Source organism: Tuberibacillus calidus DSM 17572, assembly GCF_000430685.1.
GTDB classification, from domain to species: Bacteria; Bacillota; Bacilli; order Bacillales; family Sporolactobacillaceae; genus Tuberibacillus; species Tuberibacillus calidus.
Map to the genome: position 1 here is coordinate 57,672 of NZ_AUMM01000003.1, position 57,158 is coordinate 114,829.

Annotated in this window: 63 protein-coding genes, 2 pseudogenes and 1 riboswitch (1 of these 66 only partly in view); of the genes and pseudogenes, 43 read left to right on the forward strand and 22 right to left on the reverse strand. The window is 43.8% G+C overall.

From position 1 onward, the window contains the following. The 4 genes from H532_RS0100375 to H532_RS0100395 form a co-directional block, all read left to right on the forward strand. Positions 1-588 carry the 3' portion of a DnaD domain-containing protein gene (locus H532_RS0100375; protein WP_027723803.1) on the forward strand. The gene continues 108 nt to the left of window position 1, outside the view, so the window shows 588 of its 696 coding nt (coding positions 109-696); its start codon lies beyond the left edge, outside the window; the stop codon is at positions 586-588. A 15-nt stretch (positions 589-603) separates the two neighbouring features. Beyond that, positions 604-1,254, forward strand: coding sequence for an endonuclease III (gene nth, locus H532_RS0100380; RefSeq protein ID WP_027723804.1), 651 nt, complete (start codon positions 604-606; stop codon positions 1,252-1,254). A 166-nt stretch (positions 1,255-1,420) separates the two neighbouring features. After that, entirely contained in the window at positions 1,421-2,689 is a 1,269-nt protein-coding gene (locus H532_RS0100390; RefSeq protein WP_027723805.1) for a glycoside hydrolase family 18 protein, read from the forward strand. 197 nt (positions 2,690-2,886) lie between these two features. Continuing rightward, on the forward strand, positions 2,887-3,699 hold the full coding sequence (locus H532_RS0100395; RefSeq protein ID WP_027723806.1) for a DODA-type extradiol aromatic ring-opening family dioxygenase: 813 nt from the start codon (positions 2,887-2,889) through the stop codon (positions 3,697-3,699). Between the two features lie 144 nt (positions 3,700-3,843). On the opposite strand, the gene H532_RS0100400 is transcribed toward H532_RS0100395, so the two are convergent. After that, positions 3,844-6,534 carry a PBP1A family penicillin-binding protein gene (locus H532_RS0100400; protein WP_027723807.1) on the reverse strand — a complete coding sequence of 897 codons (2,691 nt, stop codon included), beginning with the start codon at positions 6,532-6,534 and terminating at the stop codon, positions 3,844-3,846. 78 nt (positions 6,535-6,612) lie between these two features. Further along, positions 6,613-7,203 carry a Holliday junction resolvase RecU gene (gene recU / locus H532_RS0100405; RefSeq protein WP_027723808.1) on the reverse strand — a complete coding sequence of 197 codons (591 nt, stop codon included), beginning with the start codon at positions 7,201-7,203 and terminating at the stop codon, positions 6,613-6,615. 105 nt (positions 7,204-7,308) lie between these two features. On the opposite strand from recU, the gene H532_RS0100410 reads away from it, so the two are divergent. From H532_RS0100410 to H532_RS20485, 4 genes are all read left to right on the forward strand, one after another. Continuing rightward, the gene (locus tag H532_RS0100410) at positions 7,309-8,298 is read left to right on the forward strand and encodes a DUF2515 family protein (RefSeq protein WP_027723809.1); all 990 of its coding nucleotides are present in this window, start codon (positions 7,309-7,311) and stop codon (positions 8,296-8,298) included. Between the two features lie 113 nt (positions 8,299-8,411). Continuing rightward, a complete protein-coding gene (locus tag H532_RS17460; protein ID WP_051263036.1) occupies positions 8,412-8,666 on the forward strand; it encodes a hypothetical protein in 255 nt (84 codons plus the stop codon). Positions 8,667-8,717: 51 nt separating this feature from the next. Beyond that, complete coding sequence (locus tag H532_RS0100420; protein WP_051263037.1) at positions 8,718-9,092, forward strand: YppE family protein; 375 nt, start codon at positions 8,718-8,720, stop codon at positions 9,090-9,092. 50 nt (positions 9,093-9,142) lie between these two features. Next, the gene (locus tag H532_RS20485; RefSeq protein ID WP_027723811.1) at positions 9,143-9,373 is read left to right on the forward strand and encodes a DUF1657 domain-containing protein; all 231 of its coding nucleotides are present in this window, start codon (positions 9,143-9,145) and stop codon (positions 9,371-9,373) included. 127 nt (positions 9,374-9,500) lie between these two features. Here H532_RS20485 and H532_RS0100430 read toward each other — a convergent pair whose 3' ends face one another. Then, complete coding sequence (locus H532_RS0100430) at positions 9,501-9,857, reverse strand: DUF4363 family protein (RefSeq protein WP_027723812.1); 357 nt, start codon at positions 9,855-9,857, stop codon at positions 9,501-9,503. 86 nt (positions 9,858-9,943) lie between these two features. Between H532_RS0100430 and H532_RS0100435 the strand changes: the two genes are divergently transcribed. After that, entirely contained in the window at positions 9,944-10,804 is an 861-nt protein-coding gene (locus tag H532_RS0100435) for a DUF421 domain-containing protein (protein WP_038111190.1), read from the forward strand. A 37-nt stretch (positions 10,805-10,841) separates the two neighbouring features. Here H532_RS0100435 and H532_RS0100440 read toward each other — a convergent pair whose 3' ends face one another. Then, the gene (locus H532_RS0100440) at positions 10,842-11,225 is read right to left on the reverse strand and encodes a hypothetical protein (RefSeq protein WP_027723814.1); all 384 of its coding nucleotides are present in this window, start codon (positions 11,223-11,225) and stop codon (positions 10,842-10,844) included. 142 nt (positions 11,226-11,367) lie between these two features. Between H532_RS0100440 and H532_RS0100445 the strand changes: the two genes are divergently transcribed. Further along, positions 11,368-11,565 (forward strand): hypothetical protein, encoded by a 198-nt coding sequence (locus tag H532_RS0100445; protein ID WP_027723815.1) that lies wholly within the window; start codon positions 11,368-11,370, stop codon positions 11,563-11,565. A 25-nt stretch (positions 11,566-11,590) separates the two neighbouring features. Here the strand turns inward: H532_RS0100445 and H532_RS19365 are convergent, their stop codons facing one another. The 9 genes from H532_RS19365 to H532_RS0100485 form a co-directional block, all read right to left on the reverse strand. Further along, positions 11,591-12,124, reverse strand: coding sequence for a hypothetical protein (locus tag H532_RS19365; protein WP_051263038.1), 534 nt, complete (start codon positions 12,122-12,124; stop codon positions 11,591-11,593). Positions 12,125-12,262: 138 nt separating this feature from the next. Further along, a complete protein-coding gene (locus H532_RS19745) occupies positions 12,263-12,493 on the reverse strand; it encodes a spore germination protein GerPB (protein ID WP_081412247.1) in 231 nt (76 codons plus the stop codon). Between the two features lie 16 nt (positions 12,494-12,509). Next, on the reverse strand, positions 12,510-12,731 hold the full coding sequence (locus H532_RS0100455) for a spore germination protein (protein WP_027723816.1): 222 nt from the start codon (positions 12,729-12,731) through the stop codon (positions 12,510-12,512). Between the two features lie 19 nt (positions 12,732-12,750). Beyond that, positions 12,751-13,137: a spore germination protein GerPE gene (locus H532_RS17470; protein ID WP_051263039.1), complete on the reverse strand. Its 387-nt coding sequence runs from the start codon at positions 13,135-13,137 to the stop codon at positions 12,751-12,753. 1 nt (position 13,138) lies between these two features. Further along, positions 13,139-13,324 (reverse strand): hypothetical protein, encoded by a 186-nt coding sequence (locus H532_RS0100465; RefSeq protein WP_027723817.1) that lies wholly within the window; start codon positions 13,322-13,324, stop codon positions 13,139-13,141. Then, positions 13,321-13,986: a spore germination protein GerPC gene (gerPC, locus tag H532_RS0100470; RefSeq protein ID WP_245566380.1), complete on the reverse strand. Its 666-nt coding sequence runs from the start codon at positions 13,984-13,986 to the stop codon at positions 13,321-13,323. The genes H532_RS0100465 and gerPC overlap by 4 nt, the downstream gene beginning before the upstream one ends. A gap of 50 nt (positions 13,987-14,036) precedes the next feature. Beyond that, positions 14,037-14,258, reverse strand: coding sequence for a spore germination protein (locus H532_RS0100475; RefSeq protein ID WP_027723819.1), 222 nt, complete (start codon positions 14,256-14,258; stop codon positions 14,037-14,039). A 370-nt stretch (positions 14,259-14,628) separates the two neighbouring features. Next, positions 14,629-15,060 carry an Hsp20/alpha crystallin family protein gene (locus H532_RS0100480; RefSeq protein ID WP_027723820.1) on the reverse strand — a complete coding sequence of 144 codons (432 nt, stop codon included), beginning with the start codon at positions 15,058-15,060 and terminating at the stop codon, positions 14,629-14,631. 13 nt (positions 15,061-15,073) lie between these two features. Next, positions 15,074-15,331, reverse strand: a complete 258-nt coding sequence (locus H532_RS0100485) for a hypothetical protein (protein ID WP_027723821.1) — start codon at positions 15,329-15,331, stop codon at positions 15,074-15,076. A gap of 140 nt (positions 15,332-15,471) precedes the next feature. On the opposite strand from H532_RS0100485, the gene wrbA reads away from it, so the two are divergent. After that, positions 15,472-16,086 carry an NAD(P)H:quinone oxidoreductase gene (gene wrbA, locus H532_RS0100490; protein WP_027723822.1) on the forward strand — a complete coding sequence of 205 codons (615 nt, stop codon included), beginning with the start codon at positions 15,472-15,474 and terminating at the stop codon, positions 16,084-16,086. A 69-nt stretch (positions 16,087-16,155) separates the two neighbouring features. Further along, positions 16,156-16,308, forward strand: a complete 153-nt coding sequence (locus H532_RS20145; protein ID WP_155994920.1) for a hypothetical protein — start codon at positions 16,156-16,158, stop codon at positions 16,306-16,308. Between the two features lie 105 nt (positions 16,309-16,413). Here the strand turns inward: H532_RS20145 and putP are convergent, their stop codons facing one another. Beyond that, positions 16,414-17,892 carry a sodium/proline symporter PutP gene (gene putP, locus H532_RS0100500; protein ID WP_038111224.1) on the reverse strand — a complete coding sequence of 493 codons (1,479 nt, stop codon included), beginning with the start codon at positions 17,890-17,892 and terminating at the stop codon, positions 16,414-16,416. A 206-nt stretch (positions 17,893-18,098) separates the two neighbouring features. Here putP and H532_RS0100505 point away from each other — a divergent pair, with 206 nt between their 5' ends. The 6 genes from H532_RS0100505 (at position 18,099) to pnpS (ending at position 24,003) form a co-directional block, all read left to right on the forward strand. Then, positions 18,099-18,995: a phosphate ABC transporter substrate-binding protein gene (locus H532_RS0100505; RefSeq protein WP_027723824.1), complete on the forward strand. Its 897-nt coding sequence runs from the start codon at positions 18,099-18,101 to the stop codon at positions 18,993-18,995. A 205-nt stretch (positions 18,996-19,200) separates the two neighbouring features. After that, positions 19,201-20,130: a phosphate ABC transporter permease subunit PstC gene (pstC, locus tag H532_RS0100510; protein WP_051263040.1), complete on the forward strand. Its 930-nt coding sequence runs from the start codon at positions 19,201-19,203 to the stop codon at positions 20,128-20,130. A 26-nt stretch (positions 20,131-20,156) separates the two neighbouring features. Further along, positions 20,157-21,044, forward strand: a complete 888-nt coding sequence (gene pstA / locus H532_RS0100515; protein WP_027723826.1) for a phosphate ABC transporter permease PstA — start codon at positions 20,157-20,159, stop codon at positions 21,042-21,044. Positions 21,045-21,059: 15 nt separating this feature from the next. After that, positions 21,060-21,863 (forward strand): phosphate ABC transporter ATP-binding protein PstB, encoded by an 804-nt coding sequence (pstB, locus tag H532_RS0100520; RefSeq protein ID WP_027723827.1) that lies wholly within the window; start codon positions 21,060-21,062, stop codon positions 21,861-21,863. Positions 21,864-21,925: 62 nt separating this feature from the next. Continuing rightward, the gene (locus H532_RS0100525) at positions 21,926-22,636 is read left to right on the forward strand and encodes a response regulator transcription factor (RefSeq protein WP_027723828.1); all 711 of its coding nucleotides are present in this window, start codon (positions 21,926-21,928) and stop codon (positions 22,634-22,636) included. After that, positions 22,633-24,003, forward strand: coding sequence for a two-component system histidine kinase PnpS (pnpS, locus tag H532_RS17475; RefSeq protein ID WP_051263041.1), 1,371 nt, complete (start codon positions 22,633-22,635; stop codon positions 24,001-24,003). Before H532_RS0100525 ends, pnpS begins: the two co-directional genes overlap by 4 nt. A 197-nt stretch (positions 24,004-24,200) precedes the next feature. Here the strand turns inward: pnpS and H532_RS0100535 are convergent, their stop codons facing one another. Further along, on the reverse strand, positions 24,201-25,208 hold the full coding sequence (locus H532_RS0100535; RefSeq protein ID WP_027723829.1) for a DUF3231 family protein: 1,008 nt from the start codon (positions 25,206-25,208) through the stop codon (positions 24,201-24,203). A 311-nt stretch (positions 25,209-25,519) separates the two neighbouring features. On the opposite strand from H532_RS0100535, the gene rsgA reads away from it, so the two are divergent. Together rsgA and H532_RS0100545 are read left to right on the forward strand one after the other, a co-directional pair. After that, positions 25,520-26,599 carry a ribosome small subunit-dependent GTPase A gene (gene rsgA / locus H532_RS0100540; RefSeq protein ID WP_027723830.1) on the forward strand — a complete coding sequence of 360 codons (1,080 nt, stop codon included), beginning with the start codon at positions 25,520-25,522 and terminating at the stop codon, positions 26,597-26,599. Positions 26,600-26,622: 23 nt separating this feature from the next. Next, positions 26,623-27,573, forward strand: a complete 951-nt coding sequence (locus H532_RS0100545) for an MBL fold metallo-hydrolase (RefSeq protein ID WP_027723831.1) — start codon at positions 26,623-26,625, stop codon at positions 27,571-27,573. A gap of 102 nt (positions 27,574-27,675) precedes the next feature. Here H532_RS0100545 and H532_RS0100550 read toward each other — a convergent pair whose 3' ends face one another. Then, on the reverse strand, positions 27,676-28,254 hold the full coding sequence (locus H532_RS0100550; protein ID WP_027723832.1) for a nucleotidyltransferase family protein: 579 nt from the start codon (positions 28,252-28,254) through the stop codon (positions 27,676-27,678). 132 nt (positions 28,255-28,386) lie between these two features. Between H532_RS0100550 and H532_RS0100555 the strand changes: the two genes are divergently transcribed. The 11 genes from H532_RS0100555 to H532_RS0100605 all read left to right on the forward strand — a co-directional run bounded on the left by H532_RS0100555 (position 28,387) and on the right by H532_RS0100605 (position 37,235). After that, positions 28,387-29,037 (forward strand): HD domain-containing protein, encoded by a 651-nt coding sequence (locus H532_RS0100555; RefSeq protein ID WP_027723833.1) that lies wholly within the window; start codon positions 28,387-28,389, stop codon positions 29,035-29,037. Between the two features lie 173 nt (positions 29,038-29,210). Continuing rightward, on the forward strand, positions 29,211-29,483 hold the full coding sequence (locus tag H532_RS0100560; protein ID WP_027723834.1) for a hypothetical protein: 273 nt from the start codon (positions 29,211-29,213) through the stop codon (positions 29,481-29,483). Between the two features lie 251 nt (positions 29,484-29,734). Next, positions 29,735-29,780: riboswitch (PreQ1 riboswitch) on the forward strand. A 79-nt stretch (positions 29,781-29,859) separates the two neighbouring features. Further along, positions 29,860-30,525 carry a 7-cyano-7-deazaguanine synthase QueC gene (gene queC / locus H532_RS0100565; protein ID WP_027723835.1) on the forward strand — a complete coding sequence of 222 codons (666 nt, stop codon included), beginning with the start codon at positions 29,860-29,862 and terminating at the stop codon, positions 30,523-30,525. Next, entirely contained in the window at positions 30,522-30,959 is a 438-nt protein-coding gene (queD, locus tag H532_RS0100570; protein ID WP_027723836.1) for a 6-carboxytetrahydropterin synthase QueD, read from the forward strand. Before queC ends, queD begins: the two co-directional genes overlap by 4 nt. Next, positions 30,959-31,690: a 7-carboxy-7-deazaguanine synthase QueE gene (queE, locus tag H532_RS0100575; protein ID WP_027723837.1), complete on the forward strand. Its 732-nt coding sequence runs from the start codon at positions 30,959-30,961 to the stop codon at positions 31,688-31,690. Before queD ends, queE begins: the two co-directional genes overlap by 1 nt. Positions 31,691-31,722: 32 nt before the next feature. Further along, positions 31,723-32,220 carry a preQ(1) synthase gene (queF, locus tag H532_RS0100580; protein ID WP_027723838.1) on the forward strand — a complete coding sequence of 166 codons (498 nt, stop codon included), beginning with the start codon at positions 31,723-31,725 and terminating at the stop codon, positions 32,218-32,220. 192 nt (positions 32,221-32,412) lie between these two features. Beyond that, a complete protein-coding gene (locus H532_RS0100585) occupies positions 32,413-34,365 on the forward strand; it encodes an aconitate hydratase (RefSeq protein ID WP_027723839.1) in 1,953 nt (650 codons plus the stop codon). A gap of 22 nt (positions 34,366-34,387) precedes the next feature. Continuing rightward, positions 34,388-34,564 (forward strand): hypothetical protein, encoded by a 177-nt coding sequence (locus H532_RS20575; RefSeq protein ID WP_169721022.1) that lies wholly within the window; start codon positions 34,388-34,390, stop codon positions 34,562-34,564. 311 nt (positions 34,565-34,875) lie between these two features. Then, on the forward strand, positions 34,876-36,150 hold the full coding sequence (locus tag H532_RS0100595) for a methyl-accepting chemotaxis protein (protein ID WP_027723840.1): 1,275 nt from the start codon (positions 34,876-34,878) through the stop codon (positions 36,148-36,150). A gap of 67 nt (positions 36,151-36,217) precedes the next feature. Continuing rightward, positions 36,218-36,667 (forward strand): HAD domain-containing protein, encoded by a 450-nt coding sequence (locus tag H532_RS0100600; protein WP_027723841.1) that lies wholly within the window; start codon positions 36,218-36,220, stop codon positions 36,665-36,667. A gap of 106 nt (positions 36,668-36,773) precedes the next feature. Then, complete coding sequence (locus H532_RS0100605) at positions 36,774-37,235, forward strand: hypothetical protein (protein WP_027723842.1); 462 nt, start codon at positions 36,774-36,776, stop codon at positions 37,233-37,235. Positions 37,236-37,250: 15 nt separating this feature from the next. On the opposite strand, the gene H532_RS0100610 is transcribed toward H532_RS0100605, so the two are convergent. Together H532_RS0100610 and H532_RS0100615 are read right to left on the reverse strand one after the other, a co-directional pair. Next, a complete protein-coding gene (locus H532_RS0100610) occupies positions 37,251-38,009 on the reverse strand; it encodes an exodeoxyribonuclease III (RefSeq protein ID WP_027723843.1) in 759 nt (252 codons plus the stop codon). A gap of 89 nt (positions 38,010-38,098) precedes the next feature. Next, positions 38,099-38,578, reverse strand: a complete 480-nt coding sequence (locus H532_RS0100615) for a DinB family protein (RefSeq protein WP_425426210.1) — start codon at positions 38,576-38,578, stop codon at positions 38,099-38,101. A gap of 611 nt (positions 38,579-39,189) precedes the next feature. On the opposite strand from H532_RS0100615, the gene H532_RS0100620 reads away from it, so the two are divergent. The 4 genes from H532_RS0100620 (at position 39,190) to H532_RS0100640 (ending at position 43,878) form a co-directional block, all read left to right on the forward strand. After that, the gene (locus H532_RS0100620) at positions 39,190-40,542 is read left to right on the forward strand and encodes an aspartate aminotransferase family protein (protein WP_038111194.1); all 1,353 of its coding nucleotides are present in this window, start codon (positions 39,190-39,192) and stop codon (positions 40,540-40,542) included. A gap of 288 nt (positions 40,543-40,830) precedes the next feature. After that, on the forward strand, positions 40,831-41,883 hold the full coding sequence (locus tag H532_RS0100625; RefSeq protein ID WP_027723846.1) for a lactonase family protein: 1,053 nt from the start codon (positions 40,831-40,833) through the stop codon (positions 41,881-41,883). Positions 41,884-42,205: 322 nt separating this feature from the next. After that, complete coding sequence (locus tag H532_RS0100635) at positions 42,206-43,408, forward strand: MFS transporter (RefSeq protein ID WP_027723847.1); 1,203 nt, start codon at positions 42,206-42,208, stop codon at positions 43,406-43,408. A 122-nt stretch (positions 43,409-43,530) separates the two neighbouring features. After that, positions 43,531-43,878, forward strand: coding sequence for a YkgJ family cysteine cluster protein (locus tag H532_RS0100640; RefSeq protein ID WP_027723848.1), 348 nt, complete (start codon positions 43,531-43,533; stop codon positions 43,876-43,878). Between the two features lie 267 nt (positions 43,879-44,145). Here the strand turns inward: H532_RS0100640 and H532_RS19750 are convergent, their stop codons facing one another. Together H532_RS19750 and H532_RS0100650 are read right to left on the reverse strand one after the other, a co-directional pair. Further along, positions 44,146-44,295, reverse strand: coding sequence for a type II toxin-antitoxin system antitoxin (locus H532_RS19750; protein WP_081412251.1), 150 nt, complete (start codon positions 44,293-44,295; stop codon positions 44,146-44,148). Between the two features lie 12 nt (positions 44,296-44,307). Further along, entirely contained in the window at positions 44,308-45,168 is an 861-nt protein-coding gene (locus H532_RS0100650) for an SPFH domain-containing protein (RefSeq protein ID WP_027723849.1), read from the reverse strand. A 192-nt stretch (positions 45,169-45,360) separates the two neighbouring features. On the opposite strand from H532_RS0100650, the gene H532_RS0100655 reads away from it, so the two are divergent. The 5 genes from H532_RS0100655 to H532_RS0100675 all read left to right on the forward strand — a co-directional run bounded on the left by H532_RS0100655 (position 45,361) and on the right by H532_RS0100675 (position 49,877). Further along, the gene (locus H532_RS0100655) at positions 45,361-46,509 is read left to right on the forward strand and encodes an aminotransferase A (RefSeq protein ID WP_027723850.1); all 1,149 of its coding nucleotides are present in this window, start codon (positions 45,361-45,363) and stop codon (positions 46,507-46,509) included. A gap of 115 nt (positions 46,510-46,624) precedes the next feature. Beyond that, the gene (gene murB / locus H532_RS0100660) at positions 46,625-47,536 is read left to right on the forward strand and encodes a UDP-N-acetylmuramate dehydrogenase (RefSeq protein WP_027723851.1); all 912 of its coding nucleotides are present in this window, start codon (positions 46,625-46,627) and stop codon (positions 47,534-47,536) included. 374 nt (positions 47,537-47,910) lie between these two features. Further along, on the forward strand, positions 47,911-48,309 hold the full coding sequence (locus tag H532_RS0100665; RefSeq protein ID WP_027723852.1) for a hypothetical protein: 399 nt from the start codon (positions 47,911-47,913) through the stop codon (positions 48,307-48,309). 160 nt (positions 48,310-48,469) lie between these two features. Next, on the forward strand, positions 48,470-48,784 hold the full coding sequence (locus H532_RS0100670) for a cupin domain-containing protein (protein ID WP_027723853.1): 315 nt from the start codon (positions 48,470-48,472) through the stop codon (positions 48,782-48,784). Between the two features lie 268 nt (positions 48,785-49,052). Continuing rightward, positions 49,053-49,877, forward strand: a complete 825-nt coding sequence (locus H532_RS0100675; RefSeq protein WP_027723854.1) for an aldo/keto reductase — start codon at positions 49,053-49,055, stop codon at positions 49,875-49,877. Positions 49,878-49,990: 113 nt separating this feature from the next. On the opposite strand, the gene H532_RS0100680 is transcribed toward H532_RS0100675, so the two are convergent. Both H532_RS0100680 and H532_RS0100690 read right to left on the reverse strand, forming a co-directional pair. After that, positions 49,991-51,154, reverse strand: a complete 1,164-nt coding sequence (locus tag H532_RS0100680) for a glycerate kinase (RefSeq protein WP_027723855.1) — start codon at positions 51,152-51,154, stop codon at positions 49,991-49,993. Between the two features lie 241 nt (positions 51,155-51,395). Beyond that, positions 51,396-52,790 carry an amino acid permease gene (locus tag H532_RS0100690; RefSeq protein ID WP_027723856.1) on the reverse strand — a complete coding sequence of 465 codons (1,395 nt, stop codon included), beginning with the start codon at positions 52,788-52,790 and terminating at the stop codon, positions 51,396-51,398. A gap of 197 nt (positions 52,791-52,987) precedes the next feature. Here H532_RS0100690 and H532_RS17480 point away from each other — a divergent pair. The 3 genes and pseudogenes from H532_RS17480 (at position 52,988) to H532_RS17485 (ending at position 56,983) form a co-directional block, all read left to right on the forward strand. Then, positions 52,988-54,218: pseudogene (locus H532_RS17480) on the forward strand (PucR family transcriptional regulator). Between the two features lie 126 nt (positions 54,219-54,344). Then, complete coding sequence (ald, locus tag H532_RS0100700; RefSeq protein WP_027723857.1) at positions 54,345-55,478, forward strand: alanine dehydrogenase; 1,134 nt, start codon at positions 54,345-54,347, stop codon at positions 55,476-55,478. Positions 55,479-55,766: 288 nt separating this feature from the next. Beyond that, positions 55,767-56,983: pseudogene (locus H532_RS17485) on the forward strand (threonine synthase). Positions 56,984-57,158: the final 175 nt, after the last annotated feature.

The window sequence follows — 57,158 nt, forward strand, 5'->3', positions numbered from 1 at the left end:
TTAGTGATCCAGCTTTTTGCTTTGATCCATGCAGGCCATCCGTTTCCGACACCTGATGAATTAGCAGAGAAAATGACGTTTTCATCGGTAAAATGCGCCGACCACTTACGGCGGTTAGTCCAGAAAGGCATGCTCGAAATCGTTCAGGATCGGGAAGGCCCCGTCTACTCTGAACGTTATTCACTGGATCGTTTATGGGGGAAATTGGCTGAAGCGTACATACTGAATCAAAAAAATGATCAACAATTAGCTGAAGAAGAAGCGCTTTACACCATTTTTGAGAAAGAGTTCGGCCGGCCTTTGTCACCGATTGAATGTGAAACATTGGCAATGTGGATCGATGACGATCATCATTCTCCCGAAATGATTAAGGCTGCCTTACGTGAGGCCGTCCTTTCCGGTAAATTGAATTTCCGTTACATTGACCGCATTCTTTTTGATTGGAAGAAAAATGGTGTCAAAACGCTTGAGCAAGCCAAAGCGCACGGGGAGAAAATCCGCGGCCGTTATGCCTCTAGAAAAAAGGTGGAGGATGACGGGCAGTCAAAAACGATTCAGTTTCCATTATATAACTGGCTTGAAAATTAGTCTGGGGGCGTTACCATGCCGGTCAGTAAAAAACGAATGGCTTATATTTTGCAAACATTGCAATCGATGTTTCCAGATGCCAAATGCGAGCTCAACCATAGCAATCCGTTTGAATTGATCATCGCCGTTGTTTTAAGTGCCCAATGTACGGATAAGAAAGTCAATGAGGTCACGAAACATTTATTTCAGAAATATAAAACGCCTGAAGACTATCTCAACGTTCCACTTGAGGAATTAGAAAATGATCTTAAACAGATCGGGCTGTTCAGAAATAAAGCGAAAAACATTCGTAAACTCTGTGAAACGTTAATCACCCAATACGAAGGTGAAGTGCCGAAAACCCGCGAAGAACTTGAAAGCCTTGCCGGCGTCGGACGAAAAACAGCCAATGTCGTCATGTCAGTCGCGTTTGGAATACCTGCCATTGCCGTTGACACACATGTGGAAAGGGTATCCAAGCGGCTTGGCATTGCCCGTCCTTCAGATTCCGTTTTGGAAGTGGAAAAAACGTTACAGCGGCTTGTTCCTAAAGAGGAATGGACGAATACGCATCACCGTCTGATCTTTTTCGGGCGCTATCATTGTACAGCAAGAAACCCGAAGTGTCCCGAATGTCCGCTCCTTGATCTTTGCCCGGAAGGCAAAAAGCGCATGAAAACCCATTGAAGGAACCTGACAAAGGTTCTTTTTTTTATGTCTTTGAAATGGATGTTCTCGCCGTCAACGTGCTTTACCGCTATTCGTTTTCTTTATTCACCGCGCAACCGCCCTAGGCATAAGATAGATAGACACTATAGGCTAATATCGTTTTGGTATGGATGGAGGGAAAGTTATGCAAATCCATGTCCTCTCACGTGGTGATACCTTTTACAGCCTTGCCAGGCGCTATGGCGTGACACCGGAGTCCATCCAAGCTGTCAATCAACTTGAGAATCCTAATCAACTTGTTGTCGGCGAAACGCTTCTTATACCCACGCAAAATCAATATACGGTTCAACCCGGAGACACCCTATATGCCATTGCCGAGCGTTTTAACGTTGACTTATCAGACTTAATCCGATTAAATCCAAGGCTTGTATCAGGGGAGATACGTCCTGGTGAGACGGTCAAAATCCCTGCACATGAAAAAAAACGCATCATCGTCAATGGGTATTTAGAGCCCCATGAAGGTGTCGTCGAGCGGTTCCGGGAAGCTTCAAGTGCTTTGACGTATTTAACTATTTTTAGCTATCACGTCCAGAGTAACGGCACGCTTATCGAACCGGATCCGAGTGAAAATGATTTACTTGCAGCAGTCAAAACCACCAGGGTGCAACCATTGATGGCGATCACCAACATTTCCGAAGGTGGGTTTGACAGGGATGTTGCCACGGCGCTCTTTAAGAGCACCGATGCACAGAATCGTTTGATAGAAAATGTTCTCCGCATCATGAGGGAAAAGGGATACCGCGGGGTCAACGTCGATTTTGAATACCTAGGATCAAATACGCGTCGTGATTACAATCGTTTTATCGAAAGGTTGACGAATCGTTTGCATCGAGAAAATTTTATCGTCTCCACCGCATTGGCACCGAAAATAAGCGGGGTGCAAACCGGTGAATGGTATGAAGCGCATGATTATCAATTCCATGGCCGCACCGTTGATTTTGTGATCCTCATGACATACGAGTGGGGTTGGAGTGGTGGACCACCGATGCCTGTCAGCCCGATCACACAAGTCCGCCGAGTGGTCAATTATGCCCGTTCCGTTATACCAGCAAGAAAAATTGTCATGAGCATTCCGTTATACGGCTATGATTGGACTTTACCATTTGTAGAAGGAGGAGAATTTGCTAAAGCGCACAACTTCCAACAAGCCATCCATCGAGCCATGCGCTATAACCAAAGCATTGATTATAACGAAAGGGAAGAGGCGCCGTTTTTCCGTTATACCGATGAAAACGGCAAAGAACACATCGTCTACTTCGAGGATTTACGAACGATGAGCGCGATGTTTAAAATGGTGAGTGATTTAGAATTAGGAGGGATCAGCTTCTGGAATTTAGCATTTCGTTTTCCAGCGGTTTGGCCGATGATCACGGATTATTTTGATGTAAGATAAAAGCGAAAAAGATGACTCATTTTGCTTTCGGAGTCATCTTTTTTCTATTTGGAAACAATTCCTTTTATATTTAAAAGGATGGATCGACAATAACTTACACCTAAAAGGTCAAAAGAATTTAACATTGTTATTCGCCATTATTGGGATTATGATGATGATGAAAGAAACTTGGATATTAGGAAAAGGGAGAGACCGATATGGGACAACTTGTATACGCTTGCATTACCCCTCATGGCGGCGAAATTGTACCTGAACTTGCTGGACGAATACATTTCAATCGTATGGCCAAAACGCGCGAAAGTATGGAAGAGCTCGGTCGGCGCATGACGGAGCGCGCGCCCGAAGCAATTGTAGTGATCACACCTCATGGCATCCGCATCGACGGTCAAATCTCCATCGTAAACAGTGAGACGATGGAAGGTTATGAAAAAGAAAACGGGAGAACGTACACCATGATCCGGGATGTTGAAAGGACATTGGCACGGCGGATTTCCGAAGAGGCAGACGCGCTCGGTGTTAAAAATGGCTTGTTGAATTACGGAACATCGGAAGGGCCGTTATCGAAATTACCATTGGACTGGGGGGCCGTTGTCCCGCTCGCATTTATGCCGGACGTTCCTATTGTGGTTATCACGCCATCGCGATTAGTATCTGATGATGACCTGATACGTTTCGGAAGGGCAGTTCGTACAGCGATTGAAAAGAGCGATTTAAGGGTTGGCGTCATTGCTAGTTGCGATTGGTGCCATACCCATGACGCCTCTGGACCTTATGGGTATCATCCTCTGGCACAGGAGGTTGATGATAAGATTGTTGAGCGGATCAAAGCCGGCCGATTGGAGGCCGTCAGCCATTTCAGCCCTGAAGAAATCGATCTAGCGAAACCCGATGGTATTTGGCAAACGCTGATTCTTGCCGGGATCATTCCAGAAAATGAACGTTTGATCGATTTTTTGTCGTATGAAGTGCCGACTTATTTTGGGTTAATTTGTGCTGAGGTTAAAAAGTAAAGAATATTTGATTCGGTTACAGAAAATTCATTTAGGTGAGGATTGAGCTTTTTTTTGCCCTAGTGCGGATCTTGATAATATAAAAAAAGGTTGACCCATCGGGGGCATTGCCACCCCCGCATTGGATCAACCTTTTATTAGTGTTTAAGGAAAGATATCACGTATATCATATTCATCATTTTGTCTGTAACTGTTATTAGAGTTTTTTTCCGATTGGGTGCCATTGTTGTTTCCGTTATCCCCCATATGGCCGTTATTGGAGTTACCGGTATCGGTACCATTCTCAGTCGTACCGTTGTCATCATTATTGTTTATGGGTGGTGTGATCGGCCCGCATTTCGGGTCATCCGGGTGTTTTTCACAATGTTTGTCATTTGGTCCATTCGGTGGTCCGTTCGGTTGCTCTGTTTCTCCAACCGGAATTTGTATCGTCACATTGGACGGGTCGCTTCGGAGATTATTGGCTTCATTTTCCGGATCAGTATAGACGGCGGTGACAGTAAAGGAGTACGTTTCACCGGGCGTTAGGTTACTGACATCGATTTGATGTTTGTCAGTGGTAGCGATCGTCTCAGCTTTTCCATTGACCATTTGCGCCACTTCAAAATGGATGTGATCCTTTTTCTTATAATCCCAAGAGATGACGACTGCCTGTTTCTTTTTATCATATTTTGCTTTGACATTTTTCGGCGGGTCGAGTTTTTGATATTTCGTTGACACTTTCGACGGTTCCGTGCCTCGGACAAAGAGCGCCGATATGACTTGTGACGGTGGTGTAAAATCACTGGCCAAAAGCCCAGTATCCTTTTCCACCGAGACGCGGACGACCGACTTCGGCTGCTGCCAATCTGGCGTATTTTGTGAGGCAAGGTTTAAAATGATTTTCCCGAATAATGTACCTGAAATTCTTTTTTCCTCTGGTGTCATCAGGACATAACCTTTTCGTTCGCCTTCCTTGACGGTAGCGGTTTGATCATAGCCCACCCACACCGCCGCGGTGATTTTCGGTGTGTAGCCCACAAACCAGGAATCCAAGTACCCCTTATTCATCTCTTCTTGTGTTAAATGATACCGTTTCTGTGCATCGGGGCCGGGGTTTGAAGACCCTGATTTACCAGCGACCGTATAGCCTCTTAATGATGGCCCATTATAGGTCCCGTTATCAATGACTTCCTTTAACATATCCGTGATCATGTAAGCGGTGTAATCGTGCATCGCAATATGACTAGAGTGATCGAATTCCACCCGCCGGCCGTCTGGATATTCAATGTATTTGATAGCATTCGGCTCATTATAAATGCCGTTATTGCCAAAGGCTGCATAGGCGGATGCCATTTGCAATGGATTCGCTGTAAAGGAACCAAGGGCATAGGATTCATTGAAATGGTTTCGTTTAAATGGCACGCCAAGTTTTCCGGCAAATTTGATGACGGAGTCGACTCCTGCTTCCTTATCAACCGTTTGTAATGCTTTAACGGCTGGAATGTTTCGGGATTGAGCAAGCGCCCGTTTCATTGTCATTGGCCCGAAATATCTTCCATCCCAGTCACTGACGCTACGCCCATCAGAATACGTATGCGGGCTGTCATCTAAGATTTTACTCGTCGGCCATTTCAAATACTCAATCGCCGGGCCGTAATCCACAATCGGTTTGGCCGTGGAGCCAATTTGGTTACCGGTACCTTCTGTGGTGCTTCCAGCTAGGGCCCAGTTCGTGCCGTATTTATAATTTACTCCACCGCCGACCGCCAAAATGTTGCCATTTTTAGTGTTGACAACGGCGATGCCGGACTGAATGTTCGCTGCTGTGCCGGCAAAGTTATTAGGGTCATTGAGCAAGTTTTCTACCGTTTCTTGAGCTTTTTTATCAATGGTTGTGTAAATTTTTAAACCGCCTTGTGTCCATTGGTCTTTATCGATTTTTCCTGTGTCAACATACATTTGTTGCAGCATGTCGACAACAGCATAGTGATCTTTATTTTTCTGATCTTTCGGACGGTTTTTCATCATTTCCTTCATGGTGACTTTTTTGGCGGCCTCTGCTTGTGCTTTTGTAATTTTACCGTTTTTCACCATCATATCCAACACGAGATTTCGTCGTTTGATGGCGTTGTCCGGATGGGCGATTGGGTCATAATACCCCGGGCGGTTAGGTATGCCAGCAAGAAGTGCTGCCTGAGCAAGTGTGAGTTGATCTAAATGATCAACATCCAGCCCGAAATACGTATAAGCAGCCGTCCCAACCCCATAGACGCCGTTACTATAATAAATTTTGTTCAAATACATTTCGAGAATTTCATCTTTACTGTATTCACGGTCAAGTTTAACCGCAAGATACGCTTCTTGAATTTTACGCGTCAATGTTTTCTTAGGCGTTAGGTAACTCAGTTTGATCAATTGTTGGTCAATGGTGCTTGCCCCTTCGGCCCCAAAACCTTCCTTGATGTTAGCAACGACTGAACCGCCAATACGAATCGGGTCGATGCCATGGTGTTGATAGAAGCGAGCATCTTCGATTGAGATGACCGCATCTTTCATGACGTCTGGAATTTTTTCAATGGGCGCATAGATCCGGTTTTCCGAGCCTACGGTATCCATTAATGTGCCATCCGCATAATAAATGCGTGTTCCCATTTGTTGCTTTAAGACAGACGGGTCCAGGGCGGGAGCATGACTAATGATGACAGCAACAGCAATGGACCCGGCCAGTCCTAGGCATAAGAAAATTAGGACGAGCGATAAAAAGACTTTTTTAAACAGACCTTTTTTTGGTTGCTTGCCTTTATGTTTGTTTTGCAGTTGTCTACGTTCTTGTCTTGAGCGATATTCTGCCATAATTTCATCCAACCTTTCCAGGTGGCCTATCTCATCAAAAGAGACGATTCGAAGGATAGAGGTGTTTTATGACTTATATTAGATTAAATAATGCGCTTCAACCACTTCCAAATAGGGTATGCGCGGGGCATAGCCAATTCTAATTAACGCCCCTTCATTGTAAAACGTTTTTTTGGGAATGGATTTTCTCCCACCATTAAGGCTTTCCTTCCAATACTCAAATAAAATTTCGGCGTCCAGCAAAAAAATATCATTATCCGTTGTAAATTTGACGATAATAAAAACAATCCCGCCATGTGCTTTCACCGCCTTCATGTGTTCAATTTGATGCGGGTGAAAGTTTTTGAGCGGCAAGGCCGTCGGATTTTGCGTTTCCTTCGCTTCAAAATCGATATACTTGCCTTTGTAAACACCATTGTAATCCGTCGTGGATGGCTTTTTAAAATAGGCCTCTGTGATTTTCGCCGCGCTTCGTTTCGGATAATCGACACGGACGATTTGGACCGGTGTCGGTTTTTTATGTATGACCGCGATCCCATGCTCACGATAAAAGAGATTCGTGGCATTTAAGTCCTCTTCCAACGTCATGCCGCGATTCCCATAATTTAGGGGAAGATCACGGCGGGGTTGATCATGAAACGGTTTTCCGTTTGGATAATGGAATGCCATTTCTAAAACCTCCTATATCGGGCGGGGCTTCATCTATTATAACGTATTTTTTAAAAATCGGTTGAAAAAACCTTGAAGGTTTTAAGAATAGGGGCTTTTTTGCGTATGGATGTTAAAGATATTATAGAGAGGCGCAGCCGAAAGGCGTTTTCAAAAGATGAATATCAGTTAATCAAACAATTAAATCGGGTCACAGAAGTACATAATGTTGACAATATCACTCGTACGCACGCTTATCGTGATTTTTTTAAAGTCTATCCAACGATGGAATGGGCGTTATTGGCTAGCATGGTATCCCGTAATGCCGGATGGTCGATGACCGATTTGAAAACCGAACCCATCTATCGGTGTTTATCCGATTCTTACATTCAACTTTTATTTCATGCTTACGAGCGCCCGAATTGGCTCATTTTCCATGACGCATATCCCCAATTATTATTATATAAGGCATCGTTACAATGGAAGCGCCCTTTATTTGACTTATTAAAAGCCTTTAATGTTTCCGTTTTTATGGAATACGAATGGGAACGCTTTTGGAAGACAGGGGATGTGCGGCGGTTGACATATGCCCTCATTATTAATGAACAACATGTCATTGAAGCACCGTTTGTTAAGCATTCTTACTATGCCCAAGCGGTGTTTGATCGGGTTTTGTTTTTTCTCGTTGACCATTTACGATTAAATGCCGTCGTCTGTCCAGATTTCTCTGGAGCGCTCTATGGTTTTCCTGTAACTGGGTTTCAAGATGTCCGTCAGCGCATTGAGCTTGGGAAAAAGCTACATACGCTGCTTTTTCATCATCCGGAATCTAAAGCTATCCAAGCATTCGCTTTGGAAACCGATCACACTGGAAGCCGCTATGATTATGAACGCTATCACGGAGCTTCTCCGGCTAAGAACATCCCACTGCGAGAAGCGTTTAACGTCGTTTCCCACAGACGGCTCAAGCCGCGGGATTGGTTTAACGGTAACACCGCCCCCGATTGGTTTCTTCCACCAGACATCGGAAAAGTTGAACTCAGCAAGTGGTATAGGAGGAAGCGAGCGCGTTTAACACGCCTCGGAACTTTGCTTTCAGCTCTCATCGGAAAGTGACGAACGGCCACTTTCTTTATCGAACGGCGACTTCTTTTGTCGTCCCGGTAGGAAGTTGAAAATACACCGCGAATCCTTAATACATCACCATCTCTAAAAGCGAGGGTTCGGTTATGGAAAAAGGGATTTCAAGAGAAGAATTTGAAAATAAAATGGACTTTCTTGAATTAAAAATGGATCAGCTCGCGCACAAAATCAGCCAAAAAGCTGATGAAGTCGTCGCCAATCAGCTCTTACAACATCGAAAAGAGTTGGATGAAATTTATCAGGCGATTCAGCGCATCGATAGCCACATTCATCAAATTGACCGTGAACTGAATGCGTATATGGAAGAATCAACGCTATCCCCAGCGAAAAAAATCGTTTAATTGACATCCCGATTAGCGTTTTTGGTATGATAGGAGCAAAGGAGGGGGAGCGTGGAAGATCAGAAACGCGAGCGTCTGATAGCGCTCACTGATGCTTTGCTAACATACAATGCCCGCGCCAGGGATCAATTTATGAACAGAACGCGTAAAGATGGGTATACCGTTGATTTTTACGGGGAAGTCAAACCGTTTGCTGATGAAGTCCTTAACCTCGTTGATGAGTGGAAGCCTTTGGTTCTGGAATGGATCGCTTCCGACCGTCCGCTATATGTTCACCCGAAACAGATCAATGACACCTATGATAACTTGACGATTATATCTGTCACGGCGTTCCAAAAAGATACGCGAAGGAAACGCTTTCTCGAAACTGTTACATCCATCGAGTTTGTATTAAAGACGATTCGCGATGCCCTTATAGAAGTTTAAACCGTTTCCGTTTGATCCATATTAAGATTAAGACGGAAAGGGTGAGTAAAGTGACGGTCTATCAACAAGTCAATCAAACGATTGCGGATTTAAAAAGCGTGCAAGCGAGTTTTGAGCTGTTCTCGTATCAAACCAAAGACCCAGAAGCCCAAAAAGCGTTTAAAAATGCTTCTGAACGAACAAAAGGCATTATCTCAGCGTTAGAAACACGCCTTCTGCAAATTGAAAAAGAAGAGCCGTCTTATAAAACATTAGGCGAGCAAAAACAACCGAAAAATTAAAACGAAGGTTGGCCATAAAAAACGTGGCCAACCTTTTTTTGGCTGTTATGAAAACATTTTTCCGGCGAGCATAAGGACGACTTAGGCTCGGTCATCGCGAAAAAGGATGAACAGAGCCAGGTTTTCTTTACATTTCGTATATTTGATCAAAAACTTCTTTAATATCGTATGTGAGAATCAGGGCCATGCTTTTATCTCTCGCAAGGATCGCCGCTTTTAAATTTTCGATATCATTGGAAATGCCTTCATATTCTTGTTCATCCCCCAATAGTTGATATTTCCAACGATTTTTATCAAAATGCTTTCTTAAATCGACGGCTTGTTCATAGGCTTTATTCCAATCCGTTTGCGTGATGGAGGTCTTCAAGTTTTTAATGCGCCATTGGATGTCTTTTGGAGCTTGGGCTGCGGCCGGTTCCGCCAAAAGCCCGAAAATCATGAGCGAAAAGAGTAGCCACTTGTAAAAAAATTTTCGCCAAGCCATTTATGTCCCTCCTTTTTGTATCTTTTTTTTATCATGTCCAAATAATAAAAGAAAATGACTGTGTGAGTGACGTGGAGGGATTGTCTATGGCTGAATATCAACTGATCGCGTTGCGCTCTGTTTTTTCTTTTTTTCTTTTGCTCGGTATTTGCCGGATTCTTGGCAAACAGCAAATTTCCCAGCTGACCTTCTTTGATTACATTGTTGGCATAACGATTGGCTCGATCGCGGCAAGTCTTTCCGTTGACCAAAACATAAAAATCACCAATGGCATTGCCGGCCTTGTCGTTTGGGGTGGCCTGTCAATCGTCGTGGCTTTTTTAACCTTGAAGTCACGCATCATTTCCACGATTGTTGCCGGACAGCCAACAATACTTATAGAAAATGGAAAAATTAATGAAAAAAATTTACGGAAATCGAAATTAACACTTGATCAACTTATGTTGAATTTGCGACAAAAGAATGCTTTTAAAATTTCAGATGTAGAGCTTGCCGTGTTTGAAACAAACGGAGAATTGAGCGTCATGAAAAAAAGCGATCTTGAGCCTGTCACCCCCAAAGTATTGGGGATGAAACTGGAAAAGGAAAAACGGCCGTACATCGTCATCCATGATGGTTTGGTGCTCGATAACATGTTACAATCGGCTGGTTATACAAAAGAGTGGTTATATGGAGAAATCCAAAAGCACGGAGCGAAAACTTTTTCCGATGTTTTCGTGGCGCAAATCGATTCCAAAGGCAATCTGTATGTTGATTTATACGATGACAAAAAACCGACAGAAACCCCCAATGCTAGAAAAATTGTGGCGGCCCAACTCCATAAAATTGCCGCTGACTTACATGTCTATCGGCTCGCAACGGATGATCCCGATGCTCAAGCCATGTACAAAAAACAACAAGAGGAAGTGGAAGCTCTCATCAAATCCTTAACCCCGTATTTGCAATAAAACTTGGGCGTGAAGCTCTCTTCACGCCCACTATTGATTAAGGATCAAGGCCTTTTAAAAGTAAGTTACCAGATAGCACGCCAATAACCGTATGGGTTTCCTGATTCATGAGAGGCGAAATCAATAGATCCAGCCAAAAACTATGTTTTCCGTAAACAGCAGACCAGGTTGATTGGGGAATAAATAACAATATTAAGAGAAATAGTGCGGGAATCACCTTAAATTTGGCCTTCACCGTTTTATTTTTTCTCAAACGGCTGAAGCGTTGCCATTCCATGATCATTCCCAACAGAAGGCATAACAAATTGAATTGTACAAAAGGCAGATAGGCTTCTCTTGTGGCAAAAGCGTGATCGCTAATCGCGTGAAGACCGTTTAATAGAAGAAGGCCAATCCCAGCCACCGAAATCGTTTTAAACATATAGCCACATCCCTTAACTTAACCTCTTAATCTTTTAATGATAAACCGAAAAAACTCGTAAAATTTCTTTCTAGCAAATGACGCATATTCCGATTAGGACAAGCATATCCTTTATTAAACAAATGATTCGGAGGGTATGGGTATGTTGACAAATAAGATGGATTGGCAGGAGCGGAAATTGCATTCCTCAAATGTTCGGCAACAAGTTTTTTGGCGCAAATGGCAAGAGGTGGACCCGGAAAAAATTGTTGAAAATCTCAGCAGTTGGATGTTTAAGGCTATTCTCGTTTTTGGGATTCCATACTTTTTGTTTGTCCTCATTAAATTTATGACACTCTGAAACGGGAAGGAGGTAGTGGCACCCTCTATTCCCGTCTCAGTTTCTCCATAAATTGATCGGGGGTTAATTGGTGAAGTTCCGGAAAGCCTTCATGGTATAGCGATACCGTTTTCCCTTGGATGACGGGGTATAAACCTTGCCACCCGCCGTTGAGCTGATAATAAGGGGTTCCTGGTATCTTCTTTAAAAAAATAATATACTGACCGTTGGCTAGTGGTCCAGGGTAACGGGCATTAATCGGGTCGCGCGGTGGGGGTAGGGGGGATACCCCTGTATTAAGTAACAGCACCTTTTGCGGCCTTCCTTTAAATGCCTGGCGCATGTCGAACCGCTGAATGTAATTGACTAAACGTCCTTGCGCAATGCGGCGTGCAGTCACGTATTGGTTGGTGACTCCTTTGATTTCACCAAGACCGATTAAATCGGATGTGTCCTTCAGCTCACTTAACGACGGATAATGACGAAATTCAATAATGTCAAAGGCGGGGTTAAAAGCAAAGGCTTTCGTCGGCGTTATGGCAAGAAACATGATCGTGAAAATAGCGAAAATCGTTTTCATGGCCATCGTCCTTTTTTACTGGTAAGATAAGTTCACATCTTACGGGTCAGCATAAGAGTCGCAAAGGTTCTACCACGACCATAAGGGTTGCCAGACCCAGTTTATTCTTAGAGATAATATCTCCCGCTTTCACTCCTTTTATGTTATCGTTCCGGGCAGAGGAACGAGAATGGGGTAGGTGGTCTCAGGAGCATACGGTGCAGTTGGAATTTCCAGCGGCGGTGCAGGTTGAGTATAACCCCCAGTGTTAAATAAATTGGAAATGGGTTTAATGAGGCCGCAGGACCCAATTTGCAAAACGGAGGAATTCACCAAACTATTGATTCGTATCGAGTGGATGCGGATATCTTGTTGTATAAAAAAATTCATCCCATCACCCCATTATTTAATTGTTAAGGAATTGATCGGCGTCCATCAAATCTCCATCGTAGGTATTGGTTGAACTCAACCCTGAATTCACTTGCATTAAATCGCCCGTATTGATGCTTCCTGATCCCGCATAGTTTTTGGAAACGTTCTTTGGGGAGATATTTAATGTGTCCCCAACGGTAAACACGCCGGCGTTCTGAACTTGATTCACTTTGATGGCACCCGCAATTGACGGCATGTGAACCCCCCCTTATACATTATTGCGTTTCATAAGGATTCCGGAAAAAGTGCCGTATATTTAAGACTCTCGCTTCCGAGTTGACGGTTTTGGCTGACCCGATTTGGACGTGAGCGCTGTTTGAAACCCCGACGATTCGTAGGTGGTTGACCGTCAGGCATGGATCCATATTGATGGTTTCGGTATTGACATTTTCGTAAAGGTTTGTTTTAAGAAGCGGCAGTTTAAAGACATTAAAAGCAAGGGAATCGCCTTCATTGCCATAGAAAAAGGGGTACTCCCTTTGTAATGCGAGTACTGCCGCTCGCGGTACGACTTTTTCTGTATCCCCCACTTCGAATACGGAACCGATATTAACGGTCATGATTTCCACATCATGGACAATGGCGGTTCGTGATGAGCCCATTTTACCTTCCCACCGAGGCTGGCGGGGTAAAGGATGGCCCAATGATTAGCGATTCTGGCGGTGTATCGAATAAAGAGGCCATCCCGATTTGCTCAGCATCGCCGATGAGAACGACTGAAGCCGTCGCAACCCCGATAATATTTATACTATTCACGTTTAAATTTTTATTGATAACTGTAAAGTTCATGAAACATCCCCCTTAGGTATATGCTGGATAAATAAGTCAATGGCTCTCACAATATCCGTCTGAAGGCGCTGGTTTATTTCCTCAATTAAAGCGGATCTGTCGGAATATTGATTGAACATAAGTTTTAAGTAGTAACTGATGCGGGCGGGTAATTGCCTTTTGATATCATTAAAAATAAATTGCCGATAATGGTCATCCAGTGGATAATGATATTTTTGCTCGATCGCTTTAATATCTTGAATAGCCTGTTCTTCAAAATAACGATTCAGAGAAGCTTGGACTTCTTGAACGACATCCGAAGCAGCGTCAATGGGATAAGGCGTTTCATCAGGGGTTTGCATGACTTGATCGTTTGTTGGATCGTTGGGTAAGTTAATGGAGACGTTGTCGCTTCCGACCTCAAATGCATCAACATTACCCTCCGAACCGTTCGGTGTCAAACCGATATTTAATGTTCCTTCCAAACGTTCAATTTTCAATTGATCAAATTTATAATGAATCGAAATTGGCTCCCGATGGCGAACTTGTTCGAGTTCAGTTTGCAGTGCTGAAACCTTTCTTTCCAATTCGACCATTCGGTTTTGGCAAGCATTTAACCAATCTTGAGTTTGTCTAACGAACTCCTGAAAATAGTCATAATCAGGCGGAAAAACCATATCCATCACCTCAGTGACATCTTATGCCCAAATCACTTTAGGTGTTTGCCCATAAACTATATATTTAAAATTTGGTTTTGTTCAAAAGCACCGGGGTCCATGACTTGTGTTTGATTGAGATGAGTGGATGTGTGAATATGGGTCCCGGTATTAAATGACCCGGCACCGGAGAATGTCTTGGTCGTCGAAATGGGGTTGATTTGATAGACATCACCGATATTAAATACGCCGCTTCCAGAGACACTCACAACTTTCACAGCTCCAACGATGGCCGGCATGTTCCTACACCCTTTGTCGTTCGTTACTGGTTATCATATGTTTGTAATGGGCATTTGTTCAAAAGCGAATTTTCCTCCTGTCATAGAGACGAGGTGTCTAAAAACTTTTCAATACGGCTTTGTTCATTCGTCAACTATCGATTAATGAATAAAAAAAGATTGACGGAAAGTTTTGTCCGTCAATCTTTTTCGTACAGGTTAGAAAATCTATCGTTAAACTGGCTGCTGAAAGGTAGCTATTGCTCTGCCACTGCAAAGAGGCTTATTTACTGGTAAGAAATGTTATCTTTATCTTGCCAGCATAAGGGCAACGAGGCTCTGCCTAAGCCCAAAAGGTATGGTAGAGCCAAGTTTTCTAAAGGTTAGAGGTTTAGTGAAAATCCACTTGAACGCGACCTTTTCTCGCTTGTTGGCGTTTCGGCATCCGAATTTCCAAGACGCCATTTCGATATGTCGCTTTGGTGGCATTTTCATCTACCAAATAGGGGAGTGTAATGGAACGATGAAAACTCCCTTCGAAACGCTCGCGCTGGCGGAAGGTTTTTTCGTTCACATCATGTGTTCGACGAATGGTGCCTTTAATCGTCAACGTATTATTTTCGATATCAATATCGACGTCGTCCTTATTTTCGAGACCTGGAAGATCACATGATGCGATCAATTCTGTTTCGGTTTCGTGTAAATCGATGGGGACAACGGGCATCTGCATGTGGAATGGGTAAAGCGTATCCGGAAAAATTTGATCGAAGTAATTCCTCATGCGCTCTAAACCGCGAAACGGATCATATGGAACAAGAGCCATTAACCTTCACCCCTTATAACTTATTTTTATTCATATATTCTGCACGTTTAATAAAGGCTTGTTCCTCATCAATTAATCCGCACACCGCACATTGAACTTTCCTTTCCGGCCCACGATAAGGCAGATGGAAAGGATCGAGCATTCCATCCTCATATTCTTTGACAATCTCACCGGTATTTGGGTCCATTTTTACGGCCTGGGGCACTTGAGCGATGAGATTAAACCGGGTTTTGTTTGTTTTACAATTCGGACAGCAATACGGGCTGGTCACGAAGGTCACCTCCTTATGAAGGCGTCTTTTTAAACAATGATAGTTTCCCCGTTTTTTGAAAGAATATGTCAGTTTCCGTACTAAATATGGCATGATTGGGACATTCTAAAATTGTATCTTTTTGAGAGAGGGGGACAAAAATGGCACAAGTCAACGTTGCGGTGATTTATTACAGTGCGACCGGCGCCAATCACCGATTGGCAACTGTAGCAGTAGAGGCGGCCAAGGAAGCTGGCGCGGAAGTTCGACTATTAAAAATTCCTGAGCTCGCACCAAAAGAAGCAATCGCTTCAAATCCCGCATGGGCCAAGCATCATGAGGAAACGCAAGATGTTCCGGAAGTGAAACACGACGATTTGGATTGGGCAGATGCCTTTATATTTAGCGTGCCGACGCGTTTCGGAAACATTGCGTCCCAAGCCAAACAATTTTTTGATACATGTGGCGGTCTTTGGGCCCAAGGAAAATTGGCGAATAAAGTGGTCAGTGCGATGACATCGGCGCAAAATGCGCACGGCGGGCAAGAAGCGACGCTCTTGTCTCTGTATACATCCATGTATCATTGGGGCGCTATTATCGCAGCCCCTGGTTATACGGATCAAGCCTTATTTGCTGCAGGCGGGAATCCGTATGGGACGAGCGTGTCCGTTGATAATGAAGGGAACTGGCTTCAGGACGTCACGGAGGCGGTTAAAGTACAAGCTAAAAGAACCGTGGAAGTTGCCACTTGGATTAAAAAAGGCCGCGGACTCTGACAGGCTCTTTATAAAAGGAATCCGCCCATTTGCCGTTTAACATTCGCTATTTTAAGGGGAGGGCGTGCCTTGGAAAAAACACCCGTTTTTCCAATGAAAATGGATTTTTGGGAAGTTGAAAGTGATGCAGAAGTAGAAGATTCCGACGATATAGAGGATATATCAGAAACAGAAGCTGACCCATTTATTTATCGCGATCCATTTATCCACTTCAATGATTAAAAGGGTCAGACCCTTTATAGAGTCTGACCCTTCGCTTTTTATAGCCAATGATGGGCGAAAGGAGTAACCGCTATCGATTGGCAAAAAGTTCTGGAATATTTAAAACTAGGCATTTTCCGTTAGCCGTTGTTTCATCTTATCAAATTGCTCGACGGTCGGTTGATCGGGTTTACGCGTAATCAGGCTGACGACTAAAACTGCAATTAAGGACAGGATAAAGCCGGGAATCATTTCATAAATATTTTTCTCTGCCCAAACCCAACTTGAGATGGCTGGGAAAAGTTTAGCCAAATTATGAATATTTAACCAGAAAATGACCGTCAAACCACCGACAATCATCCCGGAGAGCGCACCCCAGCGCGTCATCCGCCTCCAATACAAACTTAATACGAGCACCGGACCGAATGATGACCCGAAGCCGGCCCAAGCGTGGCCAACCAAATTTAAAATGGTGTCATTCGGTGTATAGGATAACCACATGGCGATGAGGGCGATAACCAGGACACTGGCTCGTCCCATGAAGACGAGTTCCTTATCTGTCGCGCTCCGACGGAAAAACGTTTTATAAAAGTCCTCGGTCACTGCGCTGGATGAAACGAGCAGCTGTGAAGAAATCGTACTCATGATCGCAGCCAATACCGCAGCCAATAAAAATCCAGTGATTAACGGGTTAAAGAGAATATCCGCTAATTGAATGAATACCGTTTCCGGATTTTTCAGCGGGCCACCATGATGTGAAAAATAAGAGATACCGATCAACCCGCTTAACATCGCGCCAACGAGTGAAAAAATCATCCAACCAATGTTGATGCGTCTCGCCGATTTTAACTGTGCGGGTGTTTTTATCGCCATAAAACGGACAATGATGTGCGGTTGCCCGAAATACCCCAGCCCCCAGGCAAACAGCGAAATAATGCCGATGACCGATGTCCCGTGGAATAAATCCAGTAAGGAAGGGTCAATGTGGCGGATATCTTCTAACATGTTATGCGTGCCACCGACATCAGTTAAGGTGACGATGGGCACTAAAATCAATGCCAAAAACATGATACAACCTTGAACGAAGTCGGTCATACTAACAGCAAGGAATCCGCCGAATAAGGTATAGGCGACAACGACGACGGTTGTCAGAATCATTCCGACGTGATAATCTAATCCGAATGCACTTTCGAATAGAGTTCCGCCAGATACCATCCCCGATGAGACATAAAGGGTAAAAAAGACAAGAATGACAAGTCCAGAAATCAATCGGAGGATATTCGATTGATCGAAAAACCGGTTTTCGAGAAAATCCGGGATGGTGATCGAATCGTTCGCCACCTCTGTGTATACGCGTAGACGGGGGGCAAGGATTAAATAGTTTACATAAGCCCCGAGTGTCAGTCCGATGGCAATCCATGCGCTCGATATGCCGGATGCGTACAAAGCCCCAGGAAGACCCATGAGCATCCAACCACTCATGTCGGAAGCACCTGCAGATAAAGCGGTGACTGCAGGACCCAAGGATCTTCCGCCAAGCATATAATCGGATAGGTTTTTCGTCCGGCTATATGACCAATAGCCGATGGCAAGCATCGCCACCATGTAAATGACTAGAGACGTAACGACTCCCCAATCCACTCCACTCACATCCTTCTTTTTTTGTATTTGGGATTTCAATAATATTATAACATTTGAAAGGGGTTTCATAAATAATCGTTTTACAAAGTATTAAATTGATATTCAAATGCCCTTAATGAAAACCTTTTATGATGAAATTGTAATAAAAAATCACGAAATGGGGTCAAAAAATGAAGGGATTAAAAGTCATTAGTGGAATATTGGTTTCTATTTTCTGTTTGATAGGTTTAGCCGCTTGTGGGAGTCAAAGTCAAAGCCATACAACTGGCGCAGCAGATCAGCAAGCGAGCTCCATTGTGGCCGGTGGCTCCACCGCATTGCAGCCGCTAGTTTCCGCAGCCGCTGAAGTCTTTATGAACCAAAATGCCGGAACAAACATTGAAGTCCAGGGTGGAGGAAGCGGCACTGGGCTTTCCGAAGTCGCCAAAGGAAATTTTGATATAGGTAACTCTGATGTCTTTGCGGAAGAAAAAGATGGCATCCCCGCTGAAGAGCTAGTTGACCATAAAGTCGCCGTTGTCGGTATGACGGCTGCCATTAACAAAGACGCCGGGGTCACAAATCTATCTAAAGCAGACCTTATTAAAGTATTCACCGGCCAAGTGACGAACTGGAAACAACTCGGCGGTCATGATCAGAAAATTACATTGGTGAATCGTCCTGACGGGTCGGGTACTCTCGCAACTTTCGTGAAATACGGCCTAGATGGTCATAAACCGGCAAAAGGCATTACCCAAGATGCTTCCGAAACCGTAAAAAAAATCATCGCCCAAACACCTGGGGCCATTGGTTATCTTGCCTTCTCATACTTTAATGATGATTCAGTCGTAAAAGCAAGCATTGATGGCGTCGAAGCGACCAACGAAAATGTGCAAAACGGAAAATTCCCGATTTGGGCTTATGAACATATGTATACCAAAGGCCAACCGAAAGGGCTCACCAAGCAATTCCTTGATTATATTCTATCGGATGACGTGCAGTATACGTTAGTCGCTGAACAAGGCTACATTCCCATGTCCGGTATGAAGGTCGAACGTGATGCAGAAGGGAATTTGACAAAAAAATAAAGACAGGATCTTTGTCACAGGCTTTCCGCAATAAACATCAGCAGGAAAGCCTGTTTTTTTACTTTATTCTCACCCATTGCTTGAAGGGATTTTGTTTACAAAACTTTTACACTACCTTCATATGCCATTAAATCACATTCGTTATGCTCACCATATCTACAAGATTTCACAAGATCTGCCTTTAATATATGAAAGGAGTTTTGGGATGACCATCCAATCGCCCCATTCAAAGGACTTATCACAAACCAATCATTGGCTGCTTGAGGGAATGAAACGTTATAGAAGGGATTTAGGTGCTCACATTTTCATTTATGCTGTTGCTATTTTTATCATCTTGGCATCTTTATCTCTTACAATTTTTTTGATCACTAAAGGCGTCCAATTATTTACGCATGATGGTGTGAGCCTTTTTACGATGATATTCGGCAGCGTTTGGGATCTTCATGATGGAAAATACGGAGCCCTACCGCTTATTGCCGGCTCTTTTGCCGTTACAGTACTTGCCGCACTGTTTGCGACACCGCTGTCCATTGGAACAGCTCTGTTCATGGGGGAAATCGCGAATAAACGCGGGCGGAAATGGATGCAACCCGTCATTGAAATGCTCGTTGGCATTCCATCCGTCGTTTATGGATTTATCGGTTTAACTGTCATTGTTCCGTTTATCCGTGAACATATCGGTGGCATCGGCTTCGGACTGCTCGCGAGTCTAATCGTCGTCGGTGTCATGATTGCCCCAACGATTATTAGTATTACTGTGGATGGTCTGCTCGGTGTAGATCAATCGCTGCGGGAAGGCTCTTATGCGCTTGGAGCCACGCGCTGGCAGATGATTTCCCGTGTCGTGATTCCAGCGGCTTCACCGGCCATACTTTCTGCCATTCTTCTGGGCATGGCCCGTGCTTTCGGTGAGGCACTTGCCGTTCAAATGGTCATCGGCAATACCGCCGTGTTTCCGAAATCGCTGGTATATCCCGCTGCGACATTAACGACGACCATCACTTCGAGCCTCGGTGAAACGGTGGAAGGGAGCACCGCCAATCATTCTTTATGGGCGTTAGGGTTAATTTTACTCGCAATGTCCTATGTGTTTATTTTAGTCATTCGATGGATCGGTCGAAAAAGAAACGCATAATCGGATAACAATTTGGAGGTTTTACCATGTTAAAGGCCAAACACGTTGATCGGCTGATGACGGGTCTCATGATAGGTTCAGCCATGATCATGGCGGGCATTCTCATCTTTTTACTCGGTATCATTTTGTTGCGCGGTGCATCCCACATCAGTCTGTCATTTTTAACATCGAACTCAAGCAGTTTCCAAGCCGGGGGCGGGATCAAAAATCAACTGTGGAATTCCTTTTATTTGCTTGTGCTCACGATGGTTTTTACTGTGCCGATTGGACTTTTGGGAGGTATTTACTTTGCTGAGTATGCAAAAGACAATAAGTGGACGTCGTTCTTGCGATCATGTGTGGAATTGTTGGCATCGCTTCCTTCCATTATCGTCGGCATGTTCGGTATGTTGCTTTTCGTCAATGTGTTTGGATGGGGATTTTCCATATTATCTGGTGCGTTGACACTCACTATCTTCAATATGCCGGTCATGATCCAGGTAAGTGAGGCTGCCCTACGCGCCATTCCTAATCATCAAAGGCATGGAAGTGCGGCACTTGGGGCGACACGTTGGCAAACCGTAAAAACCGTTTTATTGCCGGCTGCTTTTCCGGCGCTGTTAACTGGGATGATTTTATCAGCCGGAAGAGTCTTCGGTGAATCGGCAGCATTAATTTTTACCGCGGGTTTGACGACCCCGAATCTTCATTTCAGACAATGGCATCTGTTCGCTATGGATTCCCCATTCAATCCGATGCGGACAGCAGAAACGTTATCGGTTCATATTTGGGCGGTGAATACAGTTGGTATTATTCCGGATGCAGCCCAAGTGGCGGCAGGTGCCTCGGCGGTTCTTGTTCTAGTTATTCTGCTTTTTAATCTTTCTGCGCGCATCATCGGACGGATGATTGAACGCGGCATTAAAGGAAATTAAGGAAGGGCTGATGATATGTTGACATTGGAAAAACCAAAAGCTTCAGTCACACCGATAAAGAAAATTAATCCGGTATTTCAGGTTAAAGATTTAAATATTTACTACGGGGATACACTTGCGGTGAAAGATGTCAGCGTGCAATTTCCGGAGCGTGCCATCACTGCTTTAATTGGTCCTTCCGGTTGCGGAAAATCGACCTTTCTTAGAACGTTTAATAGAATGAATGATTTGATTCCGGAAGCCCGGGCAACGGGTGAGGTAATATACCAAGAATGGAACATTCTTGATCCCCGTTTGGATGTCGTAGCATTGCGAAAAGAAATCGGGATGCTCTTTCAAAAACCGAACCCGTTTCCTAAATCCATTTATGAAAATGTCGTTCATGGATTAAAATGCGCCGGGGTGAAAAAGAAAGCTGTTCTCGATGAAGCTGTTGAAATCAGCTTGAAACAGGCGGATTTATGGGATGAAACCCGTGACCGTTTAACGAAATCGGCATTGTCTCTTTCCGGTGGACAGCAGCAGCGCCTTTGCCTTGCGCGCGCCTTGGCGTTGAAACCGAAAGTACTTCTACTTGATGAACCGACATCTGCCCTGGATCCCATTTCAACCGCGAAAATTGAAGAGCTTTTACTAGAATTGATGAAGGAGATGACCATCATTATTGTCACGCACAACATGCAGCAAGCCGCACGGATCGCTGATTACACGGCATTTTTCTTCCAAGGGAGATTGGAGGAATACGGAGCGACAGCCGCATTGTTTGAAGCACCTAAAGTCGAGCGGACGAAACAATATCTATCGGGGCAATTCGGATAAACTTGGCACGGCTTTTATAAATATGGTACGTTTAAGAAAACGAACGGAAATGGGGCATGAGGATGGCTGACAAAATATTGGTTGTTGATGATGAACCGTCAATCGTTACGCTTTTGGAGTTTAATCTTAAAAAATCGGGTTATGACGTCATCACCGCTACCGATGGGAAGATGGCCTTAGAAAAAGCGGAAATGGAGCATCCCGATCTCATTGTCCTTGACTTGATGCTACCGGAATTGGACGGCATGGAAGTCTGCCGAGCTCTGCGCATGCGGCGCATGATGGTGCCGATTCTTATGCTTACGGCACGAGACGAAGAATTTGATAAAATTCTCGGACTCGAGCTCGGTGCAGACGATTATATGACAAAACCATTTAGTCCAAGGGAAGTGGTGGCGAGAGTGAAAGCCATTCTCCGCCGCACCAATATAAGTCAGAACAATAAAGAACAAGATGTCAATGACAAAATTGCCATCGGGGATTTGGAAATTTTCCCAAACCGCTATGAAGCTTTTTTTAAAGGAGAAAAATTGGTTCTCACCCCGAAAGAATTTGAACTGTTGGTGTATTTGGCCCGCCATAAGGGGCGTGTGCTTCCCCGCGAAAAATTGCTCGATGAAGTGTGGGATTATGATTTCGTTGGGGATACGCGAATTGTTGATGTCCATGTCAGTCATTTACGGGAGAAAATTGAATCCAATACCCGTAAGCCGCAATATATAAAAACCATTCGCGGCTTCGGCTATAAACTGGAGGAGCCGGACAAACCATGAAAAAATTCGAATGGCACATCAACGTCATCCTTGCCATGGCTTTGGCGGAGGGGGCTTGCCTATTTTTTTATTGGTTTTTAGCTTGGGTTGAGAATGTCACAACCGCTGTCGTCGTGACCAGTGTGCTTCTCGTCCTATTTTCGGTCATCGCTTATCGATTTGTGCTTGGATTTACAAGACCGTGGGGCAAAGTCGTTTTTGCCATTAAAAGACTGGCTGACGGGGATTATACTTTTCGAACGAAACCGACCGAAGACCGTTTCGGCCTTTTGGTTCCTTATATTAATGAATTAGCGGACAAATTAGAGAAATCGAAACACACACTGGAACATCAAAAGGATCAACTTAATACACTTGTAGAAAATCTCGGAAGCCCTCTTGTTTTTATTGATAAAAACGGGAAAATTATCCATACCAATGATCTATTTATCCAAACGTTTCACATTTGCCATCTGTTTGCTCAGGATTTTAATGACTTAATGCCCTATGAAGAAATCAAACAGATCGTTGCGGAAACGTTTCAGACCCAACAGACGGTCCGCCGCCAAATTGTCCTGAATTTTTCCATTGAGAGGCGTCATTTCGATGTTTATTCCGCCCCTATTTTACATGGATCGGGTAAAATAAGAGGTGTTGTGGCTGTCTTTCACGATATCACGGAACTGAAAAAACTGGAAAAAATGCGGCAAGATTTTGTTGCCAATGTCTCCCATGAGCTAAAAACGCCCGTCACGTCCATTAAAGGCTTTGCCGAGACGCTGCTTGAAGTCGGCGGGCAAGATGAACTTCAAGAAAAATTTTTACAAATTATTGCCACTGAAAGTGATCGCTTACAAAATCTCATTAACGATTTACTGGAGTTGTCGAAAATCGAACAAGTGGGCTTTAGGCTCGATTGGAAATCGGTTGATTTGCGAAAAATATTGGAGGAAACCAAGTTAGTTCTCAGTGAAAAGGCACAAAAGAAAGATATTCATATCAATATAAGTCTCTCTGGGGACACGGTCGTCGAAGCGGATCCCTATCGCGTTAAGCAGATCATGATGAATGTGATGAGTAATGCGTTGGACTATTCACCGCAAGGAAGTCGTGTTTTTGTGTCGCTTTGTGAAAAAGAGGATCGCGTTTTATTCACCGTGGCAGACAACGGCATTGGCATCGCCGAAGAAGAAATCCCGCGCATTTTTGAGCGCTTTTATCGCATCGATAAGGCACGCTCTAGGGAATCGGGCGGTACCGGCCTCGGACTTGCGATCGTCAAACACTTGGCTGAAGCCCTGCACGCGACGATCCAGGTAAAAAGCAAGAAAGGCCAAGGCACCACCTTTGAAATATCATTTCTAAAAAGAATTAACGAAGGTAATTGACTCGGTTATTCCATGGTGCAGGTACTTTCATATGTGCTTTAATCTAGATTACCTAAAATCGTCTGTTATTCATGAAAAATGACTAAGTGGGTTGGACCAATGTCTTATCTCGTAGAAAAATCCGAAATCATTCAAAGATGTGATCTGAATGATTCGGATTTTTTAATAATGGTTAGACCGTTATCAATTTCTTGCCATTACACTTTTCTATTGAAGGTCTGAGGAGGTTGTTCGAACCAATTTTCCCTGATCGCCAAAAGGAGGCCAAATTCATAAAACTTTTTCATCCCATTGGATATTTTGTCCAATCGATTCACGATATCCGTTCTGACACTTGAAGTCATGGCTTGAGTGATCATGGCAAAACAGAAAATGCCTAGACAAGTATTCACAAAAAATAACATTAATTTATCGGAAAATGGAGATTGCGCTGTATCTAAAAATTGATAGTCGCTAGAAGCGGAGATGGGGATATTTTCATGGTCAAGTACCTCTTTAAGGGATTTCAGCACTTTTTCGATCTCATCCCTCCCTTTGCCGAAATGTTGTTTCAGTTCCTTATTCTTGGCTAATTTGCTGAAAGCGACAAAAACCATAACGGAAAACTGTGCTCTAAGTATAATCCTTGATAAATTAGCGATTTCTGGGGCATTTAATGGTCTTGAACCACCAAAAAAACCATTCAGATAGAGTAAATTATCAGCCAACTCCACATCGCTGTCGATGTTGACACGGGGTGGCATCAAATATACACCCAGCTCTTGCAAAAGGTGGACTATTTCATTTTGGATTTTCATCGCAAAGTCGATGTTTTTTTGAAAGTGCTCACGAATATGGTTTTTGGTACAGTCGGATAAAGCCATTGGGTAAGTACTCATAAACAAGTGGGTAATATCATAACAAAAATACAAATGAAAGGTATCAGAAAAAACTTTGTCGCAATCAACATTCACATCTTCATCAGTAAAACCAAGCGGTACTTTAAGGTGCTCCTGAACAAAAATCTCCTTAAGTCCATTTACATTTTTTTTAGATTGATCCAAAATCTTTTCTATGACTGACTTTATTCTGGAGTCTTCTGTAGTTGCAATAAAATATTCGGTTAGTCTTTGAGTCATACTGTTCATTTGAAAAGATGACCAAAGATTAGAAACTTCATTGACGGTTAAATCTAAAAGATTGGATTTGTGATTTTTATGACGCATTTTTACCACCCCTTTTCAAATAGTGTCGCCACTTTTACTGTTTTTTATGTGTTTAAAATGTTTACAAGACTCAATGAATGGTGTATGATATCTATACAAAATTTAGAAAGTGAGGGATGTACTATGGAAAAATTTAATGCTTTTAAGTCACTGATTGTCATAGTACAGCCCTATTCTTTTCGAGTCTAAATTAACTTCATGATCCTTTGGACGAGTGGAGTAGGGCTGTCATGTAGAGGCCTTATTTTTGTTTAAAAGGGGTCTTTATGGCTCCTTTTTTATTTCAAACCATCGTCTGGAGGAATAGAAAATTGACAACGTTATTTGAATTAGGTTGGAAACCTTGTTTTGAAGAATCTTTTGAGCAGTTTAAGAAGGCATTTACATCAAACGCCAATGAGCTTTGTGCCGGCCGTATATCAATTGAGCATAAAGGCATTTACCGCATACTCAGTGAACATGGCGAGTTACTCGGGAAAATGTCAGGAAAGTTGCTGGCCAAGTCCGAAGCGGGAGTACGGCCGGCGGTCGGGGATTGGGTAGTGATGTCGGCGCGGCTCAACGAACGGCAAGCGACAATCCATGACATTTTGCCGCGGTTCAGCAAGTTTTCCCGAAAAGAAGCGGGCACTGACCATGGGGAGCAAATCGTCTGCGCCAATATCGATATTGTCTTCCTTGTTATGTCTCTTAACCGGGATTTTAATTTAAGACGTTTGGAAAGATATCTCATCACCGCATGGGACAGCGGTGCCAATCCTATCATTGTTCTTACGAAAGCGGATTTGTGTGAAGACATCGATGAAAAAATGAAAGCGGTTGAACACGTCGCTTTTGGTGTACCTACTTATGCCGTTAGCGCCGCAACCGGTCAAGGCATTGACGAACTGAGACAGCTGATTAAACCTGGTGAGACAGCGGCATTGCTTGGATCTTCCGGTGTCGGCAAGTCGACGCTTATAAACTGTATATATGGTGAAAACATCTTAGAAACCGGCGCCATCCGCGAAGACGATGACAGAGGGCGCCATACAACCACCCATAGAGAGTTGATCGTATTAAAAACAGGCGGGATCGTAATTGATACGCCCGGCATGCGTGAACTTTCCTTATGGGATGTGGCAGACAGCTTGGCACAAGGCTTTGAGGATGTGGAAACGTTAGCCTTGAACTGTAAATTCCGCGATTGCAGCCATAGCGGCGAGCCAGGGTGCGCGGTCAAAGAAGCGATCGAAAACGGCAACCTTTCGCCTGAAAGATTCCAAAGCTATGTAAAACTGCAAAAAGAGTTGGCCTATTTCGAACGCAAAAGCAGTAAGAAAGCGCAATCCGAGGAAAAGAAAAAATGGAAAGCGTCCAACAAGCTAGCTAGACAAAGAAGTAAGAGATAAAAATGTTTAAAGCGGGTGATCATGTGAAAGGGAGAGCACCTATTGATTTAGGCCATAACATATTTCTGATTGATGGTTTTGATTTGGGAATGCCGTCCCGAACGGGGAGCTATATTATCGATGAAGAAGTATTGACGATGATAGAAACGGGACCGAGCCGCTCGGTTCCATACATAAAAGAAGGATTAAAAGCTTTAGGAAAAAAACTTGAAGATGTCCAATACATCATCGTGACCCATATCCATCTCGATCACGCGGGAGGGGCCGGCCTTTTGGTACAAGAATGTCCGAACGCCAAAGTCATCGTTCACCCCCGTGGATACAGGCATTTGCTGAATCCGGAAAAGCTGATCGCTGGGGCGAAAGCGGTCTATGGTCAAGCTTTTGATGAATTGTTCGCTCCGATTGTGCCGATCCCGGAAGACCGTTTGATCGTGATGGAAGATGGTGGAACGCTAAAAATTGCCGACAACAGAATCTTGCATTTCTATGACACGCCGGGGCATGCCAAACACCATTTCAGTATTTATGACCCTGCTTCCAAAGGGATATTTACGGGAGATACCGTTGGTGTGCGTTATGATGGATTAGAAAACTTTGGAGGAGATGTGTATTTACCGTCAACATCGCCGAACCAATTTGATCCGGAGGCGATGCTTTCTTCCATTGAAAAAGTAAGGAACCTGGGCGTTGAGAGGATCTATTACGGCCACTTTGGCGTGTCGGATCATCCTGCCGAAGCGCTCGCTGAAGTCGCTCACTGGATTCCTAGATTTGTGGAAATGGCGCAAAAAACATCCGCAACAGATCCTTTTAAATTAAGTCAGGCATTGGCCGATATGGTGATAAAGGAAATTTCTAAAACAAGAACAATTCCGGAAAATCACGATTTTTATAAAATCGTCCAATTAGATATGCAGGTCAGCGCTATGGGGCTCATCGATTATTTAGCAAAACAAAAGATCAATAAGTAATTTTTGACACCAAAATCCCGATGGAGGGTTTTGGTGTCGTTTCATTTGGAATCATTCGTGGTACTCTACAACACAAAATTGAATGAACACAAAAGAATGAATTTAAGTGAGCGATACGTGGCTCACTTTTATTTTTGGCCATGTTTTCTTCCAATTTTTCTTCATCAATCGCTGTTCGTAAATAGACGCTAGTGATTTATCTTTTATAAATTGAGGCGATGGTTTCACTTCCATTTGAATGACGTCTTGTATCCCTAGAGGTGCGGTAAGGATGACGCGGTCATTGACGTCCAACTTAACGCCCAATGCCGTTGCCGTTTCTGGAAATTTAGAAATAGCATCTACAGATGATGTATAAGGAGCAATATGATTAACGGCATGCATGCGCGCTTCATTTTTTACAGACCACGGGAGATGGGGGAGCAAACTTCTCAATTTCTCTTCATACCGCTTTTCTTGATGTTCATCGGGGTGTTCCGGATCAAAATAGATGACGTCGATATCAGACAATTCTGTTCTTTGTTTAAAGCCATGCAACGTATCCCAGATTTTAGCTCGCACAAAACCCGCGCATATCCACCAATCGGGTAAATTCAAAGATTTTGCCGCTTTTAAAATATCCATCATCCATGTATCGGCTTCGATTAAACGGATGATATCTTTTTCGGAATGTATGGTCATAAATGGGCGACCCCCTTCATATTTGTGTAGAACGTTTGTTCTATTATATCATTAATGATGGCGATAAAACTATTTATAATTGGTCATATTGGGGCGGTGCGGTGTAGGATAAAGAAAAATGGAGAAGGAGTTATGATTGTGAATAAAGAAGACTTATTGGAAGCGGCCCGCGCGTTTGTAAAGGATGAGCTGGGGCACGACAGCAGCGGCCATGATTATTGGCATGCGCATCGGGTTTCTGAACTGGCGGGAAGAATTGCGGCAATCGAATCCGCGGATGTTTTTGTCTGCCGGCTAACTGGCCTCCTGCATGATATCGCCGATGAAAAGTTGAATGAATCTGAAGAGGCCGGCCTTCAAAAAGTAGAGTATTTGCTTAAACACCACATGGTTGATGACAAAACGATAAATGTAGTATTGGAAATCATCCAAACGATGTCGTTTAAAGGCGGCGGTATGCCACCTGTTAGAACTTTAGAAGGCAAAATCGTTCAAGATGCCGATCGGTTGGATGCCATAGGTGCCATTGGTATTGCTCGCGCTTTTGCCTATTCAGGAAAGGCGGGGCAGCTCATCCATGACCCAGAAATAAAACCTCGGGAACACATTGAAAAGGAGAACTATAGGAAAGGCAAAAACACAGCTATCAATCATTTTTATGAAAAATTGCTGAAACTTAAAGACATGATGAATACGAAAACGGCAAGAGATTTAGCTGAAAAGCGGCATCGCTTTATGTGTGAATTCCTCGAGCATTTTTACGATGAATGGGAAATGAAATAGTTGATGTAACCAAGCCGGCGAAGCGACTTCGCCGGTTTTTAATTAAAAAAATTTTTATATCATAAAATGAAAAAAATGTCTATATTTGTAGTCAATAATTTTCGAATAAATTATAAAATATGTTTGACAAAATTGTGACGGTTATGTGATAATTTAGAAAAGGGGTGCTGAACATGAACGAAAACGCCAAAATGACGAACATGTTATTCAAGTTTTCTCATGCTTTTCTGATCATCGGTATTGTTATTGTTTTTGTAAGCGTTATTTTAATCGGTTGGAACTTTAACAGCATGGCTCTTTTAACAGGATTTGGCTTTATTTTAGGCAGTGTGTTTCTATATTTTATAACTGGAGCGCTGGTTGCCATTTTTTCCTATGAAACGAATTTGAAACTCGTTCAACATCGACTTAAAAATACAAATAAAGTTTACACGCTTTGGAAATAATTCATCATCCGCGAAGTCTTTCTTGAATTTGAAGAAAGACTTTTTTTTATATGCGTACCGGCTTGGTAAGAAATCGCGCTGTAAAACATCGAAAAATGGATCTCTACGATCGGCCTGTATATCGTCGTTTTCTATATTCCTGCTTTATACATTTATGTTACGGCGGCCAATAAAATAAAAAAATAATGCAACCAAAAACTAAATGTGGTATAGTTAAGAGGAAAAACAGAAGAAAAAATCCGTACGAACGTACGGGAGAGGTTTCTAGAACAACCCTCTATAAAAAACTAGGGATGGCTATATCCTTGGGGGTATAGTCTTTTTGTTTTAGAATGCCTCTTCTTCTGAAAAAAAACGGAAGGGAGTGCAAAGAAAAATGAAAATGGAAAAAGCGGTAGTCGTCTTTAGCGGCGGCCAGGATAGCACGACATGTTTATTTTGGGCGCTAAAGCAATTTGCGGAAGTAGAAGCGGTGACGTTTGATTACGGCCAGCGCCATCGCTTGGAGATTGAAGTGGCGTCCGCGATTGCCAAGGAGCTTCATGTTCCTCACACGGTGCTCGATATGTCGCTATTGAATCAATTAGCGCCAAACGCCTTGACAAGAAGCGAGATCGCCGTTGAACAAAAGGAGGGGCAATTGCCGACGACGTTTGTCGATGGGCGAAATTTATTGTTTTTGTCGTTTGCCGCGGTGCTCGCAAAGCAAAAAGGTGCGCGCCATCTTGTCACAGGCGTATGTGAAACGGATTTCAGCGGCTATCCAGATTGCCGCGATATATTTATTAAATCATTAAACGTAACATTGAATTTAGCGATGGATAACCAATTTGTTATCCATACGCCATTAATGTGGCTGACAAAAGCTGAGACGTGGAAGCTCGCCGATGAGCTTGGCGCGTTTGAATTTGTGCGAACAAAAACGTTAACTTGTTATAACGGGATCATCGCTCGCGGCTGCGGGGAATGTCCAGCTTGCGTGTTGCGAAGACGAGGGCTTGAAGAGTATATGAAAGAAAAGGAAGGGATAACTCAATTATGATACATCAACTTTATCCGCAAGTATTTCACAATTACCGATACGAATTGAATAAAGATATGCATATTGCTTGCGCTCATTTTATTCCTCATGAGAAAGCGGGAAAATGCGCAAACATGCATGGCCATATATACACCGTGAACATTACGGTGGCAGGCGACGAACTCGATGATGCGGGGTTTTTAGTAAATTTTCAAGAGTTGAAAAAGCTTATTCATGGGAAACTGGATCATTCGCTAATGAATGAACACCGAGATTGGTTCAATGATAAAAACAGCAACGATTTTCCGACAAGCGAGGTCATCGCCCGCAAAATATATGAAACGGTGCAAGCGTATCTTGATACACTGCCGAATAAACCAACGTGTTTGCAAGTGTTCGTGAGGGAAACGCCGACAAGCTATGTTGTGTATCGGCCAAAAGCGGGGGTACGATAATGGCGAAAACGATTCCCGTGCTTGAAATTTTTGGACCGACGATCCAAGGCGAAGGGATGGTGATCGGGCAAAAAACGATGTTCGTCCGCACCGCCGGCTGCGATTATCGCTGCCGCTGGTGTGATTCCGCTTTTACATGGGACGGGTCGGCAAAAGAGGAAATTCGGCTAATGACGGCGGAGCAAATTTGGGAACGGCTGTATGAACTTGGCGGTAACCGCTTCAGCCATGTGACCATCTCGGGAGGAAATCCTGTTCTTATTTCAGCGCTAGAAGAACTCGTTTTGCTTTTAAAAAAGAAAGGGATTCGTCTTGCCGTCGAAACGCAAGGAAGCCGTTGGCAGGACTGGCTGTACCATATCGATGAGGTAACCATTTCGCCAAAACCGCCAAGTTCAGGCATGGACACTGATTTTGCCATGCTCGATCACATCGTGAAAAAGTTGGCGGATGCGGGACGGGCGTCTTATATGAGCTTAAAGGTCGTCGTGTTCGATGACAACGATTTCGACTATGCGAAAAGGGTGCACCGGCGCTATCCGGGCATCCCGTTTTATTTGCAAGTCGGCAATGCCGATACAGCAGAAGCGGACGATGCTGCGCTACGCACACAGCTTTTGGCAAGGCTGGAGTGGCTCGTGGAAAAAGTGGCGCAGTCGAACGAACTGAATGACGTGCGCGTCTTGCCTCAGTTGCACACCCTCCTGTGGGGAAACAAACGTGGCGTGTAAATTCAAAAAACGATGAGGAAAGGGGAAAAACGATGGCAGAAAGAAAAGAGGAAGAATTAAAGGATCTTACGCTATTAGGCAGCCAAGGCACGAAATATTTATTCGAATACAGCCCAGAGGTGTTAGAAGTATTCGAAAATAAACACCCTGATCGTGATTATTTCGTGAAGTTCAATTGTCCGGAGTTCACATCTCTATGTCCAAAAACCGGACAACCGGACTTCGCGACGATTTACATTAGCTATATTCCCGATAAAAAATGCGTCGAAAGCAAATCTTTGAAATTGTATTTATTCAGCTTCCGCAATCATGGCGATTTCCATGAAGACTGCGTCAATATTATTATGAACGATTTAATTAAAGTGATGGAGCCGCGCTATATTGAAGTATGGGGGAAATTCACGCCGCGCGGCGGCATTTCGATCGATCCGTATTGCAACTGGGGCCGTCCTGGAACAAAGTATGAGAAAATGGCAGAATATCGCTTAATGAATCACGATTTGTATCCTGAAAAAGTTGATAACCGTTGATCGGCATTTTCCATTCATAATTTGCGTTATGCCAACTGAATGTTTTCTTTGTGTTCTTCTCTTACACCCCGGATGAGCTGAATTAATAGTAAAATATGTCCAAAAAGGTAAGGAATGAATAGAAATGAAAGCCGACTGCCAAACTTTTTGATAGGCGTTTATTTATATTTGCAAGAGGCAGGAGGTAAGGGAATGCCTTATAATGTAGCCCAAAAGCTCATCCAAAGCCACCTCGTATCGGGGAGAATGATTCCGGGTGAAGAGATCGGACTTAAAATTGATCAAACCTTAACGCAAGATGCTACAGGCACAATGGTCATGCTGGAACTCGAAGCGATGGGACTTGACCGTGCCAAAACCGAAGCGTCTTGCCAATATGTTGACCACAACATCATACAAGAAGATAGCAAGAACCCCGATGATCATCTATTTTTACTCAGTGCGACACGGAGATTCGGCTTGTATTTCAGCCGACCCGGCAACGGCGTCAGTCATCCGGTTCATATGCAGAGGCTGGCAAAGCCGGGAAAAACGTTGCTCGGTTCAGACTCTCATACGTGTGCGATCGGCTGTATGGGGATGCTTGCTATGGGGGCCGGTGGGATTGATGTCGCCATGGCGATCGCTGGAGAACCGTTCTATGTTAAAATGCCAAAAATCTGGGGCATCAAATTAACGGGAAAACTCCCCGATTGGGTGAGCGCCAAAGATGTGATTTTGGAACTGCTCAGAAGATATGACGTCAAAGGCGGGGTCGGAAAAATCATTGAATACTACGGCCCTGGCTTGAAGCATCTTAGCGCGATGGATCGACACGTCATTGCCAATATGGGTGCTGAACTTGGTGCGACGGGGACGGTGTTCCCATCCGACGGAGAAATTAAACGCTTTTTAAAAAGCCAAGGCCGGGAGGATGACTGGATCGAGCTCGTCGCTGACGAAGGGGCCGAATATGATCTTCATGACGAAATCGACTTGTCCTCTTTAGTTCCGCTCATTGCCAAACCGTCAAGCCCCGGAAATGTCGTACCGGTGGAAGAAGTTGCGGGTGAACCGATTTACCAAGCATATATTGGTTCATCGGCCAATCCGGGATATAGAGATTTTGCGGTAGCCGCTGAGATCGTCAAAGGAAAAAAAGTCGCATCGGGGGTATCATTTGATATTAACCCGTCCTCGCGGCAGATGTTAACGGACTTGGTAAAAAACGGCCACATCGCGAGTTTATTATCGGCTGGGGCACGGCTTCATCAAGCTGGTTGCAATGGTTGTATTGGAATGGGGCAGGCACCGGCAACCGGACGAAACAGCTTGCGTACGACACCGCGGAACTTCCCAGGACGGTCCGGGACCCGTGAGGATAGCGTCTTTTTATGCAGTCCGGAAACCGCAGCAGCCTCAGCGTTAACGGGTAAAATTACGGATCCACGAACGCTTGACATGGACTATCCGAGAATCAATGAGCCGAAGGAGCCAACCGTGGATGTTGAATTGCTTGATCCTCCGCTACCGCTCGAAGAAGCGCGCAAAGTGCAATTGGAAAAAGGCCCGAACATCGCGTCCATTCCTGAAATGGATGAGCTCCCAGACGAACTGGAAGTACCCATTTTATTAAAGATGGGAGATAACATCTCGACCGATGAAATTCTCGCAGGTGGCGCAAGGGTTTTACCATACCGGAGCAATTTGCCGAAAATCAGCCAATTTGCATTTGAGATCATTGATGACACTTACTATGAACGGGCCATGAAAACCAAAGAGCAAGGTGGGCATGCTATTGTTGGTGGTTTCAACTATGGTCAAGGTTCAAGCCGTGAGCATGCGGCCCTTGCCCCGCGCTATCTCGGTCTTCGCGTGGTCCTTGTCAAAGACTTCGCTCGCATCCACTGGCAAAATCTTGTCAACTTTGGTGTCCTGCCGCTGACTTTTGCGAACGAATCCGATTATGATCTTCTTAATCAAGGCGATACAATCAAAATCACAAATTTAAAAGCGCAAATTCAAAACGGCCGTGAAGTGACCATACACCACAAGGAAAGCGGCAAACAATTAAAAATGAATCATGCGTTATCCGAACGACAAGTGGATATCATGCTTAAAGGCGGCTTAATTAACTGGGTTAAAGCGCGACAAAAGAAAAGTTAAAAACAGAAAAGAGGGATAAAAGATGCCGGATCGTGATCACATTTGTAAAGCCTGTGACGGCACAGGGCTCTTAGCCGATGATGAATTTTGGCAATATACATGCACGGTTTGCGGCGGTGACGGGATCATGATGCCGAATGAAAACCCTGAACCCGCGGTCCCGTTTTCCGTGGACGATAACAACCGCGTATTGGAATAGGGAATCGGTGAGTGGGAAGGCGAGTCGGACTGCGATTCGCCTTCATTTGTCACACTTAGTGTCAAAAAATTTTATCACTACAAAACCAGAAGACTCCATCCTCAAGCAGCCTGTAATCGAAAAAGGTTAAAAGGCTTGCGTTTCACTAGCGTATCTTAAAGGAATATTTCAGTTTCTCTCTACTAAACCCTTCTCTACAAAGAATTTGTCAGTATTTTTAACACAGCAAAAAAAGAAAATTGTTACTTTTTATTCCAACTGTAAAGTTAGCTCCTTTTTTCCGATGAATTAGGTAGGAGGGGACGAGGAAAATGAAGCTGGGATTAGTGAAGAAGCTTGTTTTCGGCATGGTAGGTGTTGCCATTGTCACGTACGGGACAAGTGCTGTGTTTATTTTTTATGTTTCTCATTGGTTTCAAAATGTTTTACCACAATGGCTCTTTATCCTAATAACCCTATTACTTGGGATTATTTGGTCAGGGATCCTTGGTTGGCTTTTTGCTAGCTATTTAATGAAAAGGCTACAGTTTTTACAATCAGCTGTTCAAAAGGCGGCGGAAGGACATTTCGATATTGAAGTGCCCTTGACTCATTCACGAGATGAATTGGAAACCTTAGCAATTGGCTTTAACAAGATGATTGACCAGCTCGGGATGGTTGTTAAAGACATTCAACAATACGCTGGAAAAACGTCCGCGCGTATAGAACAATTGAACGCGGCAGCTGATGATGTCTCACAACAAATTAAGCAAATTAGTGAGAATGTGAATGAAATAGCTACTGGCGCGGAGTCCGATGCTAAATCATCCCAAGAAGCATTGAACGAAGTGAAAAAAGGTCTTGAACATGCAGAAGCGATCCGCGCACATGCCAAGCATTCAAAACAATTAGCTGAGGCAACCATTAAAAGTTTATCTGAAAGCGTCCTTTCGATGAAAGAATTAATCGATGGCGTTCATCGTATCGGCAAAACGAACGAATCATCATTGCAAGTCGTTATGGATTTGAAAGAACAAGCCGACGGAATCAGCCGGATCATCGACGTTGTTGCCGAAATTGCCGAGAAAACCAATATGCTTTCATTAAATGCGTCGATTGAAGCCGCAAGAGCTGGAGAGGCCGGGAAAGGTTTTACAGTCGTCGCCCATGAAATCCAAGAGCTTGCAAACCAAAGCGCCGCGGCCGTTAAAGAAATCCATGGTATGATAAGAACGATACAGGAAAAAGTCGATGACTCTGTCTTACATAACCAAGAGCAATTAAAAATGGGTCAAGAAGAAATTCAAAGAGTGAAGGAAACAGAAAAGCTTCTTAGTGAAATGGCAGATTCTATTTATAAAGTTATGTCAAGTATTAACGATATCGATCAGTTTAGTGCCGATCAACAACGGATTATGGATGAAATTGTGAAGGTCAGTGAGCAAAACACACAGATTGCTCATGCGATTTCTGCTGCCGTTCAAGAAACAGCGGCTTCAACAGACATTCAATCCCACCATGTGACGGAAATGGCGAGCTTATTGACGGAAATTCTCAACGATGCCAGAACCTTGCAAGCTCATGCAAGCCAACTGAAAGTATCCTAACAATTCGCGAAAAATCGGCTTTTCTCAAGCCGGTTTTTTGTTTATGATGGAGAGGAGGAGGTATTCAATGGATAAAATTGTTTTTCTTGACTTTAATGGGGTCATGATGTGCGGTAAACATCCGTTTCCATCTAAGCACCATGAGGGATTTGAATTTTATCCCAAAAGCGTTGAGAATCTGAAAGAAATCATTCAGGCTACAAAAGCGAAAATCGTTGTCACTTCCACTTATCGTAAAATGTATGCGCCTGAACAATTGAAAACGCGATTTTTTAAGCCTTATGGTTTGGAAGAAGCTTTCAAAGGTATCACTTCATCATTAGGCAGCCGCGGCGAAGAAATAAAACATTACATCGAAAAACATGATATACAACATTTTGTGATCATCGATGATTTGCCGATCAACGGATTTGGGCGACATTTCTTGCGTACAAACGGCTTTGAAGGCATTTCTGATTGGATCAAAAAGGAGGCCATTCTGATCCTTGGGGGGCAGTTTCCTGAAAATTTTACATAAATAGAGAATGAGTGACGCGACGAGGATAAAAGCGAAAGGCGGAGCATATTTATGATGAAAACAAAAGAATATACCGATATACGCCGGGGGCGTAGGGGGGACCCAGATGAGAAAAATAACATTGCGGCCATATCAATGGAAGCTGCTTTGGGTGGTCGGTTTGGTCATTCTTTCAATCCTTTGTTTTGAGCTTCAAGAACACACACAAAAGATTTCACAAGATACCTACCAAGTTACTCCATTGATTTGGATCAACGTATTGATTCAAATCGTCTTCGGTCTCTATTTTTCCTTATTATTCGTGCGAAGTTGGTCAATCAAATATCAGCCATCTCTGTTATTCTGTGTGGCGCTTCCTTGTCTTGTGCTCGCGTTGTCTTTTCCCGTCGATGCCACCTTCTCATCCGTCAATCACATCCTGGCAACAGTCTTCACTCCGTCCATCTATCAATGGTTATTAAAATTGTATGCGATGAACGCTTTTGGCTTCATTGGAAGTTTAACCCTTGTGTTAAGTATTTTCGGGGGAAGCCAATCAAAGTCTAAGGAGCAACCCCCGAATGAGTGAGGTTCGTAAATGAAATTAAGGTTCTTCAATAATTAACGCGATCGGGCAGTGGTCGCTGCCAAGTACCTCGCTATGAACTTGAGAATCTATGATTTTGTCAGCTAATCTTTCCGATAGGATAAAGTAATCAATCCGCCAGCCGATATTCCGCTCGCGAACCTTATTCATATAGGACCACCAGGTGTAGACATCCTTTCGGTCAGAATATAAATATCTGAATGCATCTATAAACCCGGCCTGTAACAGGGCCGTCATTTTTTCCCGTTCTTCATCCGTAAATCCCGAATTACCGACATTGGACTTAGCATTTCTTAGATCAATTTCTTGATGGGCAACGTTTAAGTCCCCACATAAAATCACTGGTTTGTGGCTGTCTAAACGCTTTATGTACTCGCGAAATTGGTCTTCCCAAATTAAGCGACGTGAAAGCATCGACAAATCGCGGCGGGCATTGGGCGTATAAACCGTGACCATATAAAAATGCTCATACTCCAATGTAATGACCCGTCCTTCATTATCTTTGATATGTTCGCCGATTCCGTAATGGACGGATAGCGGCTCTTTTTTTGTAAAAATTGCAGTCCCAGAATAACCTTTTCTTTCAGCATAATTCCAGTATTGATAATAGCCTTCGAGATCCAGCTCGATTTGACCTTCCTGGCACTTCGATTCCTGAATGCAAAAAATATCCGCATCCACCGAATGAAAATAATCTAAAAAACCTTTATTCACACACGCGCGGATGCCGTTGACATTCCATGAGACAATTTTCAAAACCCATTCTCCTAACTGCCCATTTCTTTCTCTACTATTATATATAAATGTTCAGAGAAAGATAGTTTTAGTGCTTGCGCTTCAATGCATTATGCATGAGGAAACCGCGGCGACTGGAGATAACGTGTTTGGATGATATTTCGATGATGTCGTTCGTGTCCGGCGATGATGTAGGCTAAAGCGCGCACGGTAAGCGGAGATTGATTCGCTTCTCCCATTTTGGTCCAATCCGCATCGCGCAACCCTTTTAATAAATGCACCGTAGATGCCCGAACCGCTGAAAAATTTTTCAAAAGCTCTTCCAATGGCCATTCATCAAAAGCAGCCTGTTCGACATATGCATCTTGGTCAAAACCCGGTAAGGGTGTCGTATCTCCGCGAGCGATGGCAAGGAGCCGGTAGCTCATCACCCGTTCTGTATCAGCAACATGGCCGATCAGTTGTTTAATGCTCCATTTGTGCGCTTCATAGCGAAAACGGGCTTCTTCGTCCGTAAGGTTTTTTAAGAGGTCCTTTGTTTCTTTTTCTTGCTGAACGAGAATCTCGATGATATCGCCTTCTGGAACCATATCGACATAAGGTTTGAAATAAGCATTGTATTCATTGGATTCAGGCCGAAAACGCAAAGGTCATCCCCCCACAGTGAATTTTGCCGTTAATGACTAGGCATTTCTCAACGTCACTTGGAATTGTTCATTCATCTTGATTGTAGCACATATACATAGAAAATAATTTATTTGACTTTCTAGAATGATCATCCTCCTTCAAAGAAAAAAGCATCTGTCTAAGAAGATAATAAAAATATTATGTCAACTAAATAGGAAAAGTTAACGCGGAGATTATCGAGAATCGGTCAATATGTTGATCAAGGAAAATATTAAATGAACAACGAATATAAAAATGGGAATACATCGACGATTCTGTTAATTGGTGATAAAATTTTAGGTGAAGGACAAGAATCCGCAATAAAAGTTTGGTTTCACAGACATAGTATTTGCCTATAGGGTGATCGGAGGGAACTTATAAACTAACCGTTCAAGATCTTCTCAAGCGCGCACCTTTAACAAAAGCTTTTGTGTCGCGGATGAATGATCACAACAATCAGCAAATGAAGCGACTGGTATCCGTTAGCCCGAATTTTTTTGCGGAATCTTTCAAACTTTTTAGGGGAGGAAAAATCATGGTGGATGTGTCTTTGAAAGACCTTGTTCAAAAAGACGATCAATATATTTGGCATGCGATGCGCCGGTATAACCCGGATAACCCTCCTTTGATTATGAAGGAAGGTAAGGGGGCTTGGATTAAAGATGTGGATGGGAAGGACTATTTGGATGGCATGAGCGGTCTTTGGTGTGTGAACATCGGTTATGGCCGAAAAGAGTTGGCACAAGCCGCCTATGACCAACTGAGAACGCTGCCGTATTATCCGTTATCCAACAGCCATATTCCAGCCATCCAATTAGGGGAAAAATTGTCTGAATGGCTCGATGATGACTATGTCTATTTTTTCTCAAACAGCGGATCCGAGGCCAATGAAACAGCCTTTAAAATCGCTCGCCAATATCATTACCAAAAAGGTGAACAAGGGCGTTATAAATTTATCTCCAGATACCGAGCATATCATGGCGGTACCGCTCTAGCACTCGCCGCTACCGGTCAAGCCGAAAGAAAGGTGCGTTATGAACCACTTAGCCCAGGTTTTATTCATGTCTCACCCCCGGATCCTTATCGAAGCCCTTACCAAGGAACTTTAGAAGAATTGGGTCAGGCTTTTGCGGATGAACTGGATCGGACCATCACTTGGGAGCTTGACGAAACCGTCGCTGGGGTGATTATGGAGCCTATTATAACAGGTGGCGGCATCATTGTTCCCCCGGAGAATTATTTGCAAAAAGTGCGGGAAGTCTGTGACCGGCACGATGTATTACTCATCATTGACGAAGTGATCTGTGGTTTTGGCCGGACCGGTAAAAAATTCGGTTTTATGAATTATGGCATTAAGCCGGATATTATCACCATGGCAAAAGGAATCACAAGCGCCTACCTTCCGCTTTCCGCAACGGCTGTCAGAAAAGACATCTATGAGGTATTTAAAGGTACGGAAACCTATGCGCATTTTCGACACGTTAATACCTTTGGTGGACATCCTGCATCCTGTGCAGTCGCATTGAAAAACCTAGAAATCATGGAAAGTGAAGATTTGGTGAACCGTTCCGAAAAGTTAGGCGCAATCCTTAAAAATGCATTGCAAGAGTTAGAAAATCATCCCTATGTCGGTCACATCCGCGGAAAAGGTTTACTTGTCGGGATCGAATTAGTGGAAGACAAAGTCACGAAAAAACCAATTGCGCCCGAAAAAATTAACAAAGTCATTAATGATTGTAAAGAAAAAGGTTTAATTATAGGGAAAAACGGGGACACCGTCGCGGGCTTTAACAATGTGATCACATTGGCCCCGCCGCTCTGTCTGACAAACGATGACCTCAACTTTTTGGTTGAAACGCTAAAGCAAGCGATTTGGAACTTAGCTTGAACATAAGGACGGTTAAGTCTCTTGCTCATTTACTGAAAAAATGTTTTTTTGTAAAAATTTTTCCATCATAAGCTTCATCGCTCCATTAACCCAATCAAAAATTCCAACCTCCTTTGATGAAGGGTATATTGAAATTGGATTGAAGAAAAAGCTGAAAGAGTCGAGATAACACAATAGTTATTGATAAACAAAGATGCATCTTTTAGAAGCCATCATGTGGCTAGCATCGCTGAGAAATGATATTCTTTTAAGTAAGAGGAAAAAGTTGCATCAAAGGAGATTTAAGCAATGGGAAACTATCGAGGCTATATCGGAACGTACACAAAAGGGGAGAGTGAGGGCTTATATTCTTTTTCTTTAGATACGGATAAAGGCGAAATCCGAGATGTACGGTTAGCCGCTGTCCTTGACAATCCAACATATTTAACGATCAGTGATGATAACCAAAATCTTTATTCTGTCATTAAAAAAGGAGAAACCGGCGGAGCGGTTGCCTTTTCCATTGATCAAAACACCGGGGCACTTAAAGCGCTTAATGACCGCTCATCTAATGGTGCCGCACCTTGCCATATCAGTGTTGACCAAAAAAAGCAATATGTGCTGACGGCTAACTATCATAAGGCCGAAGTTGTTCTTTATCCTCTCAATCCAGAGGATGGGAGGTTGAAAGACCCTTCCTCCATCGTAAAACTAGAAGGTTCAGGGCCCAATCCAAAACGGCAAGAAAGCGCTCATACCCATTTTGCTGGATGGACGCCGGATGAAAAGTATGTGGTGATTGTTGATTTAGGAATGGATGCGATTGTGACATATCAAGTGAAAGCCGGCAAACTGGAAGAAGCAAGCCGCCTATTGGTCCAGCCGGGTAGCGGCCCGCGCCATATCGCTTTTCATCCTAATGGAAAATACGCCTATGTGATGACCGAATTGAGTGGGGAAATTATCGTGCTTGATTATGATGCGGAAACGGGAAAACTGTTGCCGAAGCAATATGCCCAAACGCTTCCAACACATTTTTCCGGTTATAATGACGGCAGTGCCATCCATCTGACTACTGATGGGCGGTTCGTGTATTGTGCGAACCGCGGCCATAACAGTATTGCCGCTTTCCGCGTGGATGAAGGATCTGGCCAGCTGACATTGATCGAGCACACACCGACGGAAGGGGATTGGCCACGCGATTTTGTTCTTGATCCTTCTGAACGGTTTTTAGTCGCTGCCAACCAAAATTCCGGCAATCTCGTGTTGTTTTCTCGTGATGTTGAATCAGGAAGATTAACCCTCCGGCAAGAGGATGTCCGTGTCCCGGATCCGGTTTGCGTGAAGTTTTTACATATTTAGAATGAAAGACATTACGATCTGCAAGGAAAGCCTTTCTTCAGTACGTATCGTTTTGAAAAAACGAGAAGGTTGACGGCCTTAGTCAACCTTTTTTTCGTCCTTTAAGATTTGATAAAAATAGCACGTCTTCCCCAAGACATCGGACGGATGGCGACACGCGAATGGATGCAGCAAAAGTGCCATGGCAGGGGATAAATTTTTTTTTTTCGGATTTCGAAGCAAATCACATTCTTTTTTTTCACAAATGGTGTATATTAATGAATTGATTTTGAAGCATACGTGAGCTGTTCGTCAAAACGATCGTATTGGAAGGGGATGCTGTGTGGAAGAAACATATCAATCAGGTCCTGAGAAACCGAGAATTTGGACGAAAGACTTCATTTTTATTTGTATCGCCAACTTTTTTGTCTTTATCGGCTTTCAGATGACGCTGCCAACGCTTCCGCTTTTTGTTGAAAAGCTTGGCGGTAGCGATCAACTGATCGGCATGGTCGTCAGCATTTTTACCTTATCCGCTTTGCTTATCCGCCCTTGGGTCGGCCATGCATTGGAATCCAAAGGCCGTCGTTTTATTTACCTCGTCGGCTTGGGGATTTTCGTCGTGTCGGTTGGGTCCTACGCCTTTTTATCGAGCATTGTGTTGCTTTTTCTGATGCGAATCATTCAAGGAGCTGGCTGGGGCATGTCCACAACAGCCGGTGGGACGGTGGCTACAGATATTATACCGGCAAAACGGCGCGGTGAAGGCATGGGCTACTTCGGTTTATCAGGAAACCTCGCCTTAGCGCTCGGGCCTAGCTTCGGACTGGTCCTTGTATCAATAATCGGGTTTTCGTATACCTTTTTACTTTCTGCTCTTGGAGGTTTGCTTGCCCTCATTTTTGCCTCTATGTTGCATTATAAGCCAGTTGATAAAAATGCTGTCGCTCATAACCGCTGGGATGTCCTTGAGAAAACCGCGTTGAAGCCTGCTTCATTGATGTTTTTTATGACCATGTGTTTTGGCGGCATTGCCTCGTTTCTTCCGCTATACGCAGAGGAAAAAGGAATTGGCGGCATCGAATGGTATTTCATCATTTATGCACTGGCTTTAATGCTATCACGAACGTTTTCCGGACGCATTTATGACTTGAAAGGTCATCAAGCCGTCTTTATCCCTGGTGCGGTTTTAATTATCGCCGCGATGCTCAGCCTATCCTATCTAGGCAGTTTTCTATATCTCATACTTGGTGCAATTCTGTTTGGCATCGGTTTTGGCGCCATTCAGCCAGCCATGCAAGCGTGGGCAGTGGAAAAAGCACCGATGAATCGGAAAGGAATGGCCAACGCCACCTTTTTCTCTTGCTTTGATTTAGGCGTCGGATTTGGTGCGTTATTCTTCGGCATGATCGCGAGTCATTACGGTTATGCAGACATCTATCTTGTTGCTGCTAGCTCTGTCGTTGTTTCAGTCATCCTGTATTTGATCTATCTTGTTCGCGACAACAAACAAAAAAAGGTGAGACAACGTTTGACGCAAGCTTAGACCAATCACAGTCGAAAACAGGTAAAGGAGCGTCTTTCTTGATATCCTTTGGGCTCAGAGATCAAGGATAAGTAAATGAGTAGGATTTATTGATTTACGTGTTCTGTCTAGGGGGAGAGATGATGGAAAGTTTACCTTGTAAAGGTTGTCGAGGGCTCTGTTGTGGACCCGTTCCGATCACCAAGGATGAGCTAAAAAAAATCAAAAAGAAAATTCAATCCATGCCAAAGAAACTGCGTGAGGAACTAAAAAACCAGCCGCGAATGCCTGGCACTTGTATTTTTTATGATGAAAAAAAAGATGGTTGCGGCATTTATTCCGCCCGGCCCTCCATCTGTCAGGCGTTCGGCTATTATAAAAATCTTGCCTGCTTTCGCAATCCCAAAGTGGCCTCCAATAGAAATTATGTTGCGAAAGACTCCCCGGTAGGCATTTTAAGTGTGGATTTTACATGGAAGGATTTCATATGAAGCGATATGCCGGTTGTTTACAAAAAAAGTGGACAGAAAATGAGTGAAGGACGACACAACGCCAAAAATAGAAGAGTCCCCCTATTTGAACCGAGGGGGACCCTTGACCAGGCCAATGTTTTATTGATGTTTTTTCTAATATAAAGATGCGGTGCGACGTTTTGCAAGCTTATGAGCTGTAAAACGTCGCGACTCAAGATGTGCAACGTTTTGGCACGTGAACTTACTGAAAACGTCGCGCAAAATTAACCGATACCTGATGCTGTTTTACTTCAATCTTCCCGCTTTCTTCGCAGCCTCTTTTAAAATGTGCTCGATTTGGCTATTGACGCTTCGAAGCTCGTCTTCAGCCCACTTGGCGAGCACTTCATATAATTTTTGGTCGATGCGAAGAGGAAAGGCTTTTCGCTTCGTCATAAAAACACGACCTTAGTAAATCGTTCCGTTATTGATGACCGGTTGTGTTCCTTTTTCAGAGACAATCGCAATCATTAAATTATTGACCATTTGTGCTTTTCTTTCTTCATCGAGATCAACGATTTTTTGTTCCGTAAGTTCATCAATAGCTGCTTTCACAAGTCCAACCGCCCCGTCGACAATTACCTTACGCGCCGACAAAACCGCCCGTGCTTGTTGCCGCTGCAACATGGCGGAAGCAATCTCTGCGGAATAAGCGAGGTGCATGATGCGTGCTTCAATGACATCGACACCGGCCACTGCCAACCGTTGTTGTAGGTCATTCACAAGGACTTCGGCAATTTCATCACTGTTTTGCCGCAATGTCCACTGATTTTCCTTTGATTCAAACGTATCGTAAGCATAATGGCTGGCAATATGGCGAATGCCGGTTTCGCTTTGGATTTGCACAAATTGAATGTAATTTTCGACGTCAAACACGGCTTTTGCGGCATCACTTACTTTATAGACGACGACCGCGGCAATTTCAATGGGGTTGCCTTCTAAGTCATTCACTTTCAATTTTTCACTATTAAAGTTCGTCACCCGCAAGGAAACGCTCTGTTTGAAAGTGAACGGGATCGTCATCCATAACCCTTGATCGCGGATGACCCCAAGGTATGTCCCAAAGATAGTTAACACTTTTGCTTGGTTAGGCTGCACAATCGTCAAACTGGTTGCTGCAACAATACATAGTAAAACAAGCAGAACACCAAGTAATTTTACCGGAATGGCTGGCGCGCTAATGATAAGATAGACGCCAATAATTAAACTGATAAATGCAAGCAAAAGGGCACCATAACCATTCATTTTAAAGACCGGTTTTTCCTTCATCATGAATCCCCCCTAAAATATTTCTTTTGATATTAATATGATATCATATCTGTATTAAAATGGCAATGCGGATTTCAGAAAATTGTATACTTTTCCTTTAATGAGTCACTTTTGTTTTCGATTTTCAATCCAATGGCAACGTGGTAAGATAAACACAGCATAGAAAAGTTGATTGTCACAGGGGTTGAAAACTTGAAACAGTTAATTAATAAGGAAGTAGCAGCCATTGAAATTTCCGGCATCCGCAAGTTTTCGAATATGGTCGCGGATGTCGAAGGCATGATCTCACTGACGATCGGTCAGCCCGATTTTCCAACACCCGAGCACGTCAAACAAGCTGGTATTCAAGCCATTGAACAAAATGCGACCACTTATACGCATAATGCCGGTGACCGCAACCTGCGACATGCTGCCAGTGCTTTTGTTCAGAGGAAATACGGTTTAACATATAATCCTGAAACAGAAGTGATTGTGACCATCGGTGCAAGCGAAGCGATTGATGTCGCGTTAAGAACGATTCTTGAAGCTGGTACTGAAGTGATCTTGCCGGGACCGATCTATCCCGGTTACGAACCAATCATACGTTTATGCGGCGCGACGCCGGTGTATGTTGATACAAGGGATACAGCGTTTAAAATCACAGCGGAAAAAATCAAACAAGCGATAACGGAGAAAACAAGGGCAGTCATTTTACCTTATCCATCCAACCCGACAGGTGTGACGTTGACAAAAGATGAATTGGGTGCCATTGCTGAGATCATCAAAGATCATGACATTTACGTTTTGGCAGACGAAATCTATAGTGAGCTGACATATGATGCACCGCATGCTTCGATTGCTTCCTTTATACCGGAGCAAACCATTGTCATTAACGGCTTATCAAAATCTCATGCGATGACAGGTTGGCGCATTGGTTTTCTGTTTGCCCAGGAATGGCTAGCCCAACATATTATAAAAGTACACCAATACAATGTTTCTTGTGCCTCTTCTATTTCTCAAAAAGCGGCGGTTGAAGCTTTAACGGCAGGCATCAATGATGCCGAAGGGATGAAAGCCGAATACATGAAGAGGCGATCCTTTGTCAGTCAACATTTGGATGAACTCGGTCTCGAATATGTGATGCCGAATGGGGCCTTTTACTTTTTCGTCAAACTGCCGTCCTACCTAACGCTTAATTCTTTTGACTTTGCGGTCGATTTAGCTAAGAAAGGGAAGGTGGCTGTTGTCCCAGGGAGCGCTTTTTCAAAATATGGGGAAGGCTATTTCCGAATCAGTTATGCCTCTAGCATCGAAATGCTGACGGAAGGCTTTAAAAGAATGAAACGGTACCTACTCGGGTAAAGGCACTCCAAATCATGACATTTTCATGACGATGCCCGGGATGCGGATGAAAAGGGGGCCTTGCGCTCGACTTTTTTATATATTACATCATAAATGGATGTGAAGGATGGACGTCATGAATAAAACGGAAATTTATGGGGAACTAACAAAACTCATTGATGAACATAAAATTTTGCAAGATGAACCGTTAAAACCACATGTCTATACACGGATAGGTGGCAAGGCGGATTTTCTTGTATTTCCTAGTAACTTTGAAGAAGTTCAGCACCTTGTCAAATTTTCTCTCGCTCATCATATCCCTTATACGATTCTTGGAAACGGCTCGAATCTCATTATCCGTGACGGCGGAATCAGGGGCATTGTCATAAATCTTACCGATTTGACCGATATGCGGCTTGAAGGGGAAAAAATCATTGCCCAATGCGGTGCCGCGATCATTGATGTGTCGCGTTTTGCTTTGAAACATTCGCTTACCGGTTTGGAATTCGCCTGTGGCATCCCCGGGACCGTCGGTGGTGCTGTTTACATGAATGCGGGAGCGTATGGCGGGGAATTGAAAGATGTGTTGGAGTCGGCACTGATTTTGGATAACCAGGGCGAGATGAAGAGACTCCGGAATGACGAGCTTGAGTTTTCATACCGAAACAGTCTTGTCGCACAAAAAGGCTATCTTGTATTGGAAGCCGTTTTTGCATTAACAAAAGGGGACAGCCGTGCCATTAAGGAAAAAATGGATGATTTAACCTTTCGCCGGGAATCGAAACAGCCATTGGAATATCCGTCCTGTGGCAGCGTCTTTAAACGGCCACCCGGTTATTTTGCTGGAAAATTGATACAGGATTCCGGTCTTCAAGGCACGCGAATCGGTGGTGCCCAAGTTTCCACAAAACATGCCGGCTTTATCGTCAATATTGCTGATGCCACAGCTTCTGATTATATTTCACTCATCCGCCATGTTCAAAAAACAGTGAAAGAAAAGTTTAACGTCGATTTAGAAACTGAAGTAAAGATCATCGGTGAAGATTAAAAGCTTAGCCTTTCGGTTGAGCTTTTTATTTTTATATTCGTCAGTTTACATCAATGATACCATCCATCCCTTCCCTGGAAGGGCCGGTGAGTGTCATGACTAGCCTTTTGGCAAGCCTTTCTTTCACTTTTATATGAGAGGTTCTAGATATTGGTTATTTGTCGATAAGAATATTGAGAAAATTACAAAAGTTTAAAGGGATAAACATTATGGTAAATCATAACTAACGATGGCTACCGTTTAAAGGAAGGAGTTAAAATCTCCATTTAAAGCGATTCGATCCTCAAAACGAAAGACCGTGTAAGGTATCCTCATTTTGGGTCAGCTAATTTGTTATTTTATACATAGAAATGATCAATGGAGGAGTTGTAACGATGGCATATTATCCTAAATATTTTCTCGTCTTATGCCAAGACCGCCTACATGACCCGAACGGAAAGCCATATTCCCTTTATTTTATCAATCTTTCCGATACTAAGATCAAACGGTTGGATGTTAAAACCGGCGGATATGCCACCATCGATCATGAATTGGTTAATTTGGAACCTACTGAAAAAACATGGACGAACCTTCCTCCGCGAGCATTTTGTTTCATTCAAACGGCTGGTAAAGCGGATTTTGATTATGTGCTTTGGTACAATATCAAGGCCATAACCGAAGAAAAAGAACAAGATTTAACCTTTCACATTCCAAAACATTTAATCGATGCCAAAAGGGTAGATAGCCTCCCGGTGCTCGGTCTGCCTGGTTATGTCTTTTACCCGATGGATTAAAAGGGGGATGGCCCCCCTATTGTGTAACAACCGCCGGGTGAGAATCCTCTTTAGAAAAGAAAAACTTTACGTGATGCGATTTACCTCACAGTAAGCGCCAGGCCATCGGGTTATTCTAATAGTACGAGCACGCATTTATTTTGTTTGAAAGGGGATACACATGACTCTTAAACATATCCATGAATTTTTGGTATACGATTCGGCTCGCATGACGAAGCAAACCATTTATAAAGAAGGAAAGAGTCAAGTCTTCGTTTTAAATTTAATGCCCGGTCAACAAGTACCGGCACATAGCCATCCGAACGCTCATGTTTTTCTTCTTGTTGTAAAGGGGAAAGGAATAGGTCGAATCGATGAGACTGTTTTTGACATCCGCGAGGGAGACACCTTCCACTGTAGCGATGACGAACAGCTAAGTATAGAAAACAATAGCGATGACAATCTTAGTTTGTATGTTGTGTTAAATCGTCAATGATTTTTACCCAAAACGGTGAACGCTTTAATGCCCATTCACCGTTTTTTTCATTTTTTACTGGTAAAAAATCGATCATTTTCAGTCCAGCATAAGGGTAATGAAGTCCACGCCTTTTTTTAAAGGCTTAGCAGAGCCAATTTTCTAAAAAATTTTTGTCCCTTTGTTTGGCATTTAACCCTGCACTCTGAGTAAAACATTTTTAATGATCCTTTTGGTTGGTCTATAATAAAGTTCAACCATATCGTTGACGAAGGAGTGTTGGATGATCATGAATTGGGTGACGTTAAATAATGGCGTTAAAATGCCTCAACTTGGCTTTGGGGTTTGGCAAGTGGAAGACCAAAAAGCGACGGTTGCGGTAAAGAAAGCGCTTGAGGTCGGGTATCGATTGATCGATACAGCGATGATATATGGCAATGAAGCAGGCGTGGGGCGAGCGGTTAAGGAATCGGGGATCCCTCGGGAAGATTTATTTATCACAACAAAGGTTTGGAATGCCGACCATGGCTACGAAAAGACATTGAAAGCATATGACGAAAGCCTTTCGCGATTAGGTCTTGATTATGTGGATCTATATCTTATCCATTGGCCGACACCCAAATATGATCAATATATCGATACATATAAAGCATTGGAAAAACTCTATCACGACGGTCGTGTCAGAGCCATCGGGGTTTGTAATTTTGAAAACGAACATCTTGAACGGCTTTTAAAGGAATGCGATGTGGTGCCTGTTCTGAATCAGATCGAATGCCATCCTTATCTTCAACAAAATGAATTAAAAGCATTTTGCGCAGAACATAACATTTTTGTTGAAGCATGGAGCCCCTTGGAACAAGGCGGGGAGGTATTAAAAGACGAGGTGATCGTCAAAATTGCCGAGTCGCATGGTAAAACACCGGCTCAAGTCGTCCTCCGTTGGCATTTGCAAAACAATACGATTGCTATTCCAAAATCGGTCACCCCATCGCGGATCGAAGAAAACTTTCATGTCTTCGATTTTGAATTAACCTCAGAGGAGATGGCGGCGATTGGCAAGCTCAACCGAAATCGCCGCAGAGGCTCACATCCGAATGAAATGAATAGACGGTGAAACATTTTCCACTCGTAAAAAAGACCGTACGATTTGCGACCTTTTTTTCAACGGTTAATGGCCCTGGAGAGGAAGTTCTCCGGGCCATTTTTGCTCTAATGCATCATCGAATATTAAGCTCGATGTATGCCTCTTTCTCCGTTTAATGTAAAGATACGCATGATTTGTTCCGTCTGTTTTTCAATTAATAGCGCAGCTTTGGCAAAACTATCTTCCAGAGTCAGTGGTCCGTTCGCGATGGCAAAGGCAGCCGTCAACCCCTCTTTATAAAGTGGTTCTAGATCATCACCGATGGCACCGGCCAGTGCGATGACAGGGATATGATAAGATTTGGCACTTTGACAAATACCGGCTATAACTTTTCCATAACATGTTTGAGCATCAAGTTTTCCTTCACCTGTCAAAATCAGGTGTGGCTTATGATTTTGAAGTAATGCATCAAAAGCAACCGTCTTTTTCACGAGTTGGATGCCGGATAAGAGTTGGGCATTAAGAAAAGCGAGCAGTCCTGCAGCCGTACCCCCGGCGGCACCAGCACCCGCAAGGTGATGCAAACGAATGCCGCGTTTTTGCTTCACCACATCGGCAAAGCGATGTAGCGCTTTGTCCAATTCCGAAACCATTTGCGGCGTGGCACCCTTTTGCGGTCCGAAGACGGCCGATGCACCTGTTTCACCAACGAGCGGATTCGCCACGTCACAGGCAATTTGAAAAGAGCAATCTCGAAGGCGCGGGTCGGCATCCGTATCGTCAACCATATGTAAATGTTGAAGCGCCAAGCCGCCATCCGGCAGCTCCCTGCCGCTATCATCCAAAAAGCGATAACCGAGTGCTTTTAACAATCCCGTTCCCGCGTCGTTTGTGGCACTACCACCTAAACAAATTATAAAAGTTCTCAAGCCTTGATCTAACGCATGGCGGATGAGCTCACCGGTTCCGTAGGTAGTCGTTTGACTCGGGTCTAACTCTGCGGGTTTAAGAAACGAGAGGCCGGAAGCTGCGGCGAGCTCAATGACGGCGGTTTGGCCGTCGCCAGTGATGCCATAGGATGCCGCGATCGGGCGCCCGAGCGGATCATGAACAGACACCCCTTCAACCAACGTGCCGTGTGTGGCATCAACAATGCTGGATGTTGTTCCTTCTCCGCCGTCGGCCATCGGCACAGGAATTATTTTTGCTTCCGGAACGACTTTTTTAATACCTCGGGCCATCGCTTGACACACCTCTGTCGCGGAAAGCGAGCCTTTAAAGGAATCAGGGGCTAAGATAATGTGCAATCTGTACAACTCCTTGTATGCGTTTGCAAATGATAAATTTATTATAAAACTGGCGGAGCGGACTTTCCATAGGATGTTATGATGAAAAGGATTTCAGTCTACTCTGTCGATTTTGTGTGGTTTAACCAAAAAGCAAGAGCGAATGGGAAAGGGGAGGAAGGTGGGTTCAATTAACAAATAAAAAACAGCCATGAACCACTTGGTCATGGCTGTCCATCCATTAATGAGTGTTGATCGGTTTTTAACTTACTTTTTTGTTGACCTTGGTTAGCTGGGCTTTTTTATGATACCCTTTGCCATAGAAAAAGGCCGTTAAAATGATGATCCAGAGTGGGCCAACAACCAAGGCAATTCGTGTATCAGGCGATAAAGCCATCGCCGCTGCGATGCCAATTAAAAAGACAATGGAGAAGATCGATGAAAACGGATATAAAGGCAAGCGGTAATCCAAAAGCTCTTTAGATTTTTGTAAACTGCTCCGAAATTTCATCTGAGAAAGTAAAATCACAACCCATGTCCAAATGGCACCAAACGTCGAGATCGAGGTCACCCAGGCAAAAACCTTAGCGGGGACAATATAATTTAGTACAACGCCAATCAGTAGCACAATAGCCGTTACAAATACCGCAAAACCCGGCACGCCGTTTTTGTTTAACTTCGCAAAGCGCTTCGGCGCTTCACCGTTTTCCGCCAAGTTAAATAGCATGCGCGCGGTGCTGAATAAACCACCGTTACACGATGAAAGGGCGGCTGTCAATACAACAAAGTTAATGATGCCAGCTGCAGCCGGGATGCCGAGTTTGTCAAACGTCATGACAAACGGGCTGCCTTTTGTCCCAAGCTCATTCCATGGATAAATCGACATAATAACGAATAAAGCACCGACATAAAAGATGAGGATGCGCCAGAAGGTGGCATCGACGGCTTTGGCAATGGTTTTCTTTGGATTTTTCGCTTCACCGGCGGTTACCCCAATCATTTCAATGCCAAGGAAGGCAAAGGCGACCATTTGCAGTGAAAGCAAAATCCCTTTGATGCCGTGCGGAAGGAAACCGCCATGGCTCCATAAATTGTGAATCCCCGTCGCCAATCCGCCATTTCCGATTCCAAAAATAATCATTCCGAGTCCAGAAACGATCATGAATATGATGGTGATAATTTTTATTAACGCAAACCAAAATTCTAGTTCCCCATAGGCTTTAACGGTAAGGAAATTAACGAGAGCCATAATAACTAGAGCAGCGAGTACCCAGATCCAGCGCGGCACATCTGGAAACCAGAAGCCCATATATATACCAACAGCCGTGATTTCTGCCATGCAAGTAACAACCCATAAAAACCAATAATTCCAACCGGTAATAAATCCAGGAAGTGGACCTAAATATTCACGGGCATATTGACTGAACGAGCCTGACACCGGCTTGTGTATAGCCATCTCACCAAGTGCTCTCATGATAAAAAACATCACGATGCCAGAAAGTATATAGGCGAGCAAGATGCCAGGTCCAGCGAGTTCAATGGCAGAAGCCGACCCCAAGAATAAACCAACACCGATCGCCGATCCAAGGGCCATCAGTGTAATATGCCTTTCTTTTAACTCACGTTGTAATCCGCTTTCCGGAGTGTTGTTCTTCATTGCTGTTTCCTCCAATCTTGTTGCGGGTTCATGTGTGGTGCTGATGCTGTCACCGGAAAGGTGATGGTAGCGCTTACAATATACCATAATAGTTAGTGTGTGACAAGTCGTGTTTTGTAAACACCTCAAAAATTGGCGTATAATATTGTTAAAAACCACAAATAACGGTTATCTGCTAAATCAGAAGGGGAAAGCGTATGGAATACGATTCAATTTGGGATAATCTCGATAGTTTGGAGGAATTTGCCGATGCGGTAAGCGAGTTTTTGCATTGTCCAGTTACGATTGAAGATCGCAACCACCGACTCTTAGCTTACAGTACTCACGATGAGCGGACGGACCCGGCGCGCATTTCAACGATCATTGGCCGACGCGTCCCTGAAAAAGTGATCAATAGCCTTTGGAAAGAAGGCATTATTCCGAGCCTTTTAAACAGCCGTGATCCGGTTCGCGTCAAAAAAATGGAAGATATTGGTCTTGGTGACCGCGTCGCTGTATCCATCTGGCATAAAAATGAGGTGCTCGGTTTTATTTGGGCGCTGGAAATTGATCGAGTTTTGGGTGAGGAAGAATTTGCCTTTTTGAAAAGAGCAGCGCAAGCGATCAAAAATAAATTGTTACCCATGCAGGCGCGCCGAGATAAAAAAGAAGAACGATCACAGGAATTTTTCTGGAAGTTATTAACGAGTCATTTTCAGACCGAAGAGGCGATCATCGAAAATTTTCACCGACTTCAAATCAACCCATCATCGTCCTATGCTCTCGCTGTTTTTCAGTTTCGAGAGGATATCTCAAGCAGCGAGGAAAAAAAGATTTTATATCTATTAAAAACGATTCAGCAATTAAAGATTATGCTTTATACGATTGATCACCAAAAATTGATACTATTGATTGCCCTTGACCATATCGACCAGCCGCTGACAACATTATCAGAATTTGTACAAACTTTTGTCGAGAAAACGGAGGAACGCTTCGGCGTTGGTGAAATTACCCCGGCATTCAGCAGTTTGCATACGGACTATCTTGATGTGGAACGAGCTTACAAGGAAGCGTTATCGGTTATTGCTATAAAGGAAAAATTTCCGCATGAAGTAAAAGAGATCTTTGGTTATCAAAATCTGGGGATCTACCGGTTTATCGATGTCCTTTTAGAAAAACGCACAAAGGACGGGTTTAAAAATCACGCTTTGGAAAAGCTCCGCGAATATGATGAAAAACACCAAACGAACTTAACCGAAACAATCGAAACATTTTTGGATAAAGATAATAATGTCCATGAGGCCGCTAAAGCGTTAAACGTTCACGTTAATACACTAGCTTATCGGTTAAAGCGCATTGCTGAAATCGGGGAAATCAATTTAAAAGATCCCAATCAGAAAATCACATTTATATATTGACCTGAAACTTGAGCGCTTTAAGCATTTATAACTTTTTGTGGAAATCCACAAAAGACGAGCATTATTTTTTCTTATGGACACAATGAAAGGGCTTGCAAATTGGGGTATACTGAAACTAACGAGGTCGCATGACCGAAGTTAAGGAGGATATTGGATTATGATTATTGGTGTTCCAAAAGAAATTAAGAATAATGAAAACCGCGTCGCCATCACACCTGCAGGTGTCGTTTCGATGGTCAGCGCTGGTCATAAAGTCCTTGTTGAAAAAGGTGCCGGCGTTGGTTCGGGTTTTACGGATGAAGAATATAAAAAAGCCGGTGCAGAAATCATCGAATCTGCCGCTGATGTTTGGTCCGGAGCGGAAATGGTCATGAAAGTGAAAGAACCGCTGGAAAGCGAATACGGTTATTTCCGTCCGGGTCTTGTGCTTTTCACATATCTTCACTTAGCCGCAGATCCGAAACTCACGCAGGCTTTGAAAGATAGTGGCGTCATTGCCATTGGCTATGAAACCGTTTCGGTTGGACGGACCTTGCCGCTTTTATCACCAATGAGTGAAGTCGCAGGTCGCATGGCTGCGATTATCGGCGCGCAATTTTTACAAAAAACCAATGGTGGAGAAGGCATTCTTTTATCCGGTGTGCCAGGTGTTCCGCGCGGTAAAGTGACCATCATTGGCGGCGGAATTGTTGGGACAAATGCTGCAAAAATCGCCATAGGTTTAGGTGCCGATGTGACGATTATTGATCTCAATCCTGAGCGTTTGCGCGAGTTGGATGACATTTTCGGTAACCAAGTGACAACGCTTATGTCCAACACCTACAATATTGCTGAAGCCGTTAAAGAAGCGGATCTTTTAATTGGTGCCGTTTTAATTCCGGGTGCTAAAGCACCGAAGCTTGTCACGGAAGAAATGGTCAAAACCATGAAACCAGGTTCAGTGATCGTGGACGTTGCTATTGACCAAGGTGGGATCGTTGAAACATCCGATCATGTGACGACACATGACAATCCAACTTATGTGAAACATGGGGTAGTCCATTATTCTGTAGCAAACATGCCAGGTGCTGTGCCGAAAACGTCAACCCTTGCCTTAACCAATTCGACATTAACTTATGCTTTACAAATTGCGAATAAAGGTGTCTTCAAAGCCATCGCCGAAAACGATGCCTTAAAACGCGGCGTCAATGTGGCTAATGGTGAAATCACCTTTGAAGCGGTCGCCAAAGACCTTGGTTATAAGTATGTACCGGTCGAAAAAGCCCTTGAAAAAGAATTGGCCGCTCTATAAGCATCAATAGAAAAATACTCCCAGACCCAACTTGCGGCAATCCTTGCAAGTTGGGTCTTATTTCTTCTGGAAAGAAATTTCTGTTATTGATGAGTCCAGCATAGAAACAATGTTGTTCATAAAGTGGTAAAAAATAACATAGATAACGTAAAGGGTAATGAGATCGACATCTACCACTTTATGAGCTTGCCAACCGGCAAGTTTTCTTATAAATTTTTAGATGCCTAAGTTAATTAATGCTCTTTCCTTCGTTTTTATGATAAAAATCTTATGAGAGGGGGATAGAAGATGCCATTTAGTTATGTCTCCCATTTGTCGTGTCCAAAGTGTCAGTCAGTATATAGCATCGATGAGATTCACCAACTTTGTGCGTGCGGGTCACCATTACTGGTCAAGTACCGTTTAGAAGAACTGGCCTTTTCGCTCAAACCGAGCGACCTCATGACAAGGCCGTCGACGCTCTGGCGATATCATGAATGGCTCCCGGTTCAATCTGAAGACAATGTCGTCACCTTAGGAGAGGGCGTGACGCCGCTTATTCCCATGCCGCGGATCGGTCGTGAGATGGGGATTGCGCATTTCTATATGAAAGATGAAGGGGTTTTACCGACCGGGACTTTTAAAGCTAGAGGCGCAGCGGTCGGTGTTTCGAAAGCAAAAGAGCTGGGCATCAAAGCCCTCGCTATGCCGACAAACGGTAATGCTGGTGCCGCTTGGTCCCTTTACGCGGCTAGAGCAGGAATTAAAGCCACGATTGTCATGCCCGTTGACGCTCCTGAAATCACAAGAAAAGAATGCGAGGCTTCTGGGGCGAATCTTTTTTTGGTCAATGGTTTAATCAGTGACGCCGGTAAAATCGTAGCGAAGGCGGTTGAAAAGGGACAGCTATTTGATGCGTCCACTTTAAAGGAACCGTACCGAATCGAAGGAAAAAAACGATGGGCCTTGAGATCGCGGAACAATTAGGGTGGAAAATGCCAGATGTCATTTTATACCCAACGGGGGGCGGCGTCGGCATCATTGGCATTTATAAAGCATTAAATGAACTGCTCCAAATGGGTTGGGTAGAAGGGCCTCTTCCGCGCTTAGTCGCTGTACAAGCTGAAGGCTGTGCCCCGATTGTTCAGGCATGGCAGGAGGGGAAATCCATCTCGGAATTTTGGTCGAACGCGAATACCGTTGCATTTGGGATCAATGTACCTAAAGCTCTGGGGGATTTTTTAGTCCTGGATGCCATATACAAAACGCATGGATGTGCGGTTGCTGTTGATGATGAAACGATCCTTGCTGAACAGCGGAGAATTGCCTCCCATGAGGGAGCCTTTGTTTGTCCAGAAGGGGCAGCGACGTTTGTTGCCGCCAAGAGATTAAGAGAAAATGGCTGGATCAAAGATGGAGAAGTGGTCATCGCTCTAAATACGGGAACGGGCCTAAAATACCCGAATACGATTCATCGCGAGGTGCCGATTCTTCAACCGGGGGATTCCTTAGCGGAAGATATATAAAAGCGTCGCCGAACAATACATAACTGTCTCTTATTCGTGCTAAACCGTAAACGACCAGCGACTTTTCTATACAGCTTTACTGTATGGGACTCTCATACTCATAACCCTTTTATTATGGGAACCATTTGGCGTATTCCCACCCCATTGAGGTATTTGCCGCTGGAATTGACCCCCT

Bases quoted from the DNA above. Each gene is read 5' to 3' on its own strand.
- queE (WP_027723837.1), top strand. From the start codon at position 30,959: ATGGCGAAAACGATTCCCGTGCTTGAAATTTTTGGACCGACGATCCAA.
- H532_RS19365 (WP_051263038.1), bottom strand. From the start codon at position 12,124: ATGAAAACGATTTTCGCTATTTTCACGATCATGTTTCTTGCCATAACG.
- queC (WP_027723835.1), top strand. From the start codon at position 29,860: ATGAAAATGGAAAAAGCGGTAGTCGTCTTTAGCGGCGGCCAGGATAGC.
- H532_RS0100670 (WP_027723853.1), top strand. From the start codon at position 48,470: ATGACTCTTAAACATATCCATGAATTTTTGGTATACGATTCGGCTCGC.
- H532_RS20575 (WP_169721022.1), top strand. From the start codon at position 34,388: ATGCCGGATCGTGATCACATTTGTAAAGCCTGTGACGGCACAGGGCTC.
- H532_RS0100390 (WP_027723805.1), top strand. From the start codon at position 1,421: ATGCAAATCCATGTCCTCTCACGTGGTGATACCTTTTACAGCCTTGCC.
- wrbA (WP_027723822.1), top strand. From the start codon at position 15,472: ATGGCACAAGTCAACGTTGCGGTGATTTATTACAGTGCGACCGGCGCC.
- H532_RS0100395 (WP_027723806.1), top strand. From the start codon at position 2,887: ATGGGACAACTTGTATACGCTTGCATTACCCCTCATGGCGGCGAAATT.
- H532_RS0100410 (WP_027723809.1), top strand. From the start codon at position 7,309: ATGGATGTTAAAGATATTATAGAGAGGCGCAGCCGAAAGGCGTTTTCA.
- pstC (WP_051263040.1), top strand. From the start codon at position 19,201: ATGACCATCCAATCGCCCCATTCAAAGGACTTATCACAAACCAATCAT.
- H532_RS17470 (WP_051263039.1), bottom strand. From the start codon at position 13,137: ATGGGCTCATCACGAACCGCCATTGTCCATGATGTGGAAATCATGACC.
- H532_RS0100605 (WP_027723842.1), top strand. From the start codon at position 36,774: ATGAGAAAAATAACATTGCGGCCATATCAATGGAAGCTGCTTTGGGTG.
- H532_RS0100600 (WP_027723841.1), top strand. From the start codon at position 36,218: ATGGATAAAATTGTTTTTCTTGACTTTAATGGGGTCATGATGTGCGGT.
- pstA (WP_027723826.1), top strand. From the start codon at position 20,157: ATGTTAAAGGCCAAACACGTTGATCGGCTGATGACGGGTCTCATGATA.
- H532_RS0100550 (WP_027723832.1), bottom strand. From the start codon at position 28,254: ATGACCATACATTCCGAAAAAGATATCATCCGTTTAATCGAAGCCGAT.
- recU (WP_027723808.1), bottom strand. From the start codon at position 7,203: ATGGCATTCCATTATCCAAACGGAAAACCGTTTCATGATCAACCCCGC.
- gerPC (WP_245566380.1), bottom strand. From the start codon at position 13,986: ATGGATATGGTTTTTCCGCCTGATTATGACTATTTTCAGGAGTTCGTT.
- H532_RS0100650 (WP_027723849.1), bottom strand. From the start codon at position 45,168: ATGAAGGAAAAACCGGTCTTTAAAATGAATGGTTATGGTGCCCTTTTG.
- putP (WP_038111224.1), bottom strand. From the start codon at position 17,892: ATGGTGGCGATGCTTGCCATCGGCTATTGGTCATATAGCCGGACGAAA.
- H532_RS0100560 (WP_027723834.1), top strand. From the start codon at position 29,211: ATGAACGAAAACGCCAAAATGACGAACATGTTATTCAAGTTTTCTCAT.
- H532_RS0100690 (WP_027723856.1), bottom strand. From the start codon at position 52,790: ATGAAGAACAACACTCCGGAAAGCGGATTACAACGTGAGTTAAAAGAA.
- H532_RS0100480 (WP_027723820.1), bottom strand. From the start codon at position 15,060: ATGGCTCTTGTTCCATATGATCCGTTTCGCGGTTTAGAGCGCATGAGG.
- H532_RS0100440 (WP_027723814.1), bottom strand. From the start codon at position 11,225: ATGTTTAAAACGATTTCGGTGGCTGGGATTGGCCTTCTTCTATTAAAC.
- H532_RS0100665 (WP_027723852.1), top strand. From the start codon at position 47,911: ATGGCATATTATCCTAAATATTTTCTCGTCTTATGCCAAGACCGCCTA.
- H532_RS0100430 (WP_027723812.1), bottom strand. From the start codon at position 9,857: ATGGCTTGGCGAAAATTTTTTTACAAGTGGCTACTCTTTTCGCTCATG.
- H532_RS0100455 (WP_027723816.1), bottom strand. From the start codon at position 12,731: ATGCCGTCAATTGCGGGTGCCATCAAAGTGAATCAAGTTCAGAACGCC.
- H532_RS0100555 (WP_027723833.1), top strand. From the start codon at position 28,387: ATGATTGTGAATAAAGAAGACTTATTGGAAGCGGCCCGCGCGTTTGTA.
- queF (WP_027723838.1), top strand. From the start codon at position 31,723: ATGGCAGAAAGAAAAGAGGAAGAATTAAAGGATCTTACGCTATTAGGC.
- H532_RS0100525 (WP_027723828.1), top strand. From the start codon at position 21,926: ATGGCTGACAAAATATTGGTTGTTGATGATGAACCGTCAATCGTTACG.
- H532_RS0100625 (WP_027723846.1), top strand. From the start codon at position 40,831: ATGGGAAACTATCGAGGCTATATCGGAACGTACACAAAAGGGGAGAGT.
- H532_RS0100465 (WP_027723817.1), bottom strand. From the start codon at position 13,324: ATGAACTTTACAGTTATCAATAAAAATTTAAACGTGAATAGTATAAAT.
- H532_RS0100640 (WP_027723848.1), top strand. From the start codon at position 43,531: ATGGAAAGTTTACCTTGTAAAGGTTGTCGAGGGCTCTGTTGTGGACCC.
- H532_RS0100620 (WP_038111194.1), top strand. From the start codon at position 39,190: ATGGTGGATGTGTCTTTGAAAGACCTTGTTCAAAAAGACGATCAATAT.
- ald (WP_027723857.1), top strand. From the start codon at position 54,345: ATGATTATTGGTGTTCCAAAAGAAATTAAGAATAATGAAAACCGCGTC.
- H532_RS0100535 (WP_027723829.1), bottom strand. From the start codon at position 25,208: ATGCGTCATAAAAATCACAAATCCAATCTTTTAGATTTAACCGTCAAT.
- nth (WP_027723804.1), top strand. From the start codon at position 604: ATGCCGGTCAGTAAAAAACGAATGGCTTATATTTTGCAAACATTGCAA.
- H532_RS17460 (WP_051263036.1), top strand. From the start codon at position 8,412: ATGGAAAAAGGGATTTCAAGAGAAGAATTTGAAAATAAAATGGACTTT.
- pnpS (WP_051263041.1), top strand. From the start codon at position 22,633: ATGAAAAAATTCGAATGGCACATCAACGTCATCCTTGCCATGGCTTTG.
- pstB (WP_027723827.1), top strand. From the start codon at position 21,060: ATGTTGACATTGGAAAAACCAAAAGCTTCAGTCACACCGATAAAGAAA.
- H532_RS0100400 (WP_027723807.1), bottom strand. From the start codon at position 6,534: ATGGCAGAATATCGCTCAAGACAAGAACGTAGACAACTGCAAAACAAA.
- H532_RS19745 (WP_081412247.1), bottom strand. From the start codon at position 12,493: ATGAATTTTTTTATACAACAAGATATCCGCATCCACTCGATACGAATC.
- H532_RS19750 (WP_081412251.1), bottom strand. From the start codon at position 44,295: ATGACGAAGCGAAAAGCCTTTCCTCTTCGCATCGACCAAAAATTATAT.
- H532_RS0100475 (WP_027723819.1), bottom strand. From the start codon at position 14,258: ATGCCGGCCATCGTTGGAGCTGTGAAAGTTGTGAGTGTCTCTGGAAGC.
- H532_RS0100615 (WP_425426210.1), bottom strand. From the start codon at position 38,578: ATGGTTCCAGAAGGCGATATCATCGAGATTCTCGTTCAGCAAGAAAAA.
- murB (WP_027723851.1), top strand. From the start codon at position 46,625: ATGAATAAAACGGAAATTTATGGGGAACTAACAAAACTCATTGATGAA.
- H532_RS0100435 (WP_038111190.1), top strand. From the start codon at position 9,944: ATGGCTGAATATCAACTGATCGCGTTGCGCTCTGTTTTTTCTTTTTTT.
- H532_RS0100595 (WP_027723840.1), top strand. From the start codon at position 34,876: ATGAAGCTGGGATTAGTGAAGAAGCTTGTTTTCGGCATGGTAGGTGTT.
- H532_RS0100585 (WP_027723839.1), top strand. From the start codon at position 32,413: ATGCCTTATAATGTAGCCCAAAAGCTCATCCAAAGCCACCTCGTATCG.
- H532_RS0100675 (WP_027723854.1), top strand. From the start codon at position 49,053: ATGAATTGGGTGACGTTAAATAATGGCGTTAAAATGCCTCAACTTGGC.
- H532_RS0100445 (WP_027723815.1), top strand. From the start codon at position 11,368: ATGTTGACAAATAAGATGGATTGGCAGGAGCGGAAATTGCATTCCTCA.
- queD (WP_027723836.1), top strand. From the start codon at position 30,522: ATGATACATCAACTTTATCCGCAAGTATTTCACAATTACCGATACGAA.
- H532_RS0100505 (WP_027723824.1), top strand. From the start codon at position 18,099: ATGAAGGGATTAAAAGTCATTAGTGGAATATTGGTTTCTATTTTCTGT.